Origin of the sequence: Lysinibacillus sp. NPDC093197, from assembly GCF_044754025.1 — a bacterium.
Taxonomy (GTDB): domain Bacteria; phylum Bacillota; class Bacilli; order Bacillales_A; family Planococcaceae; genus Lysinibacillus.
Genome location: NZ_JBIVOH010000008.1, coordinates 1 through 57,671 on the forward strand (window position 1 = coordinate 1; position 57,671 = coordinate 57,671).

A 57,671-nucleotide genomic window follows, 5' to 3' on the forward strand; every position below is an offset into this window, starting at 1 on the left:
AGGTCACACCCGTTCCCATACCGAACACGGAAGTTAAGCTCTTTAGCGCCGATGGTAGTTGGGGGCTTCCCCCTGTGAGAGTAGGACGTCGCTAGACACAAATAGTAAGCCGAGGATTTAATCCTCGGCTTTTTTTATTTCTTAAACAGCAGGATTGCTAGTATTCCATGTTATTAATAGCGTAAGGGTTCCTAATGAGGATAATTTTGAATGGATTAGGTAATCGTTTTGAACCTACCGTGAGATAGATTGATAAAAGTTATAGAATTCATCAAGAGTATTAAAAATCTGTAGCACCAATATTTATCCTGTTTAACTGTCACGTAATTCTCTTTAATCTTGACATGGATGGGGACATGCTGATTTTTGCTTCGGGGTCTGGAACATAATTAATCTTGAAAGTTTATCATTGGAAAATGTTCATTAATAGAAACAACTAAATTATTTTCCTTATTCTTTCGTAATATCCTTGTCTTACGCATAAAAGGGAGAAAATGGTCGCAAAATGAACTTATTTTGCGATGTTTCGTTCCTTACTATAGGACACTGTTTGCATGAAACTGTTACACAATGGTAAAATGGAATTTGAGACTCGTATAGGAAGTGAAAAATATTCATGGCAAACCTATTAAATAAATTATTTGATTTCAATAAACGTGAGTTAAAAAAATTAGAAAAAATCGCTGACCAAGTTGAGGGATTAGCTTCTCAAATGGAACAGCTTTCAGATGAGCAACTACAAGCGAAGACAGAGGAATTTAAAAAACGTTATGCAGATGGCGAAAAATTAGATTCTATTCGTGCTGAAGCTTTTGCAGTTAGTCGTGAGGCGTCGAAACGTGTATTAGGAATGTATCCTTTCCGCGTGCAAATTATGGGTGCGGCTTCACTTGATGAAGGTAATATTTCAGAGATGAAAACCGGTGAAGGTAAAACGTTAACAGCTACGATGGCAGTATATTTAAATGCTATTACTGGTAAAGGCGTACACGTTGTAACGGTCAACGAATATTTGGCAAGTCGTGACGCTGCTGAGATGGGAGAGCTGTATAATTTCTTAGGCCTTTCAGTTGGTTTAAACTTAAACAGCCTGTCAAAAGAAGAGAAGCGCGCGGCTTATGATGCGGATATTACGTATAGTACAAACAATGAATTAGGGTTTGACTATTTACGTGACAATATGGTGCTTTATAAAGAAGAGCGTGTTCAACGTCCGCTTCACTACGCTGTAATCGATGAGGTTGACTCGATTTTAATTGATGAGGCACGTACACCATTAATTATTTCAGGTCAAGCTGGGAAATCTGCGCAGTTGTACAAGCAGTCTAATGCTTTTGTACGCATGTTAAGTGCTGATACAGATTACACATATGAAGAATCAACAAAAGGCGTTACATTAACGGATGCAGGTGTAGAAAAGGCCGAAAAAGCTTTCGGTATCGACAATTTGTTTGATTTAACACATGTACGTTTAAATCATGCCATTAACCAGTCGTTAAAGGCACATGTGAGTATGCATAATGATGTTGATTATGTTGTCCAAGAAGGCGAAATTGTTATCGTTGACGGCTTTACTGGTCGTTTAATGAAGGGACGCCGTTATTCTGATGGTCTCCATCAAGCAATTGAAGCTAAAGAGGGCGTTGAGATTCAAAACGAATCAATGACGATGGCAACAATTACGTTCCAAAACTATTTCCGTATGTACCAAAAGCTTGCGGGTATGACAGGTACAGCGAAAACAGAAGAAGAAGAGTTCCGTAATATTTACAACATGAGTGTTATTGCGATTCCAACGAATAAGCCAATTGCACGTGATGACCGCCCAGATTTAATTTTTGCTTCTATGGAAGGAAAATATAAAGCAGTAGCGGCTGATATTGCTGAGCGTCATAAGGCTGGTCAACCAGTACTTGTTGGTACAGTGGCGATTGAAACATCTGAAATTATTTCACAATTACTTGATAAACATAAAATTCCTCATAATGTACTGAATGCGAAAAACCATGAGCGTGAAGCAGAAATTATCGCGAATGCAGGTTCAAAAGGTGCAGTTACGATTGCAACAAATATGGCTGGTCGTGGTACCGATATTAAACCTGGTGAAGGTGTATTAGAAATTGGTGGTTTAGCGGTAATTGGTACGGAGCGTCATGAATCACGTCGTATCGATAATCAGCTACGTGGTCGTTCAGGACGTCAAGGGAATCCAGGGGTTACGCAATTCTACCTGTCACTTGAAGATGAATTAATGCGTCGATTTGGCTCTGACAATATGAAGTCTATGATGATGCGTCTTGGAATGGATGACTCTCAACCATTACAATCAAAAGTTGTATCAAGAGCGGTAGAATCAGCGCAAAAACGTGTTGAAGGGAATAACTTCGATGCACGTAAACGTTTATTACAATATGATGATGTTTTACGTCAGCAACGTGAGATTATTTACAAAGAGCGTTATGACGTTTTAGAAACGGAAAATATGCGTGAGCTTGTAGAGTCGATGATTCAGGAAACAATCGATAATATTGTCGGACTATACACACAAGATGACCAGCCGAAAGATTGGAACTTAAAAGCGATTGAGGACTTTGTCGCAGCTAACCTATTAGAAGAGGGCACATTAAAAGTGGCGGACTTCCAAGGTAAATCTGCCGAAGAAATTAATGCGACTATTTCCGATGCTGTACACCAACGCTATGATGAAAAAGAAGAAGAGCTTACACCAGAGCGTATGCGTGAGTTTGAGAAGGTTATTTTATTACGTTCAATTGATACGAAGTGGATTGATCATATTGACGCAATGGATCAATTACGACAAGGGATCCATTTACGTGCGTATGGTCAAAATGATCCTCTACGTGAATATCAACAAGAAGGTTTTGCGATGTTTGAGGATATGGTCGCTTCAATTCGTGAGGATGTAGCGAAATATGCGATGAAAGCAGAAATTCGCAGTAACTTAGAACGTGAAGAGGTTGCAAAAGGTCAGGCTGTGAATCCGAAAGAAGATGGTTCCCCTGCACCGAAAAAACAACCTGTTCGTAAAGCTGAAAATATTGGACGCAATGATTTATGTCCATGCGGTAGTGGAAAGAAATTTAAAAACTGTCACGGTGCAGGTCAATAAAATAGGGAAAAGATCAATTCAACGAGAAGTTGAGTTGGTCTTTTTTTGCTTAGAAAGAAACGGCTCTAAAATCTGAATTAATAGACAATAGATAATCGAAAGTATACAATAATTGTAACAATAGGTATTTAGTTCAATGAAAGTAATGAGTATAGCAGATTATTTAAATAAAAAGTAAGACACTTTCATATGAATTTACTTTCTTTGACAAAAGGGGAGGTGAATTTATGCGTTAGTCGGACTAAATTCTCGAGTAATGTAGTTTTAGCAGACGTGCTCGAGGAAGTACATAAGTATACCCATAAACATGTACATTCCTTTTTAATTCACATGATAAATATGATTTAAAGGAGGAGTAATCATTGCATTATAATTGTGAAGACATTATGAGTAGTGAAACAATGTTGTATATGCCTGAGTATGATGCCTTTGGAAATTTATGTACAAGAGTAATTGAAAGGGACTATCAATATATTTCAAAATTATCTCCTACGAGACTAATGGATTTTAATCTCCGCTATTTTGGTTCGAGCTTACGAGGAGCCTTTGATGGATCAAAGATGATTTTAGGTAAGCTCAATAAAAATCCCATAGTTGTCCATGAACGGTTTAATATTTTGTGGTTTCCAAGTAAGTCACCGTTACATCCAGAATGTATTTGGTTTGCTGTCCATCATATAGACGACTATATTGCTGTTAGTAAAAAGCAAACGAAGGTTGTGTTTATGAACGGTCAAGAAATTATTGTGGATGTTAGTCCGAAAGCTTTTGAATATCGTATTCAGAGGGCTTTTTTATTAAAATACAAGCTTGAAAAACGTACAAAACATTTACTAGTGCAGTTTGATCGAGTCAAAGTATTTCAACGAATGGCGATTCGTTCTAAGGTAGAGGATGAAACGAAAAAGGATGAATGCTAGGAAATAGTAACTATTCATCCATGAAAGTTATTTCTGTCCAGATGTAACGGAATATCCATTGAGTGCATTTAAGAATTTTATTTTCTTTAAAATACAATTAATAAATACAGAGGGGTGTAGGCTTTGATGATTTATTATGAAACGATTTGTATTTGCTGTAAAAGACAATTTAAGCTTTTAGAAGGGACTAGGAAATATCAGCTTTATAAAGTGAATCGGAATAGACGATTGACATGCGAGCATTGTGACCAAAAAATTCACGCCGAAGCTCGAAAAAGTTTACTCGGAAAACTTAATTAGGGAATAATATATTTTTGATCATAAAAGATAGTAGTATAAGCTAAGCGCTTTGGACTACTATTTTTTATGTCTCGTGGACAGGGCATATTGAAAAAAGTATGTTTTCCGCTTTAAAAACGCTATAATAGAATAATACGGATTTTACATGTAATATCCATTAAATATGTTCGGAGGATTTAGCAATGATTGAATTAGCAGATGTGCGTAACGCGTTAGATACTACAGCCAAAAAATTGGCGGACTTCAGGAGGTCTCTTTGACTTAGAAAACAAAGAGGCACGTATTCAAGAATTAGATGAAATGATGCTAGAGCCAGGCTTCTGGGACGATCAGCAAGGAGCACAGGTAGTCATTAATGAAGGTAATGGCTTGAAGGCAATTGTTAATGAATATAAAGAGCTAGTAGATACACATGAAAACTTAGATATGACATTAGAGTTATTACGTGAAGAGCCTGATGAAGAATTACAGGAGGAGCTAGGCAATGAGCTAGCAGAGTTCCAACAAAAAATGGGCGATTTTGAATTGCAATTACTATTAAGTGGTCCATATGATCAGAACAATGCCATTTTAGAGCTTCATCCTGGTGCTGGTGGTACAGAGTCTCAAGACTGGGGTTCTATGTTACTTCGTATGTATACGCGTTGGGCTGAAAAACGTGGATTTAAAGTAGAAACAGTCGATTATCTTCCAGGTGATGAAGCGGGTATTAAATCCGTAACTTTATCTATTAAAGGACATAATGCTTACGGTTATTTACAGGCTGAAAAGGGTGTACACCGTTTAGTACGTATTTCACCGTTCGACTCTTCTGGTCGTCGTCATACATCATTCGTTTCATGTGATGTTATGCCTGAATTCGATGACAATATTGAAGTAGACATTCGTACAGAGGATTTAAAAATTGATACGTACCGTGCAACAGGCGCTGGTGGTCAGCATATTAATACAACGGATTCAGCTGTTCGTATTACACATATTCCAACTGGTACTGTCGTTCAATGTCAGGCAGAGCGTTCACAAATTAAAAACCGTGAAAAAGCAATGACGATGTTAAAAGGGAAATTATATCAATTAGAAATTGATAAGCAGCAAGCACAACTTGATGAAATTCGCGGTGAGCAAAAGGAAATTGGCTGGGGCTCTCAAATACGCTCTTACGTATTCCATCCATACTCTATGGTTAAGGATCACCGTACAAGTGAAGAAACAGGGAATGTAGGCGCAGTAATGGACGGAGATTTAGATCCATTTATCAATGCATATTTACGTTCTAAAATTGGATAATCAATGAAGACCTCAGAGGCGTTACGCTTCTGAGGTTTTCTCATTTAAAGTGCCAGTCACTCAAACAATTCTGAATTTTTATGACACTGCTAGTAGGTTAACCAAGTAAAAACCCACGTAGACTCCTGCGGGAACGCACAGAGCGTAAGACGTAACAAACGGCGCCACAGCGAGGGTTACGGCTTACGTGTGTGCCCGCGGAAAGCGAAGGGGAATTTACGCTTTAGAATTACAATGCATAGAATGGCACAGGAACTCCAGCTATGCAATATCCTACTAGGCACTGCTAGTAGAACATTAATATATATATTTCCTAAGTAAAAATCCACGTAGACTCCTGCGGGAACGCACAGAACGTAAGACGCAAAAAACCGCGCGTTAGCGAGGGTTGCGGCTTACGTGTGCCCGCGGAAAGCGAAGGGGAATTTACGCTTTAGAATTACAATGCATAGAATGGCACAGGAACTCCAGCTATGCAATATCCTCCTAGGCACTGCTAGTAGAACATTAATATATATTTCCTAAGTAAAAACCCACGTAGACTCCTGCGGGAACGCACAGAGCGTAAGACGTAACAAATGGCGCCACAGCGACGGTTGTGGCTTACGTATGTACCCGCGGAAAGCGAAGGGGAATTTACGCTTTAGAATTACAATGCATAGAAAGGCACAGGAACTCCAGCTATGCAATATCCTCCTAGGCACTGCTAGTAGAACATTAATATATATATTTCCTAAGTAAAAACCCACGTAGACTCCTGCGGTTACGGCTTACGTGTGTGCCCGCGGAAAGCGAAGTGGGTTTTTACGCTTTAGGAAGAGTCACATGAATAGAGCATTTTTTGTGACAGCTCCTACTAACCCTAACAAGTAGATATTTTATTAATACTCAAGTGACCCTTCTCCTTAAAATGGTGGATGGTACGGAGCATCGTGGCTAAGTTGTTTACGCTCACCCATATAATGTTTATAAAGCATTGAAGCATTAACAAATTGTTTACTAATCGAAGCATATTTAATAGGCAGCTCAATTTCCATATCATTTTTCAATGTAATAATACATCCTTCACTACTCGGCGAAATATTGGAAATAGCATGGAGTCCAATCCAAATATTGTGTATAGAGTTTGGCGAATAGGTCGGTAAAAAAATGCAAGGAAAGCCATAATCATATGCGACGACTATAGGGAGCTTATGCTGATTACCAAAAAAACGTTTTGCAGAATGTTTTGCAGCTTCATAAGTCGTGCCTAATGAGATGCAAGATTTGCGTAAAACATGCAAAGGTTTGCGTGTCACAATAAGCTCATTATGCTTGTCAATAACTCGAGTGAAAATTTTAGATTCATGCTGAATCGGTTCCAATAAATAAGTATTAAAAGACATTAAATAACCATTCACATAATTTGATGACATATGTAAAAGCCTCCTTTTAATAGTGATTATTTGTAGTGTAAATGACAAAAATGCATTCTGAAAATATAGATATAAACCGAAATTATATAGATAATTGATGCTTTTCCCTAAGGAATTTGCTCGAAATTCCGCTATAATTCTAATAAATAATAGATGATTTTTATTTGTTTAGCGTTGCATTTTAATCTAAATTTTCTTATAATTTAGAAAAGGATCGAGGTGAGATCGTTGGATAAATATTATTCGTACACAGATTTTCTAAAAGCCGTAGGTCAGTCAAAAAAAGTTGATGAGGCAGAGAAATTATTGAACGAGATTTATTTAGATTTATTTTTAAATCATATCCAGCGTATGCATCGTGAAGAAAAGCTAATGGTTCTGATAGATAGAACACTCGATGAACGAGATAAAAAAGCTTTTCACTTATACGCAACTGAACTAGAGGCTTTACACAAAGTAGCAAGTGAATAATATGATAAGACCGCTCTCCAATTACAGGAGAGCGGATTTTTTTGTTTATCTACAAATAGATGTTATCAGCACTATTATGTTTAATGAAAAATTGTAAAATCTTTTATTTTTCTAGAATTCTATGATTAAAGAAAGGGTATATATCTAATCATAGGTATAAAGGATAGAAGTTTGTTGTTTCTGAAAGAGTGTCACATCTAAGAGAAAATTCAAATGCTACATCAACATACACGTACCGAAATTGAAAATGAGAAAAATAACAAACATTCGTTCGTTAAATGTTCGATATTTTAATACTGCTATGCTAAAATAAATGTACAAATTGGAAGGAAAGGACGGGGACATGCGTGCAAACATTTGATTTACAGGCGCCTTATCAGCCTAATGGTGATCAGCCACAGGCGATTGCAGAATTAGTGGAGGGTGTACGTGAAGGGAAACGACATCAAACATTACTTGGTGCAACGGGGACGGGCAAAACTTTTACGATTTCCAATGTCATTCAGCAAGTAAAAAAACCAACACTGATTATGGCCCACAATAAAACACTTGCGGGTCAATTATATAGTGAGTTCAAAGAGTTCTTCCCAAATAATGCAGTTGAATACTTTGTAAGTTATTATGACTACTTTCAACCGGAAGCGTATGTTCCGCAAACAGATACGTATATCGAAAAAGATTCAAGCATTAATGATGAGATTGATAAACTCCGTCACTCAGCCACTTCTTCACTTTTCGAACGTGATGATGTCATTATTATTGCGTCCGTGTCCTGTATATATGGTTTAGGTTCTCCGGAAGAATATCGAGAATTAGTTGTATCAATTCGCACAGGGATGGAAATTGAGCGCAATCAATTACTTCGAAAATTAGTCGACGTGCAATATGAACGCAATGATATTAGTTTTACACGTGGGACGTTCCGTGTACGAGGAGACGTTGTGGAAATTTTCCCAGCATCTCGTGATGAACATTGCGTCCGTATTGAATTTTTCGGAGATGAGATTGACCGAATTCGAGAGGTAGATGCTTTAACTGGAGAAATATTGGCAGATCGAGACCATGTAGCAATTTTCCCAGCATCCCACTTCGTTACACGTGAAGAAAAAATGCTTAAAGCAATTGACAATATTGAACAAGAATTAGAACAACGCCTTGAGCTATTGAGAGCAGAAGATAAGCTATTGGAGGCACAGCGCTTAGAGCAGCGTACACGCTATGATTTGGAAATGATGCGTGAAATGGGCTTTTGCTCAGGTATTGAAAACTATTCACGCCATTTAACATTACGTGAAGCTGGGGCAACACCATATACGTTACTTGATTACTTCCCAGAGGACTTTCTACTCGTCGTCGACGAAAGCCATGTGACATTACCTCAAGTAAGAGGTATGTATAATGGGGACCAAGCGCGCAAAGGGGTACTAGTTGAGCATGGTTTCCGTTTACCTTCTGCACTAGACAATCGTCCATTGCGTTTTGAGGAATTTGAACGACATATTCATCAAGCAATTTATGTATCAGCAACGCCTGGTCCATATGAAATTGAACATACTCCAGAAATGGTAGAACAAATTATACGTCCAACAGGATTACTAGATCCGTTAATTGAAGTTCGTCCAATTGAAGGGCAAATTGATAATTTAATTGATGAAATTCATGATCGTATTGCGCGAAATGAGCGTGTACTCGTAACAACATTGACGAAAAAAATGTCAGAAGATTTATCTGCATATTTGAAGGAAATGGGCTTAAAAGTGGAATACTTACATTCAGAGATTAAGACATTAGAACGTATTGAGATTATTCGCGAACTTCGTAAAGGTACATATGATGTACTTATCGGCATTAACTTATTGCGTGAAGGCTTGGATATTCCTGAAGTATCACTAGTAGCGATTTTAGATGCAGATAAGGAAGGCTTTTTACGTTCGGAGCGTTCTCTTATTCAAACAATTGGCCGTGCGGCACGTAATGCAAATGGGCATGTCATTATGTACGCGGATAATATGACAGATTCTATGAAAAAGGCAATTGAGGAAACAAAACGCCGCCGTACAATTCAAATGGCTTACAACGAGGAACATGGCATTACACCGAAAACGATTGTCAAAAAGATTCCGGATGTTATTCGTGCGACACAGGTGGCAGAGGAAGAGGAGTCTTATGTAACAAAGGCAACGAAAGGCAAAAAATTGACGAAAGCAGAAAGAGAGAAATTACTTGCTACTCTTGAAGTTGAGATGAAGGAAGCGGCAAAAGCACTTGACTTCGAACGTGCAGCTGAGCTTCGCGATACAATATTTGAATTGAAAGCAGAAGGGTGATTGGCTTGTGAAAAATACAGAAATTGTCGTGCAAGGCGCACGAGCACATAATTTAAAAAATATAAATGTCACAATTCCACGTGATCAATTAGTCGTGTTAACAGGTTTATCTGGGTCTGGGAAATCGTCATTAGCGTTTGATACGATTTACGCTGAAGGACAACGTCGCTATGTCGAATCATTATCGGCATATGCGCGCCAATTTCTTGGCCAAATGGATAAACCGGATGTAGATGCAATAGAGGGGCTATCGCCTGCTATTTCAATCGACCAAAAAACGACGAGCCGAAATCCACGCTCAACAGTCGGAACAGTCACGGAAATCTATGATTATTTGCGTTTACTATTTGCCCGTATCGGCAAGCCCATTTGTCCAAATCACGGTATTGAGATTACGTCTCAAACGATTGAGCAAATGGTCGATCGTCTGCTCGTCTATCCAGAGCGTACGAAAATGCAATTACTTGCACCAATGATTTCAGGGCGTAAAGGGACACATGTAAAATTACTTGAGGATTTGAAAAAGCAAGGCTTTGTCCGTGTACGAATTGATGGAGAATTACGCGATTTAGACGATGCTATTGATCTTGATAAAAATAAAAAACATTCGATAGAAGTTGTTGTCGATCGTGTAGTTGTAAAAGAAGGAATTGCAGCTCGTCTTAGTGATTCGTTAGAAACAGCCCTTCGATTAGCAGAGGGACGTGTGCTTGTCGATGTAATGGAGCATGAAGAATTATTATTTAGCGAACATCATGCCTGCCCATTATGTGGATTTTCAATTGGAGAGTTAGAGCCTAGGATGTTTTCTTTTAACAGTCCATTTGGGGCGTGCACAAGCTGTGACGGTTTAGGAACGACACAAGAGGTTGATCTTGAGCTTATCGTGCCAGATTGGGATCGTTCATTATTAGAGCACGCTATTGCACCATGGGAGCCTACTAGCTCTCAATATTATCCACAGCTATTAAAGGCTGTATGCGACCATTACGATATTCCAATGGATGTACCTGTCAAAGATTTACCTAAAGAAAAGATGGATAAGGTTTTATTTGGCTCAGGTAAAGATAAAATTCACTTCCATTATGAAAATGAATTTGGCAATGTGCGAGATCAGATGATTGAATTCGAAGGTGTCGTTCGTAATGTAGAGCGTCGTTTTAAGGAAACAACTTCCGATTATGTACGAGAACAAATGGAGAAATATATGGCTCAGCAAGCTTGCCCATCATGTAAAGGCTACCGACTAAAGCCCGAAACATTAGCTGTGAAAATTGCAGATCAGCATATTGGACAAGTAACAGAGTATTCGATTCAGGATGCAGATACGTTTTTCAAAGAACTAGATTTATCTGAAAAGGATATGCAAATCGCAAAACTCGTATTGCGTGAAATAGAAGAACGTCTCGGCTTCTTAGTCAATGTTGGATTAGATTATTTAACATTAAATCGTGCTGCGGGAACACTTTCAGGCGGGGAGGCTCAGCGTATCCGTCTGGCAACACAAATTGGCTCTCGTTTAACAGGAGTGCTCTATATTTTGGATGAGCCATCTATCGGCCTACATCAGCGAGATAATGACCGTCTCATTAGTACGCTACAAAATATGCGTGATATCGGAAATACGTTAATTGTAGTAGAGCATGATGAAGATACAATGCTAGCAGCGGATTATCTTATTGATGTTGGACCAGGTGCAGGAGTACATGGTGGACAAATTGTTGCAGCAGGTACACCACAGGAAGTAATGGATAATCCTAAGTCATTAACAGGACAATATTTAAGCGGCAAGAAATTCATACCGCTACCAATTGAGCGTCGTAAACCAGATGGTCGTAAACTATCTATTTTAGGTGCAAAAGAAAATAACCTACAAAACGTCAAAGTAGACGTACCATTAGGTCTATTTGTAGCGGTGACAGGTGTTTCTGGCTCAGGTAAATCAACTCTCATCAATGAGATTTTATATAAATCTTTAGCGCAAAAGCTCAACCGTTCAAAGGTGAAGCCAGGTGCACATAAAGAAGTAACAGGATTGGATGAGTTAGAAAAAGTTATTGATATTGATCAATCACCAATCGGCAGAACGCCACGCTCAAATCCGGCAACATATACAGGAGTATTTGATGATATTCGCGATGTTTTTGCAACAACAAATGAGGCAAAAGTACGCGGCTATAAAAAAGGGCGGTTTAGCTTTAATGTTAAAGGTGGTCGTTGTGAAGCTTGTCGTGGCGACGGTATTATTAAAATTGAAATGCATTTCCTGCCAGATGTTTATGTGCCGTGTGAAGTTTGTCATGGTAAACGTTATAATCGCGAAACACTTGAAGTGAAATATAAAGATAAAAGTATTGCGGATATTTTAGATATGACAATTGAAAATGCTGTGGTGTTCTTTGAAAACATTCCTAAAATTCAACGTAAATTACAAACGATTGTTGATGTAGGGTTAGGTTATATGAAATTAGGACAACCTGCGACTACCCTATCAGGTGGTGAGGCACAGCGTGTTAAATTGGCTTCTGAATTACATCGCCGCTCAACAGGTAAGTCATTTTACATTTTAGATGAGCCGACAACTGGCTTACATGCAGATGATATTGCACGCTTACTCATTGTGTTGCAACGCCTTGTTGAAAATGGTGACTCAGTACTTGTCATTGAGCATAATTTGGATGTTATTAAAACAGCGGATTACATTATTGACTTGGGGCCAGAGGGTGGCGACAAAGGTGGTACAATTGTTGCTACAGGTACGCCAGAAGAAGTAGTGGAAGTAAAGGGCTCTTATACAGGTAAATATTTAAAACCGATATTAACACGTGATAGAATGCGTATGGAAGCTGCTTTGGTAGAAGCATCTAAATAATTTATTATAAAGTAGTTTATTGTAAAAATCTGCTCTTTTCCGAGGGTAAGACTTAAGACCCCGCATGCTCGTTAGCTTTTGTGGCATCATGCATAAGGCTTTTTCTCCCTCAGGAAATCTTGCAGATTTTTTATTTTCTCATATCAAAAATGCACCTAATAGCGACAATGCAGTAATTCATCATCTGTGATAGTAAATACTTTTTCATTTTTTCAGTGAAACTTTTCACATAGGGATACGTATAAATAGATATAACAATCTGTGGGAGGCTATATGATTATGCAAAATGAACGTCAACGAATTTTAGAACTTGTGGAAAAAGGTACAATTTCAGCGCAAGAGGCGATTACATTATTAGAAGCATTAGAGCAACCTAGCAAGTCCACTCAAAGTAGTAACGATGTGTCGAATATGGGTCAGCAATCCTCAACAGAGAAAGAATCTATCTTTAAAGATCCAGAGTTTAAAGAAGAACAAAAGAAAAAAGATGCAGACTTCACTAAAAATTTCCAAGAGGAAATGCATGATTTTCGTAAAGATTTATCGCAAATCGGTTCAATCTTTATGGATATGATGAATACAGCAGTTAAAAAAGTAAAAGAATTTGATGTTTCTTCGCCATTTGGAGATAAATTTGAATTTACACATACAGAAGAACTAGCGGCAGAGAATGTAGAAAATGTCATTGTTGAATTACCGAACGGCAATTTTTCATTAGAGATGTGTGAAGGTGATAACTTCCAAGTCATTTGTAAAGTAAAGGCACCGCTACTTAATGATAACGAGGAAGAAACACGTAATCATTTCTTGGAACAATTTGTTGTGAAGAACGAGGAAGGCTCACTTAGAATTTTAAGTCAGCTTAAGCTTGTGCAGGTGAATGTTCAATTACTTGTGCCAAAGGAAAAGTTAGATAAATTGTCAGTCCGTTTAATGAACGGTAGTGTTGCCTTGCAAGATATCGAGCTAGATCAATTAAAACTTAAAACACTTAATGGTGCGATTAAGGGCTCTAAGCTAGTATTTACGAAGGCAGAAGTGGATTCATCGAATGGCTCGATCGAACTAACTGATGTACGTGGTAAAGATTTAGAAGCTGAAACATTGAATGGTCGTGTTTATTTAGATGGGGCTTTAGATGAAGTAGAAGCAAAATCTATAAATGGACATGTTGTTGTGACAACATGCTCTAGTAATTCATCAAAAATTAAAGCACATACAGTTGCTGGAGCTGTAGAAATATATGTACCACGAACAATGTCTTTAAGCGGAAAAATTGTCACAAACTTCGGCAAAGTGGATGTAGGTATTCAAGATACGTCGAAAATTGAAACACAGGATCAATTCTTAACTAAAGTAGTTCGTTTTGATAAAGAAGTGGAAAATGCGAATCGCTTATTTATCGAAGGCGAGTCGAAAACAGGAGCAGTTTTAATTCGTTATACAACTACTGACGAGCAACAAATGTAAAAATATAGAGCATTCAGGCTAGGCTATATAGCTTGAATGCTTTTTTATATTCAATATTTACTAATAAGAAACAGGAATCACTATAACCTTCCATCGATTCCTGTTTTTATTTGTTGTCATTTGGTGGTTTTTAAAAAAATATTCCAAAAAACATTAAATAAATAGAATATAATGCCAACGAATGAAATAAAACTGTAATAAAAAAACATAGATTGAGTGATATAATAGAAAAAGAATACATCTTACATATAAGAGGTTTAGGTGGTTTAAAAAACATGATAGAAATGAAAAATGTGACAAAGAAGTATCCGAATGGTGTAGTTGCGACAAATGGCATTTCGGTTAATATAAAACAAGGTGAATTTGTCTATGTTGTTGGTCCAAGTGGTGCAGGTAAATCGACATTTATCAAGTTAATGTACCGTGAGGAAAAAGCAACTTCAGGTGAAATTACTGTTAATGGTATTAATTTAGGTGATTTAAAAAATAAAAAAGTACCTTTCTTGCGCCGTCAACTCGGTGTAGTTTTCCAAGATTTCAAATTACTTCCAAGATTAAATGTCTATGAAAACGTAGCATTTGCGTTAGAGGTAATTGAAGAGGAACCAGTTGAAATCCGACGTAGAGTTATGGAAGTTTTAGATCTTGTTGGATTAAAGCATAAGGCAAGAATGTTCCCGAACGAACTTTCTGGTGGAGAACAGCAACGTGTTTCTATTGCTCGTTCTATTGTGAACGTACCAAAAGTAGTAATTGCAGATGAACCAACAGGGAATCTAGACCCTGAGACATCTTGGGAGATTATGAATTTGTTTGAAGAAATTAATGCACGGGGAACGACAATTGTAATGGCAACCCACAACCGCGAAATTGTGAATACCATTCGTCGTCGAGTTATAGCGATTGAAGGCGGTATGATTGTCCGTGATGAGCACGGAGGTGACTACGGCTATGAAATTTAATACGGTAAAACGACACTTTCGAGAGAGTATAAAATCACTTGGTCGTAATAGCTGGATGACAATTGCTTCTGTCAGCGCGGTTACAGTGACTTTGATATTAGTAGGTGTATTCTCGCTAATTATGATGAACTTAAATAAAGTAGCATCAGATTTAGAGAACGATGTTGAAATAAAAGTGTTAATCGATGAAACAGCAGATGAAGCTGCTGAAAAAGCATTGCTAGCAAAAATAGAAAAATTGCCTGATGTTGCGGAATTTACTTATTCCACAAAGGAAGACGAATTAACAAAGTTAGTGAAAGATTTTGGGGATGACTTTAAGCTTTTTGAGCAAAGTAACCCGTTACGAAATGTTATTTATGTAAAGGCAACAGATCCACAGCAAACTGCCACGGTTGCAAAGACAATTAATAAGTATGAATATACATACGATGTGAAGTACGGTGAAGGTAAGGTAGAAAAACTTTTCAACTTCTTAAATATTAGTCGTAATGTAGGTCTTGTGCTGATTTTAGGGTTATTATTCACAGCTATTTTCTTAATTTCTAATACGATTCGTATTACGATAATCGCACGACGTGATGAAATCGAAATTATGAAACTAGTAGGTGCAACAAATTCGTTTGTGCGTATTCCATTTCTTTTAGAAGGTATGTGGCTGGGGATATTAGGTTCTATCGTCCCGATTGCGGTTATCGCAACACTTTATCACAATGTATATAGAATTATTGCACCTCGTTTACAAGGTGAGCTCGTTCAGCTTCTTAGCTTCTCACCACTTGTTTATCAAGTAAGTGGTCTACTATTGCTTATTGGTGTGCTTATTGGTATTTGGGGAAGCTTCATGTCTGTACGTAAATTTTTAAAAGTTTAACTTGTTTCAGCAAAAGTTCTTATTTATAAAAGCGGGGGATACACGGGATTCTTTGTGGATTCTACCCCCGTCTGAATCAAGTTAAAGTCCACGGTTAATGTCACAGATTTTATAAGGAGCCTATTGATCAGGCTCGAAAAAAACTTGACGCAATAATGCCGAGGCGTAATTTATATTTAGTCAGAGATGTAGCGCAATAAAAAAGCCGTTTATGACGGCGTACATAGTCAGAAAAATGGAATTAAATAGACGAAGGGAGTTCAATAAATGAAAAGTAAGGCAAAAAACACAATTAAAGCATTTGCAGCAACAACGGCACTACTTCTTATTATCCAAACTCCAACAGCGTATGCAACTAGTTTAACGGATTTAAAAGAAGAGAAAAAACAAGTAGAAACAAAGAAAAATCAATTAAATTCTTCTATTAGCAATAAAGAAAATGCAATTAGTGCAAATGAAGAAAAGCAACAAAAATTACTAGATCAAATTCAAGCGTTAAACGCTGAAATCGAAACTACAAATAGTAGTATTAAAAATGTATTGGCAGAAATTCAATCTACAAATGCAGAGATAAAAGAATTAGAAGGTACAATTGAAGAGCTTCTTCGCAAAATTGAAGAGCGTGATTTATTATTACAAGATCGTGCACGTGCAATTCAAGCTGGGGGCTCAGTTAGCTATTTAGATGTGCTACTAGGTTCTAATAGCTTCGTAGATTTCATCGACCGCTTCTCCGCTGTAAATGCATTACTTGAAGCGGATCGTCAAATTATTCGCGATCAAAAACAGGACAAGCAAACATTAGAAGAGCAAAAGCAAGTACTAGAAAGTAAACGTCAAAAGCTTGAAGAGCAGAAAGCAAAGCTAGAGCGTCTAAAAGCATCATTAGATGGACAGAAAAAAGAGAAAAACACTTTAGTTGAACAGTTAGAAAAAGAACAAGCAAAACTAAAGTCAGAAAAAGTATTACTTGAAAAAGAATATTCAGAGGCGCTTGAAATTAGTGCTGAATTACAGCAGCAAATTATTTCAGAGCAAAACCGATTAGCGGAAGTAGCTCGTCAACAAGAGGCAAAACGTAAAGCAGCAGCCGCTGCTGCAGCTGCAGCAGGGAACTCAGGCTCTGGCGGCTCTACAGTGAATGCTCCAGCTTCGGATGGAACATGGATTAAACCAACAAATGGTCGTTTAACATCACCATATGGCTGGCGTAATCTTGGTGCTGGTCCTGAATTCCATTATGGAGTTGACCTTGCCAATAAAACAGGTACGCCAATTTGGGCAGCGGCTGACGGTGTCGTATCTTACGCCGCACCACTTAGCTCTTACGGAAATGTGGTTATTTTAACACACTCTATTGATGGAAAAATATATACAACAGTTTATGCACATTTAAGTGCATTTAATGTTAGTGTCGGTGACGAAGTAAGCCAAGGACAGCAAATTGCAGCAATGGGTAGTACAGGTCGCTCAACAGGACCACACTTACACTTTGAAGTGCACATCGGCTCTTGGCAAGGACAAGCAGTTGGTAGTGTGAATCCACTAAAATATATTCCATTGTAAATATTTTATGAAGAGAGTCGTCTCATTGTGAGACGGCTCTTTTTTGCGTGTTAGTGACAAAATAAAAAGGAGATTTTTCCTGTTATAACGTGCATTCGAAAGAAATGTTTATTACTATATACGATGTGGGGTATTTTCAAGTGAAATGCTCCAAAAATGACTATTCTATGAAAACTTGAGAATAATTTTTGAACACAGTGTGAAATGGAAGTTTTCATAAAAGTATGTATGCTATGCTAAAATTATCTATATCGGTGGAGGATTTGTTAAGGTGATTAATACTGAGTGGTTTTCAATTCGTGCATTAACTTTACCAGCAACGGCGGTCGCATTATTAGCAGCATTTATCATTGTATGGCTTGTCTTACGAATACAATTCCCGAAAATATGGTCAGGGGTATACGGTGATACAATCTTTACTTTTATACTTGTTTGGAAATTTAGCGTCGTTATTACGGACTTTCAATCTGTCCTTTCACAACCATTAACGCTTCTTTACTTTAATGGCGGAACTGTCGGTGTCTTATTAGGAACAGTTGCCTTAATATTTCAATTGTGGTGGAAGCGACAACAACTACAATTCGATTCTGAAGGCGTAACTGCAAGTGGCTGGGCAATCATTTTAACGCAATCCATTTATCAATGGTTCATGGTATTATTGAATGACAATTCGCTCCAAAGTGAACTCATCACTTTGGTAGTGCTAAGCATACTAACGATTATCATATTATGGAAAGTAACAGAAACAACTCTAGCGTTATTAGTGTATACAGCTGTGTATGTAATCGTTGCTGTTTTTCAGCCTAATGGCTTTTGGCAACCGGCTGTTGGAGTAAGCTTCCTATTACTTATGTTAGGTATAGGAATTCAACGAATGGGAGGAAAAGAATGAAAAAAAATATTGGGTTACTTATGGTTGTGTTGTTAATAGCTGCGATGATTGGTACATATGTTAAACAGCAAATTGATAAAGAGCGCGAAATTGAAACGGCCTCACTTGGTAAAGAAGTAGAGGAACGGACAATTGGGTTGAAAAAAGGAGACACACCGCCTGATTTCACGTTAACTAATTTAGATGGTGAAAAAGTGACGTTAAGTAAGTTACGCGGAAAAAAAGTAGTATTAAATTTTTGGGCAACATGGTGTCCACCGTGTAAAGCTGAAATGCCACATATGCAAAATTATTACGATCAATATGCAAAAGAGGATAATGTTGAAATTTTAGCAGTCAATTTAACGTCAGCCGAGCGAGACGTAACAGCTGATGCGAAAATTGATTCAGTCATGACATTTAGAGATGGTTTTGAACTTACATTCCCGATTTTACTTGATCCAGAAAATGCTGCTGGTTCAGATTATCAGGTCATTACAATTCCAACAACGTATTTCATTGATTCAACTGGGGCTATTCAGCAAGCGATAGAAGGCCCAATGAACATCGAAATGTTAAAAAACACTGTTGAAGCATTAGATTAAAACTAAACTACAACCCACTGTGCCCGTAAAATGCACAGTGGGTTTTTTTAGTGGGGTTTTTTAGTGCCAGGCACCCAAACTATTCTGAATTTTTATAGTACTGCTAGTAGATTATTTTATATATCCAAGTAAAAATCCACGTAGACTCCTGCGGGAACGCAGTGGGTTTTAGTGCCAGGCACCCGAACAATTCTGAATACTTAAAGCGCTACTAGTAGATTATTTTATATATCCAAGTAAAAATCCACGTAGACTCCTGCGGGAATGCAGTGGGGTTTAGTGCCAGGCACCCAAACAATTTTGTATAGCCCGTGAGCTTATTTAGAATTCCAAAACATTATTTTGTATGTTTGAAAATAAAAATTCATACAGTAAAGAGACAGAGGAGGGAAGGTTTGCGCAAAATTACGGCAGGAGTCGGGGTACTTGTCAGCAGTTTATTGATAGGTAGTGGATTTTACTTTGACTTGTTTGATTTTGATGGAGGAGAGAAAAAAGTGCAAGTCGCAGAAGTTGATTCGATTAACGAAGCTTTGCAACTAATCGAAAAGAAATCTGTATATAGCACTAAAAAAGAAGAATTAGTAGAAGGTGCTTTACGTGGTATGGCAGATGCAATTAAGGACCCGTATAGTACCTATTACACGAAGGAAGAGGCTGAGCAACATCGACAAATGCTAGCAGAAGAAAGAGTTGGCATCGGTATTGAATTGACAGAAAACAATGGGAAGTTTATTGTTGTATCGCCTGTTCGTTCGTCACCAGCAGAAAAGGCTGGAATGCGCTCTCTCGATGAAATTGTACAAGTTGATGGCGTAAAAGTAGATGGGAAAACAATGAGTGAACTAATGCATTTAATTCAAGGTGACAAAGGGACAAAGATTACCATTGTTGTTTATCGTCCAAGTGAGGATAAGCATATTAAAATGACGATGGAACGTGCTGCAATCTCCAATAAAACCGTAACGAGTGAGGTAGTGAAGGTTGAGGATACTTCGATAGGATATATAGAAATCTCGTTATTTGGTGAGAAGACAGCAAATGAGTGGGTTGCAGAAACAAGTAAGCTACTACGCAAAGATGTAGAAGGGCTCGTTGTTGACGTTCGTGATAATCCTGGAGGCTATTTACATAGCGTCGCAGCGCTACTAAGTACAATTTTAGAAAATGGTAAAGTATTTGCCTATATGCAAAATGCAGAGGGGGCTATGGAACCATTAAAAACTGAATCGAAAGGCTTTGATGAAAAATATTTAGCTACGATGAATAAAATTCCGATTGTCATTATTCAAAATGGTGGTAGTGCATCAGCTAGTGAAGTACTCAGTGGAGCATTAAAAGGCTGGAATCGTGCTTCCCTTGTCGGCGTTAAAAGTTTTGGTAAGGGCACAGTGCAGGAATCATGGTCTCTTGCAAATGGGGGAGAACTAAAGCTATCGACAAATAAATGGCTTACGCCAAAACGTGAATGGATCCATGGGAAGGGCATTGAAGCTAGTTTAGTTATTGAACAAAACGAGTTATTTGCGTTCCAATTGCATCCATTAACAGGGCAATTCAAAATAGGCAATATGAGCGAGGAAATCGCGTATACCCAAAAAGCATTGCAAAAGCTTGGTTATCAAATTGACCGATTAGATGGGTATTTAGATGAGACAACTCAAGAGGCAGTAAAACTTTATCGTAAGCAGAAGGAATTACCGCCAGCAGATAATGATGTATATGTAGATTCTACATTCTTCAATAGTTTAAATGGAACGTTAAAGGCTTATAAAGAAGATCGTCAAAATGACTTGCAATTCCAAATGGCAACAAGCTTCCTGTTGCACAATATTGAGCAATAGATATTATAAATCTAGTAAAAATGATGGGAAATAACAAGCTTTCTACCAGTTACTACTACGCAAGACAGTGGTCGTTTGATACAATGAATGCATAGTATTCATGACAGAAACGGCGGGTGTTCGTATGGTTAGTAACATATTAATAGAAATTGTAACAGCGATTGGCCGCTTTTTACTTAATCCAGTAGTTTATATGGCGATAGTGGTTGCTATCTTATTAGGGTATAGACGTGTAAAGCAAGAGCGAAGATTTTTTAACAGACGTATTATTTGGGGTTGGACAGAGCTGATAGGACAATGGAAGCGTGGATGGCCTTATGCATTAGTCATTTCACTAATAAGTCTAGGTTTCGGGCTCACTGTACCCAAACCTTTTTTACTAATTTTAATGGCTATATCTTTACTAGGTCTCTTGTTATTTTTCATCAATGTATTGTCACCAATTTACACAATGGCAATCGCGACTCTTACATTGTGGGCAATGTACCAGTATAACTGGTCGTTCTCCTGGTGGAAGCTTTCGTTGGAAGGCGTCGATTTATTAGCAGGGGCTATTGTTACAATTACGATCATAACAGGGCTATGTGTAATAGTAGAAGGCATGTTTATTCGCCGTACTGCTAAACAAGTTATCACACCTGCTATCGAAAATACAAAACGTGGCATGCAGGCTATCGTCTATCGAACAAGGAATGTCTGGGTGTTACCTATTTTCTTTATTATTCCAGGTAATATCATCCCATCATCACTGCCATATTGGCCGCAGTTTACATTGGGAGATAATCACTTTGCATTCGTATTATTCCCTGTAGTTATCGGTTTTTCAAAGCTGTTAAGGAAAGAATTACCCGTTGTGCAGTTGCCGAAAATAGGGCGCTCAGTCTTATTGTTAGGACAGCTGATTTTAATAGGTGGACTTGCATCATTTTTGGCACCGATTATTGGTTATATAACATTAGCGGTAGGGGCATTAATTCGGATCATAATATCAATTTATTATGCTTTGCAAGATAAAACGGAATCGTATGCGGTTGCCCCAAGTACAAAGGGAGCTATTATTGCTGCGGTGCTTCCTGATTCGCCAGCAGAAAAAATGGGCTTACTTGCAGGGGAATGTATTCGTAAAGTAAACGGACACACGATTACTACAGAAGTTGAATTATATGAAGCTTTACAATCAAATGCTGCACATTGTCGTTTAGAGGTGCTAGACCGTAATAACGAAATACGCCTTACGCAGCATGTAATTTACAGCAATGACCATTATCGAATTGGGTTATTGTTGGCGGAGCCGAGGGAACTATGATAGATCTATATGGGAAAATGATGCTAGCATTATTTTTCCCAGCATTACTCGTGTTATTGTTTACACGTATTACGTATAACCGTTATGTGGCGTTAGGTTTAGCTATAGCACTTATTGCCGCTTCAGTATATGCAGGTTATACTTCCCCACCTATTATTTTTGTCGTAGATGCTTTTTCGTTAACTGTTGGTTTTTGGTTGGCGAGCAAAATGCAAAAAAAATAAGGAGGGCTGTCATTAAAGACTTCCTAACTCCTTTAGTAATAAATAAAAATCCGCGTCGCATTTGCGGGCACTGTGTAAGACGAACTCATCCATATTGGGGTGATTCGTCTTACACCTCGTGCTACTTTCGCAAGCGACTAAGCGGATTTTTTTATAGTGAAAAAGCAAACGTTAAATATTTTTACATAATGAATCTTACAGCAGCCATTATTATAACGCCTGCCACAACTGTAATCGATAAGCTTTTTGTGATTAGTGCAATGATAAGTGTAGGCACAAAAGTTAAAAAGACAGGCCAATCCAGTGTAACGAAACTTTTGCTTTCAGTATCCAATAAATTTTCGATAACAAGGGCACTAAGAATACAAACTGGAATAAAACTTAGCCATTTTAAAACTACATCTGGCAGTTTCACACTGCGCACAAACATAAACGGTATAATACGGGGTAACCATGTAACCAATGCACAACCGATAATAAGCCATACCATAGAAGCTGTTGTCGTCATTTATCTGTCACCACCCCAATCGTAGCTACAATAACAGTTGCAAGTAGCACAGCTAAATGCGAAGGAACGAGATAAGATAAGCCATACATAATGACCACCATATAGCCAATTAACATAAGGTAATGCATGATTTTATTTTTTCCAACGCTACTAAGCTGTAGCACTAGTAAAGCAACAAACATGGCGATTAATGCAAAGTCTAAGCCCCACTTTTCGGGATTTGCCACCCATTGTCCTAAAAAAGCACCTGCGACGCAAGATAAAATCCAAAATGCGTACGCTGTGATATTCAGTCCATCCATCCATTTGCCATGTAATTTACCATTTTGCATTTGTTTGGTTACGGCTACACCAAATGTTTCGTCTGTTAATAATGTCCCGAATCCGACATTTCGTAGCATAGAATAGCGCGTAAAATGAGGTGCCAATGTTAAACTCATTAATAAATGACGTAGATTTACGACAAAAATGGTTACAATGATAGCAGAGGCAGGACTACTCGTTAGCAAAAGTGCGCAAAAAATAAACTGCGCAGAACCCGCGTAAACGAGAATTGTTAGTAATGCAATTTCAACTACAGATAGTCCAGAAGCGGAACCTACAACACCGAATGCCAGTCCTATACTAATATAACCGAGTAAAGTAGGTACACAATCTTTTACTCCTTGTAGGAAGCTATCGTCTGTAGAGGTTGTTGATTCATTATGAAGATCTGTTGTGCTTGTCATAAATAGGTCATCCTTTCGAAAAAATTTCCATGTATACTTATAATGGAATAGTTTGAACATTCACATATGTTTATTAAAGTATACATATGTCCGATAAAATAAACAATAGGAAATGGTGAGTCAAGATGGAACAAATGAGTCGAAATTTAGCATTCCAATTAAAAAAAATACGACAGCAGCGTAGTTTAAGCTTAGATGATGTGGCAAAAGCAACAGGCGTAAGTAAAGCACAGCTAGCGCAAATTGAAAAAGGTGAAGCGAATCCAACGGTTTCAACAATTTGGAAAATAGCTGCAGGACTTCGAATATCATTTTCATCCCTTTTACAGCCACCGATAGCCCATTTTATGAAGTTTAGCAGTAAAAATGCGCCACATGTCGATGAAGACGATGGGCGTTACCGAGTTTACTCAATTATTCCTTATGATCCTGAACGTGGCTGGGAATTTTATAAGGTAGAAATGGAACCAGGGGCGAGAAGTAGGAGTGAAGCCCATACAGAAGGGGTAGAAGAAACTGTGACTGTTATTCATGGACAAGCTATTATTTCTGCTGGCGTAATGCATGAAACTTTAACTGAAGGAGAAACCTTGGTATTTTCTGGGCATCAAGCACACGAATATCAAAACGCTTCAGAAGAACTTACAATTTTACATGTAATTTTGCAATATAAGTAGAGGTGGCAATAGTGAATGAATGGTTTACTGTAGAAAATATCGAGCATGTTGCGGCACAATACCGAACACTAGGCCCAGTAATAGGTGTGGTACTACCTTTCTTAGAGGCTTTTTTTCCTTTTTTACCGCTAGTTGTGTTCGTTGTCGCAAATGCGAGTGCATTTGGATTATGGATTGGATTTTTATTATCTTGGTTAGGTTCAGTAGCTGGCTCATATGCAGTTTTTTTGCTTGTTCGACATTTCGGAAAGCACCCGAAGCTGCGTTTTGTAACGCGAGGGAAAAAGGTACAAAAGCTTATCAAATGGGTTGATATGAACGGAATTAGCCCGTTGTTTGTATTACTGTGCTTTCCATTTACTCCTTCAGTCATTGTCAATATAGTTGCGGGACTTTCTCATATTCATAAAAAATATTATTTAACGGTGCTATTAGCAGGAAAATTCGTAATGATTTTAGGGATGAGTGTTCTTGGCTATGATTTAAAATCGCTATTAACTAGTCCGATACGACTGATTATTGCTGGTGTAGCCATTGTCTTGTTATGGTGGATTGGCAAGCTAATCGAGAAGCGATTGAACGCTCGAGTGGAAAGAGATTTGAAACGTGTGCGAAAAATGACGAAAAATGAATAATCTTCTAGGCTGAATCTGCACATGCAGTCCCTTGTATCATGTAAAATGGTAGGAGGGTCTTTTTTATTTCATTTAGCAGTAGCTTTAATATTGGAGAATTATAGTGAAACAATTACAATAAATTTTTTATCATAGATTTGATTTTTTACGAATAGGGGGAAGAGTGAATGACATTACGAATTGTATCAGGACGTGCAGGTACCGGAAAATCAGCGTTTATTCATAGAGAAATAGTCGAGCAATTATCAACAGATCCATTAGGTCACCCTATTTTTATCATTGTCCCTGACCAAATGTCTTATTCAACTGAATATGAACTGACAAATAGACATGGCTTACACGGGCTAATACGTGCACAAGTGATGACATTTAAACGTTTGGCTTGGCTTGTATTACAAGAAACAGGTGGTATCGCTCGCCAAGAAGTAAATGGCTATGGCTATCGGATGCTTATTCGAAAATTACTAGAGGAGCAAAAAAGTGATTTCTCTCTATTTCGACAAGCTGCTGGTAAAAGGGGCTTTACAGAGGAAATCGAATCGTTATTACGTGAATTTAGCCGTTATAGTGTAAACAGTTCGGTATTAGCGGAAGTGACAGCTTCTTTAAAGGCTATTGATGCACCGAATACATTGCAGGCTAAAACAAATGATTTACAAATCGTTTTGCAAGCATTAGAAGCACGACTTGGCACGACTTATGTCGATAGTGAGGGATACTATCCGATCTTAACCGAGCAGTTAAAATTTTCAGAGACGATGAAACAGGCGACAATTTATATAGATGGCTTTACTGCCTTTACTGTAAGAGAGCTAGAGCTTGTTAAAGAACTGCTAAAGGTGTCAAAGCAAGTAACCGTAGTGCTGCCGTTTGACCATATAGAAGAAGTGTATGATGAGCAAGCGCTCTTTAATGAAGCGGCAATTACAAATCAGCGTTTGCATGATATAGCACAGGAAAATGGCATTGAGGTAGATGCACCGTTGCATTTTATCAAAACACATCGATTCCAGTCAGAAGATTTACGTCATGTAGAAGCAACATTTGAAAATATGGTGCCAAAAACGAAAAAATCAACAGGCGATGTGAAGGTCTTTGAAGCGTCGAATCGACGGGCTGAGATTCACGCCATTGCCCGGGAAATAACGAAGCTGACAAGGCAGGAGGGCTATCGTTATCAAGATATAGTGTTACTTTATAGACAAGCAGATGTATATGATCCGCTTATTTCAACAATTTTCCAACAATACGACATTCCTATTTTTGTGAACTCGAAAAAAACGATGCTCCATCATCCATTAATTGAGTTTAGTCGTTCTGCATTGGAGGTTATTACTTCTAATTGGAAATATGAACCGCTTTTTAGAAGTGTGAAAACAGATTTGTTTTTCCCTTTGCATGCTGAGCAAAGTGTTTGGCGGGAGCGTGCAGATCGCTTAGAAAATTACTGTTTAGCACAAGGAATATACGGAGAACGTTGGTTTGAAGATGCTCGTTGGTTTTACAAAAAATATCGAGGTCTTGAATTCCATTCCCGTGTTCAAACGGATGAAGAGCGCGCGATGCAGACAGAAATTGAGGCAATTCGTGATGTAATCCGTCCACCATTAAAAGTATTACAGGACAAGCTTATGCAAGCGACAACTGGTAGAGATGTAGCAACTGCGTTATATGAACTTGTAGAAGAAGTTCAAGTATATGACAAGCTTCAAATCATGAAAGATCGTGAAATTGATAGAGGAGAAGCATTAGCTGCAAGTGAGCATGATCAAGCGTGGAAAGAATGGGTTGCAGTACTCGATCAGTTTGTTTACATGTTTGGTGAGCAAGAAATGTCAGTGGAAGAAGCGGCAAAAATTTTAGATGAAGGATTCGATACATTAGAATTTTCCCGTATTCCACCTACTTTAGATGAAGTGATGGTGGCAACAGTCGATTTAGCTCGTTTATCGCATATTAAAGTTGCCTTTGTTCTTGGAATGAACGATGGCGTTTATCCTACTCGAATGGATTATGAAGGATTGCTGTCTGATACGGAACGTGAATGGTTTATGCACATTGGCTATGAATTAGCCCCAACATCCAAAAATAGGTTACTGCAGGAAAACTTCTTACTATATCGTGCAATTACAACACCTTCAGATAAGCTTTATATGACCTATTCGACGGCAGATGAAGAGGGGAAAGCGTTATTATCCTCGTTATATATTAAGAAGATTATCGGAAACGATAAAACGGCAGGGCTTTTAAGCGGGGTAAATGTCGAGCGTGTAGTAATAGATCCAATTGAATTGATTGATGATAATGTATTGCCGTATTTACGACATCCTCGTACAGCATTAGCCCATTTAACGCTACAGTTACGGCAAGCAGAGCATAGTCGTGAGCTTGCACCAGAATGGGTAGCTTTACAAAAATATTATGAGCAAGATCCATATTGGGCATTAATTTTACATCGACTAATGCATCCAATTACGCATAAAAATGAGGCAGAACCACTGGAAGGCTACATTACACAAGAGTTATATGGTCGTAAGCTAACATCAAGTGTGTCAAGGATTGAAAAATACTTCCGCTGTCCGTTTTCACATTTCACAACGTATGGGCTGCGTTTGGAAGAACGAGCAGAATATCGTTTAGAAACATTTGCTATGGGTGATTTATTCCATGAGGCATTGAAATGGATTACAGAAGAGACGCATCGTTTACAACTATCTTGGATTCGTTTAACAAAGCAGCAAATTCAACAGCTTGCACGACAGGCTGTAGAGCAAATTGTGCCCGTATTCTCACATCAAATTTTGCTATCTAGTGCACGCTACCGTTATATTCAGCGCAAGCTTATACGTATTGTAGAGCGCACAATGATGGCACTAACACAACACGCGAATGTTTCGCATTTTAAACCAATTGCCATCGAAGCATCATTTGGACCAGGGCAACACGAACAGCTTCCTCCATTGGAAATTGATTTACATGGTGGCAAAAAAATGTTTATGCGAGGTCGTATTGACCGTGTGGATAGTGCATCTATAGATGATCGATCCTATTTACGGATAGTCGATTATAAATCGTCTGCCCGTGATTTAGATTTGAACGAAGTATATCATGGGCTATCGTTGCAGGTGTTAACTTATTTAGATGTAGCGATGGAAAATGCATCCTATTGGCTACCTGGTGATGCAGAGCCTGCTGGTGTGCTTTATGTCCACGTCCATAATCCAATGCTAAAACTTGATAAAGACTTAAGTGATAGTGAAATTGAAGAAGATCGATTAAAGCAATATAAGATGAAGGGTCTTTTAACAGAAAATCCAGAAGCTATTTTATCGATGGACGAGCAACTTGAGGAAGCAAGTGGACACTCACAAATCATACCTGTCTATATGAAAAAGGATGGTACACCGTCCGAATCACAATCGCGTATTGTGCCTGTTAATGATATGAAAAACTTGCAGCATTTTGTGCGCCGTAAGCATCAAGAAGCTGGGAATGGTATTTTAGCAGGGGATACAGCCATTAGCCCTTATAAACTAAAATCAAAAACAGCCTGTGATTATTGTCAATTTGCATCAGTGTGCCAATTTGACCCATCCGATGGTAAACAAAGCTATCGTCAGCTACCGCAAGTAAAGCCGGTAGAGGTTGTCGAAAAAATTCGGGAGGAGATGAACTAACATGGTGCAGCAAATACCCTTGAAGCCAGCAAATGTCACTTGGACAGATGATCAGTGGAAAGCGATTTATGCAAGTGGGCAAGATACCCTTGTTTCAGCAGCAGCTGGTTCTGGTAAAACAGCAGTGCTCATTAATCGCATGATTGAGAAGGTTGTAGCAACAGAAAACCCAATTAATGTTGATGAATTACTTGTTGTAACGTTTACCAATGCTTCGGCAGCTGAAATGCGCCATCGTATGGCAGAGGCACTTGAGAAGGCGATAGCAGAAAATCCGACGTCTAGCCATTTGCGACGTCAGTTGAGTCTTGTCAACAAAGCACAAATTTCAACATTGCATTCTTTCTGTTTAGCCATTGTGAAGCAGTATGCTTATATGCTCGATATTGACCCAGGTTTCAGGATAGCGAATGAAGCTGAGATTGCGTTGCTTAGAGATGATATTTTAGCTGATGTGCTAGAATCAGCCTACGATACGGAGGATGAAGCACAAATCAACGCCATTTATCGACTAGTGGATAGCTTTACATCAGATCGTGATGATCAGGCGATTGAAACATTAATGAGTAAGCTTTATGATACTTCTCGCGTTCATGCTGAACCGAAAAAATGGTTACGAAGCTTACCAGAAACATATAAGTTAGCGGATAATGTGACAATTGATGATTTAGAGTTATCGAAATATGTAAAATTGACTGTTAAGCATAGTCTGGAGGAAGCATTCGTATTAATTTCTGAAATGCGTGCCATTACGCTCCAGCCAGATGGTCCTGCTCCATATGCTGAAACGGCAGAAATCGATTTTGCTATGATTCAAGAAGGCATTCGGATTAGTCAAGAAGGAACGTGGCAACAGCTATTTGATTATTTTTTAACTGTGAAGTGGTCGACACTTAAGCGTGTTTCAAAGGATGCTTTAGTCGATGTAGAGCTTCAGGAGCTGGCAAAGAAAAAGCGTGAGTCTGCTAAAAAAATAATGAATAAGCTGAAAGAAACCTATTTTGTCCGTACACCTGCCCGTCTGCTTGAAGAAATACGACTAATGGCACCAACGATTGCAACATTGGTTGAATTGACGACTATTTTTTACGAGCATTTCCGTTTGGCAAAATTAGAGCGGGGAATTATCGACTTTTCAGACTTAGAGCATTATGCACTGCAAATTTTAACGGAAGAGATAGATGGTAAATTACAGCCATCACCTGTTGCGCTAGATTTGAAAAAACGTTTTAAAGAAGTGCTTGTGGATGAATATCAAGATACGAATATGCTACAAGAAACGATTTTACAATTGGTCAAGCTAGGTGAAGAGCAAGATGGCAACCTTTTTATGGTTGGTGACGTAAAACAAAGTATATATCGCTTCCGTTTAGCAGAGCCAAAGCTCTTTATGCGAAAGTATGGTGAATTTTCAGAAGATCCCGAAGCAACTGGCATGCGCATTGATTTGAATGCTAATTTCAGAAGTCGTAGCGAGGTTTTAGACGCTACAAATTTTGTATTTGCGCAAATTATGGGCGAACGGGTTGGTGAAATACACTATGATGACAATGCTTCATTGAAGCCAGCAGCACCATATGACGATAAAGAGGTACCTGTTGAACTTGTCGTTTTACATCCACTCGAGGAAGAGGCATTGGATGAAGAACAGGATGAGAGTATTAGTGAGACTTCAGAGCTTGAGGAACTAAAAAAATCACAGTATGAAGCACGATTTATTATTGATCGAATTCGCCAAATGATGGAAGATGGTACAACGGTATACGATACGAAAACAGCAACAGAGCGTCCATTAAAATACAGTGACATCGTTATATTAATGCGTTCAATGACGTGGTCAACCGATTTAGTGGAAGAATTTAAACTAGCTGGTATTCCCCTTTATGCAGAGTCATCTAAAGGTTATTTTGATGCACTTGAAGTGATGATTATGCTCAATACACTAAAGGTTGTAGATAATCCGTATCAAGACATTCCACTTGCCTCTGTATTGCGAGCACCTTTTGTAGGCTTAACGGAAAATGAGTTAGCCAAAATTCGTTTAGCGGATACAAAAACACCGTTCTACGATGCATTAAGGCAGTTTATTCGAAGTGAAGGACATGGTGTACAATCCGAAACATTTGAGAAGCTTCAACGTTTTATGCTGGCATTTGAAAACTGGCGAGATTTAGCACGTCGAGGATCTTTGTCAGATTTAATTTGGAAAATCTACTTAGATACGCATTATTATGAAATGGTTGGGGCAATGCCAAATGGTAAACAACGACAGGCGAATCTACGCGTTTTACATGATCGAGCATTAATGTATGAAAAAACGTCGTTTCGAGGCTTATTCCGCTTCCTGCGCTTTATAGACCGGATGCGAACACGTGGCGATGATTTAGGAACGGCAAAGTCCATTGGTGAAAAAGATGATGTAGTAAGACTTGTGACCATCCACTCTTCCAAAGGGTTAGAGTACCCAGTTGTTTTTGTTGCAGGAATGGGACGTCCTTTCAATAAAATGGATTTTCACAATCCATATTTATTCGACCAGGATTATGGGCTTGCGGTCAAGGCGATTGATCCAGAAAATCGCATAACCTATACTTCTTTACCGTTTCTTGCGATGAAGGAGAAAAAAGAGCTTGAAATGAGAGCCGAAGAAATGCGTGTATTATACGTAGCGATGACACGCGCCAAGGAACGACTTATTTTAGTAGGCTCAGTAAAAAGCTGGGGTAAAACCCGTGATGCTTGGCAGGACGCTCAAAACTTGGCTGTGGATGCACCGTTGCAAGATTATTTACGTGCACGTGCAAATAGTTACTTTGATTGGGTTGGACCTGCTGTTGCAAGACATGCTGATTTTGCATCAATTGCAAGTTCTCCATATAAGGCTAGACAAGATGCATCGCATTGGTGGATCCGTGCAATTCCAACCTATCATTTTATGTATGACACGCAAGCACTCGATAGCGACGTACAGCAGATGCTAGAAGCACCAGAGGATGCCGAGTTGCTTGCAGAAATTACTGCTCGCTTCCAAGCGCAGTATGCATATCAAAAATCGACACAAAAACGCTCGAAAACATCGGTTAGTGAAATTAAGCGTGTAGAAAGTTTACAACGTCAAGAAGAGCCAGAATACTATTTTACTGCACCTAAAAAAGACAAGGCTTCTATTGCACCAAGACCAACCTTTTTACAGGACAAGCAGCTAACAGGCGCAGAAATGGGAACGGCCATCCATACGGCTATGCAGCATGTACCACAGTGTGGCTTTTCAACAGTGCAAGAGGTTGAGCAATTTGTAGCGGAGTTAGTGGCAAAACAGTTGCTAACAGAGGCAGAAAGCAAAATTGTTCCATGTGAGAAAATTTTCCGTTTCTTTACAACTGATATTGGACAACGCTTCAAAAATGCAAAGCAAATTCGCAGAGAAATGCCATTTACCATTAGTCGTGTCGATGAAGACGGTGACGCGCAAATCGTACAGGGGATTGTGGATTGCTTGTTTGAGGATGTTTATGGCAACTGGATATTACTTGATTATAAAACAGACCGCATCAGTTCCCAATTTGCGGAGGAGCCAGCGTTATCGAAGGAACTTATTGGCCGTTATGGTGTACAACTACGTGTTTATAGTGAGGCGATTGAATCGATTTTACACATACAAGTGAATGAAAAAGTGTTGTACTTGTTTGACATTGAGCAGGCACTTTATGCGTAGGGAAACCTTCGCCTGTGAAATTAGGTAGTATTCCTTTCAGAAGCGTTAAAAGGCAAGCTGCAACCTTCTGCATGGAAAGTGAGCGTTGATATGGCTTACCTACATGCAGAAGGGGCAAATTGCAATGTACGTGATAAGAAAGAAGAGGAGGCTATTTTGTGAATTTAAAACCGACGATGTTGCAGGAGCGTATTGCAACATTAGATATTTTACGTGGAATGAGCTTACTAGGTATTTTGCTTGTTAATATGTATGCTTTTTATTTACCAATGCCACATATTGATTTAGGATCATGGTTTACAACACCGTCAGATATTGTTTGGCAGCAAAATTTAGATATCTATGTGCAAAGCAGCTTTTATCCGTTATTTTCTATGTTATTTGGCTATGGGTTAGCGATGCAATGGCAAAAAGCCCAAAGTCGTGAACAAAACTTTTATGGAATAGGTCTTCGAAGACTTACTGTATTATTTATGTTTGGTTTGGTGCATGCGGTCCTTATTTGGTGGGGAGATATTTTAATGATGTATGCATTTTGTGGTATTTTTTTACTGTTACTTCTACGTTTACAGCCAATCTGGCTTTTATTAACCGGCATTATAATTAATGGATGTATGCATCTTTTTATGTTGTTTGTCGTAGGTTATATTAGCTTTAATACGAAGGTAGATACGTATTTAAATATTACGGATGTGGAAAAAGCAATTACTGCTTATGGTACAGGTAGTTGGGTGGATGCCTTTTTACAACGCTTATCAGATCTATCTGTTCAGGCAGGTATAGGAATGTGGATTGCGTCATTGTTTATGGTATTACCATTTATGCTAATCGGTGCTGCTGCTTCTAAATGGCATTTAGTTGAGCGAGCGAAAGAGCTGAAATGGCTGTGGCTGGCATTAACAATCGCAGGGCTCACAGTAGGTATTTTTTTGAAAAGTACCCCAATCATCTATACTCGTACGTATTTACTAGATTATATAAAGGTCTATATGGGTGGTCCAATATTATCAATCGGCTATATAGGATTCATTGTATTACTATGTCTACTGCCAGTTGTCCCAAAATTACTTAGTCCCTTTGCAAAAATTGGACGCATGTCGTTAACGATGTACATACTTCAATCCATTATCGGAACATGTATATTTTATCAATTTGGATTAGGTTGGTATGGAAAAGTTAGTGTTTCTACTGGAGTGTTAATTGCTATCGGTATTATTGTGGCGCAAATGATCTTGGCAGAAATTTGGCTAACGAAGTGGAAGCAAGGTCCGTTAGAGGCTTTATGGCGTAAATTAACATATAAGGCGAAGACTGAGCCAAGCTAAAAAATTGCTCGTAATATACTTAATTGATAGAGAATTAGCAACATTAAAAATTGTTATCGTAAAAGTAAGGTAATTTATATCATATTGTTGTATCATGTAGAAAAAAGAAGGAGCTCTTAAAATCATGAAAATTTTATCATTTAAATTAGGTGGACATGTAAGCTTTGGACCAAAAGTAAAAAAAGAAGAAGCGGTATGGGATGTACTCGCTATTCAAAACGAACTTCAAGTTCTCCCTTCTTTTTCAAGTTCAATTGTCGATGGTATTGCATTAGGCTTCGATTTTGTTGAACAGATTCGTAAATTAGTAGAGGCAGCAGAAAAATCAGATCGTGCTAATAGCTTCAAGCGTGAATTTACAGCGATTGAATGGTTATCACCAATTCCACGTACGCCAAAAAACATTATGTGTATCGGTAAAAACTATGATGAGCATGCAAAGGAAATGGGTGCAGAAGCAGCACCAATCGATTTAATGGTATTTACGAAGTCTCCAACAGCGATTGCTGCGGATGGCCAAACATTATCTATTCATGCTGATCTTTCTTCAAAAATGGATTATGAAGGTGAACTTGCAGTTGTCATTGGTAAACGTGGGAAAAACATTCCGAAAAACTTAGCCTTTGATTATGTATTTGGCTACACAATTGCGAATGATATTACAGCGCGTGACCTGCAAGATAAACATAAGCAATTTTTCTTAGGAAAAAGTCTTGAAGGTACTTGCCCGTTAGGACCATACCTTGTGACAAAAGATGAAATTCCAAATCCACAAGAGTTAACAGTTGTAACAAAAGTGAATGATGAAGTACGCCAAAACGGTACAACAAAAGATATGATGTTCACTGTTGAAAACCTTGTATCAATTTTATCGCAACACGTAACATTAGAGCCAGGCGATGTCATTTTAACAGGTACACCAGCAGGCGTAGGGAAAGGCATGAATCCTCCGCAATTTTTAAAAGCAGGTGATACAGTGAAAGTATCAATTCAAGGTATCGGTACGTTAGTCAATCATTTTGAATAATATGTATAATCCGCGCGAGTGTAAGCTCCGCGGATTTTTTAATTTGTTTTTTGTAAAGCCCTTTACTAGGTGGTGGAAGAATCCCAAAAATGCAATGAATTTAGTTAAGTTTAGCCACCTTCGAGGCGTAATTGATTCAATTTCGTGAACACAATTTGTAATATTTGAAACCATTTCCACCACATGATAGGATATAGTTTGATAGAAAAAAAATGAGGTGGGACAAACATGGATTTTTTAACTAACCAAACACATTTACACATTACAACTTGGGTAGTTGGTATCGTAATCTTTTTAATCGCAGCACTTAGTGGTAAGCAATCAAAAGGCTTACATATGACATTACGTTTATTTTACATTTTAATTATCATTACTGGTGGGGCATTATTTATTGAAGCAATGGATTTCGGCCAAGGAATGCTTTATGGCTTTAAATTTATTGGCGGTATTTTAGTTATTGGCATGATGGAAATGGTATTAGTCCGTCAAAAGAAAAACAAGCCAACAACAATGTTCTGGATTTTATTTGTAGTGTTTTTACTAATTACACTGTTCTTAGGGTTTAAATTACCAATGGGACAACATTTCCTTGCATAATGATTAACAAAAGCCGTGATGCAGTCGCTTCACGGCTTTTTTTTTTGAAAGTGCCAGTCACCCAAACAATTTTGAATTTTCTTGAATTTACAATCTGCGGGAGCATATAAAATGTATGACACGGGCATTCTGCGCATTAGTAAGGTTGCGGCTGACACTGTGTGCCCACGGAAAGCACCGCCGTAGCGGACAACAACGGCATAGCCAAAATTGACTGTAGTCAAACAACACTTTTTCTCAATGGTCTCTGTCTTTTATTATTGAAGTTGGCTTAATTTGACACCTTTTTGTCTTAATTCATTTTGCATTTCAGGAAAATATTTTGAAATGATAGCTACGTAGCTGTTTTATTTGGTAAAATGACGTTGGATTGCTTTGAAAGAGAGGGAATAAAAGTGAAATTTAAGAAGTGGATAGGCGCAACAGCCGCATCGCTTTTACTGGCAACTTCATTGATTGGTGTAACACCAGCTCATGCGGATGAAGTTCAAACAAGAACGATTGCAGAAGAAAGCATTTTTGATTTACTCGTTGACCGTTTCTTTAATGGTTCAGGCACCAACGATTTTGATACAAATACGCAAGACCCAACGAAATTTGCAGGCGGTGACTTCACAGGTCTACAAGATAAACTAAAATTTATTGGAGAAATGGGCTATACGATCGTATCTATCGGAACAATTTTCGATACTGAAATATACGATGGCTCAATGCCAACAAGCTATAGTAAAATCGAAGAGCATTTTGGAACAGCAGAAGAATTTCAAAGTGTAGTGAAGACATTTAAAGAAAAAAATATGTCGATTATGGTTGACTTTCCTTTAAATAATGTAAGCCCTAATCATGAGTGGGCACAGGATGCAGCAAAACAGAACTGGATTGCCTCTACAGATAATGGACATATTCAATGGGATTTAACAAATAAAGATGTACAAGCTGCTTTAATTGAATCAGCGACAAAATTTGTTTCTACATATGATGTTGGTGGCATACGTTTAACAAATATTGCGGATGCCGATTCTGCATTTCTTAATGCAATGATCGCAGCATTAAAAGATACAAAAAAATCATTATACATTATTTCAAATGAAGAAAGCGATGCAAATTTTGATGCAAGCTTCTCGCCAGAAACAGCAGAAATTTACCGAAATATGTTTAAAAATGTCGATAAAGACTCTTCAAAGCTAATGGAGCCTTTTGCTAGTGAGAAACCAACGCAAATTATGATTGATTCATTGCAAACGCATCGTTTTACATTCGATTCCGCATCTGAAAATATGTTCCCTCCAACACGATTAAAAATGGCATTGGGAGCGTTATTTATGATGCCTGGAATTCCTGTTGTTCAGTATGGTACAGAAATTGCCATGAACGGGGAAGTGAAACCTGACACACATCAATTATACAATTTTAAAACAGATGAAGAGTTAATTGATTATATTAAAAACGTACAATCTTTACGTAATCAATCAGCGACATTACGTAAAGGTGATTTTGAAGTCATTACAAATGACAATGGTTTACTTGTGTTTACACGAAAATCTGATGAAGAGCAATGGATTATTATGGTGAACAATACGGGGAAAACACAACGTGTCGATTTAACACCAGAGCAAATTGGTGAAGGCAAAATGCTCAACGGTATTTTACAAGAAGAAAAGGTACGTATAAATGAAAAAGATGTGTACCCTGTCATTTTAGACCGTGAAATTGTAGAAATATATCAAGTTAAAGACGATGAAGGGCTAAACATTCCTTACATGGCTGCGCTTGGATTAGTCTATGTTGTATTTATTGGCTTCGTCGTTGTTATTATTAAACGAGGTAAAAAACGTCGTCAAGAACAAGACGCTGCAAAATAAAATTAGCCAAGAGGCTGGGACAAAACTTTAAAAGAGGAACAAAACTGTTAGTAAATTCTTTTACAGTAGATAAAATTTAGAAGAGAACATTAGTTGATGGTAGCGAAGGCGGTGACTCCTGCGGGAACGCACGCAGCGTAAGACGCAACAAACCGCGCGCTAGCGAGGGTTGCGGCTTAGGGTGTGCCCGCGGAAAGCAACCGCCGTAGCGGACATCAACGGCATAGTAAAAAAGTGTTAGATTGATTGAAATCAATCTAACACTTTTTCTCTTATGTCCTGTTCTCAATATGCTATGATTGGTAGCTTTTATTTGTAAAGAAAATTGCGATTGTACCTGGTCCAACATGAGAACCGATAACTGAGCCAATCATTGTCATTTGAACTTCTTTTGGCGCAAATTTTTCCTGTATGGATGCCTTTACTTCGTTAGCAAATGCCGTATCATCACTATGGCTAATGCCGACAATTTTATTAGAAAAATTACCACCACGCTCTTGCATTAAATCTAACATACGCGCAATCGCTTTTTTACGACCACGTGATTTTTCAATCGGTACCAGTTTGCCATCCTCGACATTTAAAATAGGCTTAATGCTAAGGAGTCCACCAAGAAATGCACTTGCTTTTGAAACACGCCCCCCTTTAGCAAGGTAATCTAAATCTTCCACTGTGAAAAGATGCTCCATCTGTGAAGCGAGTGAAGAGACTTTTGTTTCAATTTCTTCAAGCGAAGTACCTGCTTTCCTCAGTTGAACGGCTTCTTGAACGATTAAGCCGTGACCTAAAGAGGCACATTTTGAATCGATAATTGCTAGCTTTAGTGTAGGGTACTGCTCAATTACTTGGTTGCGTATCATTAAAGCTGTACTATACGTACCTGACAATTCAGATGAAAAGGCGATATAAATGCCTTGCTCACCGCTTTTTGCAAGCTCTTCAAAATGTTTTAAAAAGAGTTCTGGTGAAACTTGTGAAGTTTTTGGATGTGCACCTTGTCGGATAGCGTCGTAAACTTCTTTAGAATCAATTGATATGACATCATCATATTCGTTGTTATTTACTTGTACACGTAACGGAAGTAGAATGACATCATTCTCTTCGTAGTAAGACTTCGGCAAATCACATCCACTATCAGTAAAAATTTTCATCATCTTAACCTCCTAAAAAACTGTATTTATTAGTAATGCTTACTTCTCCCTATTTTTAAATGGCTGAAAAAAGGGGAATTACTACTTAACTATCATAATTTTAAGCGCTCAATAAGTATTTTAGCAATGCCATCTTCATTATTCGTCGTTGTAATTTCATTGGCTATGTTTTTTAAGCTAGTGATGCCGTTACCCATAGCGACGCCAATACCGGCATAATCAATCATTTCTAAATCATTGTCCTCGTCACCAAAGGCGATAATACGCTCACGCGGAATACCTAAATCTTTAGCTACATGTGAAATACCGACAGCTTTATTTAAGCCACGACGGACAATTTCAATAATATGTAGCGGTGCACCCCAACGACGATGCTCTATAACTTCCGCATGAACTGCTTGTAAATGGTCTCGAATAATCATGGAGTTAGTTTCGTTAGCTTGAATTAGGAGACTTGTTGGATTAACTAATAGGTTTGTCGAAATATCACCTAACGTAATTTTTGGGTTACCCATGTTAAAAATATTTAGTATGCGATCATCCTCTGTATGCACATAAATGTCATCCTTCACTTCAGCTATAATATTTTCATATTCATAGCTATTAACAGAATCAACAACCTCTCGTACAACGTTTAAGTCAATCGGTGTATGCATTGTTTGCCAAGCAGCATTTTTAGGATGGTGGACATAAGCGCCATTAAAATTCACAATAGGTGTTGTTAAACCAAGCTCATGATAGTAAATATCACTTGCACGATAAGGACGACCTGTGGCAATCATAACCTGATGCCCTTGTTCCTTAGCCTGCAATAATGTTTGTTTTGTTTTTAAAGAAATTTGTTGTTGGTCCGTTAATAACGTACCATCTAAATCTAAAACGATTAAATGCGGTTTCATTGCTTGTTGCCCCTTTCCTATATGTTTGAATAGTATCTCTTTGTAATCCATACGTCAAAATTTTGTCACATTGAAAAAAGTTTGCTAACATAAAAAAGGTTAGACAAAAGTTGGGAGTGACAAGAATGTTAGTAAAGAATGAAATTTGGGGACATATTCCTTTGTTACATATATCGACAGATAATATGAATGAAAATACCCCGGTAGTAATTTTCTTACACGGTTTTATGAGTGCAAAAGAACATAACTTACATTATGCATACCAGTTAGTAAATAAAGGGGTGCGTGTCCTATTACCAGATGCAAAACTTCATGGTGATCGCAGCGAAGGATTAACAGAGACTCAAATGAATTTACATTTTTGGGATATCGTCTTAAATTCTATTCATGAAGTAGAGCAATTATATAAAGAATTAAAGAATAAGCAATTAATAGCTAACAATAAAATTGGTGTAGCGGGCACTTCAATGGGTGCAATCGTCACATCTGGCTGTTTAAAACGTTATAATTGGATTCAAACGGCAGCAATATGTATGGGAGGCCCTGGTTTTATTAAATTAGGTGCCTATCAATTGCAACAAATGGCGAAAAACGGTGTGAAATTTCCGATGTCAGAGCAAGAAGTACAAAAAACGAATGAACTTCTCGCAAAGTATGATATCAGTTTAACACCAGAACAATTCGCTGGACGCCCTGTATTCTTTTGGCATGGTGAGCATGATAAAACCGTACCTTTTAATGATACGTATAACTTTTATTTAACATTACGTGCATACTACGATGAAAATCCGAGCAACTTAAAATTTATTACAGATAAACATGCTGGTCATACTGTAACACGTGAAGGTATGTTGGCGGCAACCGATTGGCTTGCACAGCATTTGGCATAATAAGAAGCATCTGCTATGATTAAGTTAACACTGTGACGAAAGGAGAAATACAGATGGATCAAGATATGAAAGACAGCATGTTAAGTGCATTAGAAAACGTAATCGACCCTGAGCTTGGTATTGATATCGTCAACTTAGGTTTAGTATATGATGTAGATTTAGATGACGAGGGGTTAGCAACAGTTACAATGACATTAACTTCAATGGGCTGCCCAATGGGACCGGTTATTGTCGATCAAGTAAATACAGCTATGAGTGAACTACCAGAGGTGAAAAGTACAAATGTAAATATTGTATGGAACCCACCTTGGTCAAAAGATAAAATGTCTCGCTATGCGAAAATGGCATTAGGTGTCCGCTAATAGATTGACTTCTAACAATATGAATAAAAAATCCCTGCTTGCACATAACTGTAAGCGGGGATTTAATATTTATTTTGCTTTAGCAGAAGTCCTCCGCTTTTATAAGTAGGGAAGACATGCCAAAGATGCACTGCATTCACTGAGAATTAAAATTATTGCTTAATTAATCGTTAATGAAACCTACGCATGTCTCAAATATGTCACGCCGTTGTTGATATATTAGTCAATACGGCAAATTTGCAATGGGCAGTTTTCACAGGCAATTTCATTTTTTAAATATTGTAAATTAAGAATAGTAATATAGCCTTTTTCGAAGGATAGAATGTGATGTTTTTTAAGATCGTTCAACATTCGGTTAATCATTTCTCTACTTGTAGCACATAAATTCGCAATTTCTGAATTTGTTAATGGAAAGTCGATAAAAATTGCCTCATTTTCTAATGGCTTCCCATACGTATTTGAAAGGCGAATTAGCGTAGAAAATAAAGCACCTTTTTTACCATTTAACACTAAATCACGTAGACGGCTTTGATATTTTAAATTTTCTGTTTGCAACCATTTCATATACTCTACCATTAAATGTGGCTGCTCCACTAATAGATGCTCTAATGATTTACGACTTAAAACATACAACGTTGAAGGTTCTAAAACTTTAGCTGTCATCGAAAAATAAGTGAGGTTACAAAATAATGAGCCTTCACCAATTATACTATCAGGACCGCAAATTCGAATTGTTAATTCCTTTCCATTTTCGGTTTCCTGGCTAATCGAAATAGCCCCTGTTTTAATATAATAAATTTCTTTAGCTCGTTCCCCTTCTAAGAAAATTTTACTATCTTTATTCACTTTAATAAAAACGCCATTATTTTTAAAAAGTGCATGCATTTTCTCTTGAATATTATCCATTAGTACCATATATCAAACACATCTCTTTCTTTTTGTAATAAAAATTACCTGTATTACAAAAGGATGACGATAATCATTTCGATATACTAAAACAACGAAACATACCACTATTATAACGTAATTTTCCATTTTTCAGTAAAATATTTTTGAGCTTTTTTTTTGCTACGATTTGTCGATTGTTGTAAAATAAAGTTAGTCAAAAAAGGTCAAACTTTTAATGAAATCAGAATAAGGGTAAAGATATAAAAAAAGAAGAGAGAAGAGGAGTGCTACAATGCAATTTCAACAAACTGATGATAAAAAACCATTAGAGCAATTTGGTCGTAACTTAGTTGAAGAAGTAAAAAACGGCAAAATGGACCCTGTAATTGGACGTGATGAAGAAATTCGCAATGTGATTCGAATTTTAACGCGTAAAACGAAAAATAACCCGGTCTTAATCGGTGAACCAGGAGTAGGTAAAACAGCCATTGTAGAAGGGTTGGCACAACGTATTGTGAAAGGTGATGTTCCAGAAGGATTAAAAGAGTGCGTATTGTACGAGCTTGATATGAGTGCATTAATAGCTGGTGCAAGTTATCGTGGTCAATTTGAAGAACGATTAAAAGGCGTACTAAAAGAGGTAAAAGAATCTGAAGGGCGCATTATTTTATTTATCGATGAAATCCATACAATTGTTGGTGCTGGTAAAACAGACGGAGCAATGGATGCTGGAAATATGTTGAAGCCTATGCTTGCGCGTGGGGAACTCCACTGTATAGGCGCTACTACGCTAGACGAATACCGTATGTATATTGAAAAAGATCCAGCTTTAGAACGCCGCTTCCAACAAGTGCTTGTTCGTGAACCATCTATTGAAGATACCGTTTCTATTTTGCGTGGTTTAAAAGAACGCTTTGAACTGCATCATGCAGTACGTATTCATGATCGGGCTATTGTAGCTGCTGCAGAGCTTTCAAATCGCTATATTACAGAGCGTTTTTTACCAGATAAAGCGATTGATTTAATTGATGAGGCATGTGCGATGATACGAACAGAAATCGATTCGATGCCGCAAGAACTAGATGCGGTGACTCGTCGTATAATGCAGTTAGAAATTGAAGAACAAGCATTGCGTAAAGAAAAAGATGAAGCTAGTAAAAAACGTCTTGAGCAATTACAAGAAGAGTTAAAAAAGCTTAAAGATTCATCAGAAGGGATGCGAAAACAATGGGAAGCAGAGAAAGAAGCATTGCAAGGCATCCAGAAAAAACGTGAATCACTTGATAAATATCGTCGAGATTTAGACGAAGCGGAAAGTAAATATGATTTAAATAAAGCTGCTGAATTACGACATGGCAAAATTCCTGCGCTTGAAAAAGAGATTCAAGAGATGGAGCAACATCTAGAAAATGGTAGTGAGACACGTATTTTGCGTGAAGAAGTCACATCTGACGAAATTGCATCAATTGTATCTCGTTGGACAGGTATCCCTGTAACAAAGTTAGTTGAAGGTGAACGTGAAAAATTACTGCGTTTAAAAGATACGTTACATGAACGGGTTGTAGGACAGGATAATGCTGTTCAGCTTGTTACAGAAGCAGTATGGCGTGCCCGAGCAGGTATTAAAGATCCACATCGCCCAATTGGTAGCTTTTTATTTTTAGGGCCAACAGGTGTAGGTAAAACTGAGCTTGCTAAGGCACTTGCTGCACAGTTGTTTGATTCCGAGGAGCATTTTATTCGAATTGATATGAGTGAGTATATGGAGAAACATAGCGTATCACGTCTCGTTGGTGCACCTCCAGGCTATATCGGCTATGAAGAGGGGGGACAATTAACTGAAGCGGTTCGTCGTAATCCGTATTCTGTCGTATTACTCGATGAAATTGAAAAGGCTCATCCTGATGTAGCGAACATATTATTGCAAATTTTAGATGATGGGCGCATTACAGATAGTCAGGGACGAATGGTGAACTTTACAAATACCGTAATTATTTTAACATCGAATATAGGCTCTAGCTATTTAATGGAAGCACAAGAAGATGATGCTGGAGTTGAGGATTTAGTAATGGCAGCGCTGCGTCAGCACTTTAAGCCAGAACTTTTAAACCGAGTGGACGATATTATTATGTTCCATGCGTTATCTGAAGAACATTTCACTGCGATTGCTTGGAAATATGTTGAGCAACTTGTAAAACGTGTAGCTGAGCAGGAAATTACATTAGATGTGGCTCAAGAAGTAATAGATTGGGTTGTTGAACAAGGAGCAGATCCGCAGTTTGGGGCACGTCCATTAAAACGCTTTGTACAACGTTATATTGAAACAGCAGTTGCCAAGGAATTATTGCGTGGCGAAGTACTACCAGGAGAGACTTTGCATATTAAAATGCAAAATGGTCAGTGTGTAGTCGAAAAATAATAAATAGAAAAAAACCTGTTTCGCATTAGGCGAGACAGGTTTTTTTTATGATATTGATTAATGGTGGTCTGCGGCTTCTGGAGTTGGCTCATTTGGAATGATTGCGCCAATAACAAAAATAAGTACAGAGAATACCAATGAAAGGATCGCACCAGTTTGGAAATCAAATGGTACTCCGATTACAGCACTTACTACGTAGTTTAACATTGAAACTAGTAAGAATGACCATATGAACGTTACGATATATTGCATTTAATTCACCTCAACCGAACTTTTTTATTACATATACATTATCATATCATAACATAAGTCGAAAAAAAAAGAACCTTTTATCAAAAAGTGGCGCATACAGAGCGGTGATTTATGGCAATTTTGTAACAACATTTTAGCTTGTCGGTAGAAGAGAATTATTTAAGCGGCGATAGAACAAGTTCTATCGGCGATAACAGAAGTTTTACCGGCGATTAAGAGACTTCAATCGGCGATAGTAGTACTTTTACCAGCGATTGAACGACTACTATCTGGTATACTTAATTTAATTCACCTTGCACCATTCCTTCATTATGAGTTATAATTATGACCAGTTACTAATAATTGATAGTAAGAAAGCAGAGGGGTTGCTATATGAACGCAGGTATTATAGGTTTAGGCAGATACGTTCCTGAAAAGGTCGTTACGAATTTTGACTTAGAAAAAATTATGGACACTTCGGATGAATGGATTCGAACTCGTACAGGAATTGAAGAACGTCATTTCGCTGCAGATAATCAGGAAACTTCAGATTTAGCAGTAGCAGCTGCGAAAGATGCTATTGCAAAAGCAGGTATTACACCTGAAGAAATAGGATTAATACTTGTAGCAACTGTAACACAAGATCAAACATTTCCAAGTGTAGCATGTATGGTTCAGGAGCAAATTGGCGCTGTAAATGCAGCAGCGATGGACCAAGCAGCAGCTTGCGCAGGATTTATATATAGCTTAGTGACAGCAAAACAATTTGTAGAATCAAGCGCTTATAAATATGTCTTAGTAGTAGGTGTTGAAAAGCTGTCAAAAGTCATTGATTGGGAAGATCGCAATACGGCTGTTTTATTTGGTGATGGAGCAAGTGCTGCCATTGTCGGTCCTGTATCAGAAGGTAGAGGGATTTTATCATTTGAGCTTGGAGCAGACGGCACGGGCGGTAAGCATCTTTATTTAACGCAGCAAGAGACAATTGCGATGAACGGTCGTGAAGTATTTAAGTTTGCTGTACGTCAAATGGGTGAATCAGCAGTTAATGTATTAGACAAAGCTGGTTTAACAAAAGAAGATGTTGACTTTTTAATTCCACATCAAGCAAATATTCGAATTATGGAATCGGCACGTGAACGATTAGCATTACCAGCAGAAAAAATGTCAAAAACGATTCACAAATATGGCAATACATCAGCAGCTTCTATTGGTATTTCTTTAGTAGAAGAGCTTGAAGCAGGTAAAATAAAAGATGATGATTTATTAGTACTTGTCGGTTTTGGCGGTGGCTTAACATGGGGTGCCGTTGCAATGAGATGGGGAAAATAACATAGAAAATTGCTTGAGAGGAGTAAGACAATGAGTAAACGACGAGTAGTAATTACAGGAATTGGCGCTGTTACACCACTAGGGAATAGCATCGAAGAAACATGGGCAAACATCAAGGCTGGTAAATCAGGCGTTGGTGAATTAACGCGCTTAAATAAAGATCTATTCGCTGCCAAAATCGCTGCTGAAATAAAAGACTTTGATATTGAAAAGTATATTGAACGTAAAGAAGCTCGCAAAATGGACCGTTTCACGCACTATGCACTAGCAGCGTCTATTATGGCGATGGAAGATGCACAGCTTACAATCGATGAAGAATTAGCACCACGTGCAGGTGTATGGATTGGCTCTGGTATCGGTGGCATGGAAACATATGAACAACAATTTTTAACGTTCCAAGAGCGTGGCGCAAGACGTGTTAGTCCATTCTTTATTCCAATGATGATTCCAGATATGGCTTCAGGTCAAGTGTCTATTCACTTTGGAGCTAAGGGCATCAATTCTTGTTCAGTAACAGCTTGTGCATCAGGTACGAATTCAATTGGTGATGCATTTAAAGTAATTGAACGTGGCGATGCTGATGTGATGATTTCAGGAGGAGCTGAATCACCAATCGTGACGATGGCGGTTGCAGGCTTCTGTGCGAATACAGCATTATCGTTAAATACGGATCCTCAAACAGCTTCTCGTCCATTTGATAAAAATCGTGACGGCTTTATTATTGGTGAAGGTGCAGGGATTGTTATTTTAGAAGAATACGAACATGCAAAAGCGCGTGGCGCAAAAATTTATGCAGAAGTTCTTGGTTACGGTTCAACTGGAGATGCGCATCATATTACTGCACCAGCTCCAGAAGGTGAAGGTGCTGCACGTGCGATGACTCAAGCATTAGAAGATGGTGGAGTAGACCCTTCACAAGTTGGCTATATTAACGCACATGGAACAAGTACACCATACAATGATTTATTTGAAACACAAGCAGTAAAAACTGCTTTTGGAGAACATGCTTATAAATTAGCGATGAGCTCTACTAAATCAATGACAGGTCACTTACTAGGTGCAGCTGGTGGAGTGGAAGCCATTTTTACAGCACTAGCATTGAAAGAGGGCATTTTACCGCCAACAATCAATTTAACAGAGCCAGACCCAGAGTGTGATTTAGATTATGTGCCGAATGAAGCTCGTGAAGCGAACATTGAATATGCAATGAGTAATTCACTTGGTTTTGGTGGTCATAACGCAAGTCTATTATTTAAAAAAATTGAGGAATAATAAAAAACGTCAGCCTAATTTACAAGGCTGACGTCTTTTTTTAAAAGCTAGCGAATAGAAAAGAAAGTAAGAAGAAATAGAAAGGATGCCGTTTATTTGTTTCGTCTTTTTATATTTTTAATGAGCTATGGATTAATGATACTTTCCATTGGCAATTTAATTTTATATTTAAATTACCGGACTCTTGGTTATTCCTGGTCAGTTGTCTTTAAATTTATTATGCATACGACAGAATTTTATATGGCAATTGGAGCTTGTATTGTACTTTGTAGCGTTGTGCTCGATTTTGGTTTTGATCGAACAGCTAATCTTAAAGATAAGGTATAAATGTTACGGGCACCGCTAATTCTACTGCTACTTTTTGGGCCAAGTCTTCACCTTGCTCATCATGATTTTTCGCTAAGTATTCCATACCTTCGATAAATGAATCTGTTTCAAGATCAATCCATTCACCAAACTTACACATCCATGTCGTCAGATCAGCTAATAACACCTCTCCTAAAGGAAGCTGTTCTAATTCTAAATTAGCGCGACAATGGCCACACCATAATGGATCTGCACCAAAGTCACTTTCTAACAGTAAGGCTTTGATTGTTTTATTGCAATGTTCACAGTGCATATGCTAATTCCTTTCTTAGCGACGTGTGCGACCTAAGCCCATAGCTTGTTCCATGCGCTTTAAAGTTGCGCTAGCAATAGCATTTGCCTTTTCTGCGCCTGCATCTAAAATGATATCTAATTCAGAGGATTCTACAAGGTTATAAAATCTTTCTTGAATTGGTGTAAGATGATCGATAACTGCTGTCGCCACACCTTGTTTAAAGCCACCATAACCGATACCATCATATTTTTTCACTAAATCATCAATAGATACACCTGTAATAGCCGATTCAATCGTTAATAAATTTGAAACGCCAGGTTTATTTTCAACATCAAAAGCCACAATACCATCAGAGTCAGTTACTGCTGATTTAATTTTTTTCTCAATATCCTTAGCTGTATCTAAAAGCTTAATTGTTGCTTTTGTATTTGGGTCGGACTTGCTCATTTTTTTTGTAGGCTCTTGTAAAGATTTAATGCGAGCACCTGCTTTTGGTAACTGAATTTCAGGAATTGTTAAAACTTCACCATAGCGTTTGTTAAAGCGCTCTGCAAGGTCACGTGTTAGCTCAATATGTTGCTTTTGATCGTCTCCTACAGGAACAATATTCGTGTTATATAATAAAATGTCAGCCGCCATTAATGGTGGATATGTTAAAAGTGCTGCAGAAACTGTTTCTTTACCATGGGATTTATCTTTGAACTGCGTCATGCGCTCTAGCTCACCGATAGAAGCGACACATTGTAGCATCCACCCTGCTTGGGCATGGGCAGGTACTTCTGATTGGATGAATAGTGTGGACTTTTGAGGGTCAATACCAGTAGCGATATAAGTAGCAGCTAAATTACGAATGTTTTGACGTAGCTCTTTTGGATCTTGCGCAACAGTAATTGCATGTTGGTCAACGATACAATAAATGGCATTCCCTTCATCCTGTAAAGCTGGGAATTGCTTGAATGCGCCAAGATAATTTCCTAATGTCACAATACCAGTTGGCTGTACGCCTGAAAAAATTGTTGTCATAATAAGTTCCTCCTCGGGGTTCGAAAAATAAAAAAACATCATGCGTCCTCATTAGATTTTACTAATGAAGGGACGAATGATGTTCGAATCCGCGGTACCACCCTGCTTGCCTAAAAGGCCACTTAGCTTCGTAACGTGAAGAGACGAGCTTTGCTAATAGGTATCAAGTGCTTACTTGTACGTTCACAAAGCTAACTCGGAAGTCCATTCCAAATGCGTACATGATCTGTTTCCAGCAACCACAGACTCTCTATACATGTATATTGCATATGTACTACTCTTCGTCAGCGTTTTTAACTACATTATTAATGTAGAGGTAATGCGCAAAATGCGCTTTTCTTATTGCACCACATTATAGTATAAAGACTTAACTAAATGCAAGCCTGAAAAGTCAGTCTTTAGACTGAATTTTTTTAGTTTTGTAAAAAAAAGCAACCTACATTTGGAAAGAAGCGTCATAATTGTACACGTCTAAGTGACATTATTCTCGTTTGTATTTTTTAATTGAGAACAACTACTTTCCGTATATCCATGTTTAAAATGATGTGCTAATGGGAATATTATTATTAGTTCGTTGGACATGCAAAGGAATTAGATACTTTAAGGTAGTATTAAAAGACAGAATATTTTGTAACAAAGTCATTTACTATGCATTCTTTTTTTCCTTGGAACTATATTCAAATACAGCAGAGTGCTGTATAATGGAACTGTAGTTTTACATTACATTAATTCTAATTTAACAAAGTGGCTTATAGATAACGAAAACAAAGAGAAAGGATGTGTCAGTATGATAGTTACTTTATTTACATCACCAAGTTGTACGTCTTGTCGTAAAGCGAAAGCATGGTTAGAGGAGCATGAAATCCCATATACAGAACGTAATATTTTTTCTGAACCGTTAAGCATTAGTGAAATTAAAGAAATTTTACGAATGACGGAGGATGGAACAGATGAAATTATTTCAACTCGCTCCAAAATATTCCAAAAATTGAATGTAGATGTTGAAAGCTTACCATTACAACGCTTATATGAACTAATTCAAGAATATCCTGGCTTATTACGACGCCCAATAATTTTGGACGAGAAACGATTGCAAGTAGGCTATAATGAAGATGAAATTCGACGATTTTTACCACGTAAGGTTCGGGCTTATCAATTACAAGAAGCACAGCGCATGGTGAACTAAAATCCTCCTATATTGCATAGAATAATGTATTAGGTGTTACAAATGCAGAAGCATGCATGTTGTGACATCTATTTTTTTATGTTTTACTTATGTAAAAACCTTCAAACAAAACTAATAATTAATAGGTAAAAGTCATATATTTCCCTAAAAGTATGTTAAACTTGATTTAATCTAAATAGTTTACTACAATTTCAATAATTCAAATATCTTCTTTGAAATGGTGTATATCCTTTTCATTTTATGAAAGAACAGCATACAATAGAATTAGAGACAACTGTGAACAAAAAATTTATGATTACAGTTACTCGATGACTTTCTGTGGTGTGGTCAAAGGTTGAAAAACAAGGGAGTATGAAGGTTAAAAACAATGAATCAAAGCATACTAATTAAATAATACTGTTTTTCGACAAATGACAGTGAAGGGAGATGAGGTCTAGTGGACATCGAACGTGTAAATGAAAATACACTCAAGCTCTTTATTACGTACAATGATATAGAGGATCGCGGCTATAGTCGTGAAGAAATTTGGTACAACCGAGCAAAGGGTGAGCAACTTTTTTGGGATATGATTGATGAAGTGAATACGGAAGATTATTTTGATGTAGAAGGTCCGATTTGGATTCATATCAATGCGTCGGAAGTAGGCTTAGAAATCATTGTCACACGTGCACATATTTTAAAAGACGGTGAAACATTAGATGGTCATTCACATTATGATGAACAAAAAAGTATGTTTGCCCCATTCGACGAAGTTGGAGAGGATCTTCTTAGTCAATTAACTCAATTTGGTGACATGGATGAATCAGAGTTATTTATGGATACAGACATTTATGTTTATAAATTTAAAGATATAGATGAGTTAATCCCCGTTGCAAAACGGATGACAGACGACTTAGTGGATTCCTCATTATTCAAATATGAAGGTTGTTACTATTTAGTAGTAGACTTTGCAAACGCAGATGACGATTTAAATCGTCATGATAAGAACGCAGTCATTAAAGAGTTTTTAAGCCCTTCCAATTTCACAATTCATCGTCTTGAAGAATATGGCGAAAAAATTATGGAATACGATTGCTTCGAAACTGTTCGAAAATATTTTAGTTAACATCTTTTAGCTTCTTATCAGGAACTTTCAGACTGTAGACACACTCAAAGATTTGAGTATGTCTACAGTCTTTTTTTTATGTGGTAAAAATCAAATTTCAAAGAAAAGCAGATATTTAGTTGGCTTAAAGGATAGCTTTCTTTACAATGGGTGCAAAAAGGAGAAAGATTGCCATGCTAATTGCCTATACAGAGCAGCAGCAATTATTTGTCTCATATCATCATTCGAGAGAAGCTCTGCAAATGTATCGCCAATATCAACAATTTTTTTGCCCTCAATGTCAGCAGCCTGTTCAATTAAAAATTGGTCAGCTCAATATCCCACATTTTGCTCATATTGCTAGCCAATCTTGTGAACGACGATTTTCAGAAGGAGAATCACTGCTCCATTTGCGAGGAAAAATTCAATTATTTGAATGGTTGAAATCACTCGGGCATACAGTAGAGCTGGAGCCATTTTTAACGACACTGTCTCAACGACCGGATATTTTACTACAAAGTAAACAACGAGCAATTGCGCTTGAATTTCAATGTAGCGCGATAACAAATGAAAACTGGCAGTTACGAACTGAGGGATATGAGAAAAATAATATCCAAGCTTTATGGCTTTTTCAAACACCACAAAACAGTTATACAACGCAAGCTATTCAAAAAATTAGAATTTCTCCCATCCACCAAAACGTTATTAGTTATTCATCAAACAATGTGCCGTATTTAGTTACATATGATGCGAGAGCAGCTAAATTTAATTACTGGACGAATCTTCTTCATGTTCACGGGCATACTTTTATAGCGAACGTACTCGATATTCCACTTGAAACACAATACTTTCCATTTTATGAGCCGAAGTCAATTACGTATGAAGCATTTATTGTTTACTGGCATATTTATAAAAGAATGTGTCAACAGTATGTGAAGCAACGTTTAATGCGAAGTAAAAAAGGCGTACAAGACCTTTTTCTACGAAGCTGCTATGAATTAAAATTTTCACTCAATGCGTTGCCGCATTATATAGGCGTACCTGTTATAAATGCAAAAGCTATTCCGATTTTTTCAATTGAATGGCAAGCAATCTTGTTGGATTTTTGCAGAAAACGACAGTTACTACCATATGAGATGAGTAAAGAAGAAATTCAATTGTTTCTTACGCTACTCAATTTAGAGCCTACAAATTTAAGAGTGCATGCTATTGAAAACTATGGAAAACTGTTAGGGTATAGTTTCCTTCAAGAAGAATGCAGTATGGAAATTTTGGGAAAAGTATATGAGCATTTGTATAGTCATATAAAAGTTTAAGAAACCTCATGAGGAGGAAAAGGTAGGTAGATTATTATTTGCAATTGTCGCAATATATTGAGAAAATGTTTAGAGTAAAGGAAAGTCATATATAAAGGGGGCTGGCTCATGGCTAGTAACAGCAATCGAGTTTTAATGAGAAATGAAGTACCAGTAGAGTTAACTTGGCGATTGGAAGATATTTTTGCCACTGATGCACAATGGGAAGAGGAGTTTAAGAAGGTCGCAGAACTAGCAAAAAAAGCACCTAGCTATGCAGGTACTTTAAAAAATGGTTCCGATGCCTTATTAGCAGTATTAACATATTACGATGAAATTTATCAGCGTACAATGAAACTGTATACGTATGCGCATATGCGTAATGACCAAGATAAAACGAATAGTTTGTATCAAGACTTGTATGGTCGTATTCAAACGCTAGCGACAAATATTTCGACGGCACTCTCATTTTTAACGCCTGAAATTTTATCGCTAAGTGAAGAAACAATCGAAAGCTATTTAGCAGAAAATCAAGATTTACAATTATACAAGCAATCATTAAAAGAAATTTCAATGACTCGCCCTCATGTATTACCTGCTGAACAAGAAGCATTACTTGCGCAGATGGCTGAGGTGACAGGCACTGCTTCAAATACGTTTGGTATGTTGAACAATGCAGATTTGGTTTTCCCTACAGTGAAAAATGAGGACGGGGAAGAAGTTCAGCTCACACATGGCAATTACATTAAGTTTTTAGAAAGTAAAAATAGAACAGTGCGTGAAGCAGCATTTAAAGCGATGTATGAAACGTATGGCAATTTTAAAAATACATTTGCTGCTACTTTGACAGGCAATGTAAAAAAACATAACGTAAGTGCCAATATTCGTAATTATGATTCTGCACGTCATGCTGCTATGTCAAATAACTTTATCCCAGAAAGTGTGTATGACCAATTAGTAGAGACAATTCACAAGCATCTACCAGCTATGCAGCGTTATATTGCTTTGCGTAAAAAGTTATTAGGTGTGGATGAATTGCATATGTGGGATTTATTTACACCACTTGTCCAGGAAGTTGACATGAAAGTGCCATATGAGGAAGCTAAGGATATTTTAGTGAAGGCGCTAGCACCACTCGGTGAAGAGTATCAAAGCATTGTTCAAAGTGGCTTCGATAATCGTTGGGTTGATGTTATGGAAAACAAAGGTAAGACTAGTGGTGCTTATTCATCTGGTACTTATGGTACAAATCCTTACATTCTTATGAACTGGCAGGACAATGTAGATAATTTATTTACATTAGCGCATGAATTTGGACACAGTGTACACAGTTATTACACACGTAAAAATCAGCCATATGTCTACGGGGATTACTCAATTTTTGTGGCTGAAGTAGCCTCTACATGTAATGAAGAATTGTTAAATGATTATCTGCTAAAAACAATAGAAGATCCGCAGCAGAAAATTTATTTATTAAACCATTGGTTAGACAAGTTTCGTAGTACGGTTTTCCGACAAACAATGTTTGCAGAATTTGAACATATAATACACCAGATGGACAAAAATGGGGAATCATTAACAGCGGAACGTTTAACGGAAGTATATTATAATTTAAATAAGCTCTATTTTGGAGATGCAATCGTAATTGATGAGGAAATCGGTCTGGAATGGGCACGTATTCCGCATTTCTATTATAATTACTATGTATATCAATACGCTACAGGAAAATCTGCTGCCACTGCATTAAGTAAGCAAATTTTGGAGGAAGGTAAACCTGCTGTAGAACGTTATATTAATAACTTCTTAAAAGCTGGTTGCTCTGACTTCCCAATTGAAGTGCTAAAAGCAGCAGGTGTTGATATGAATGTGGCAAAACCAATTGATGATGCTTGTAACGTATTTGAACAACGGTTAAATGAACTTGAAAAGTTATTGTTAAATAATTAATTTATGTGGCTGTAGTAATCTTACTACAGCCATTTTCTTTGCTAAGTGGAATAGGTCATTCTAGAAAAATTTAATTAATAATGATTTTCTTAGATTTACAAATGAAAAAAAGTAACCATCTTGAAAAAATACTGTATTGTAATCGCTTTCTATATGACAAATTTGTGAATCTAAAGCAGGATACATTGCTTAATTTATTATTCCATGATAAAGTGAATCTTGTGAAATAAATCACAAAACAAACATACACCCCTTTGTTTGAACGTGAACATTTCTCCCATCCCCTTTGTGAAAAAGAGGCGTCTCTATCTGTCGAGGATAGAGGCGTCTCTTTTATTTTAGGTCTTTGTTGCTATTAGCAAAACGTCTTTGTGCCTTTAGTAGTTTTTTTACTAACTATCTCTTTTACTATTTTTGCTAGTGGTGCATTATTTTATTGCTAAGACTATTGAAACGATCTTTCCACTATCAATAATGTTTTTGACGCACTGCTTTTTCTTAGTAGTAGAAAATCAATTAATCTAATTACCAGTTTTATAAAACAAAAAAAAGGATAGGTCTCTGTCATATAATGAGCGAGTTCCTAACCTTTTGGAATATAAGTATAATTGCATTATTTAAGACGCCATAGTGTAGCGTGATCTGTTTGAATACGTTCTATCTTTTGTTGAAGCATACGTTTTTTTAATTCACGTTCAGCTGCTTGTTCTGTTAATGAATAAATAAAAGCTATATCATTTGTAGAAAGTGTTTGAAACTTTGAAAACAACTCTTCGATCGTTGGTAACGTTTGGCGTATAAGTTGCTCGTTCATCATTTCTTCTAAAATATGTTCATAAACCTCATAGGAATAGCTACCACTCACTTTTAGTCCTTCATCTTCAATGCATTCATTGAAAAATACGATACTAGGTACTTCATCAACTTCCATTTCCCGCTTTATATACAAATCGCATTGGAAGGCGCGTGCGGCTTCTTTTGAGCCAAAGTCTACTACAAATTCATTCATATCTAATTGAACATCTTCGGCTATTTTTAAAAGCGTAGCATAGGAATTTACATCTTGATGGTTCAGTACAACATATTCCTGTAATTTTGATAAATAACGAGCTCCTGCGCGTTTACCCTGTAATTCTGCCGCCTTTATAGCTATAGAAGGTAAAACAGGGTGATTAATATCCAGCTCAATCCCTGATTCACAACCTTTCATGCGCTTGCTCAGACAATTAAGTGAAGAAAGCTCTGTGCTTAAGACAATGCGCCATGAGAAATAATGATTGTACTCTAGTTGTAGTTTACGAATGATGGATTGCATACTAAAAGCTTCAGGACAAAGTGGATCTACGAAAATATACAATTCAATTGGCTTATTGGCAGTAGAAATCGTCGGTGTTGGTTCTTGCAACATTTGAATATTATTCACGTAATAATTCCCCCTCATCGTCATTAGGTGTATTAATCATGTGATGAGCTGTTAATACTAAACGGTGGTAATAGGTTTCACGGAACTTCCCTTCCAAGCCAACTTCATCCATTGCTTCAGCCATACATTCTAGCCAAGCTTGGGCACGATCGGGTGTAATTGGAAAATTCATATGACGGGCACGCATCATTGGATGTCCGTGCTCTTCAGTAAAAAGATTTGGACCACCTAAATACTGTGTTTGAAATTGAATTTGCTTGCGTGCTGTCTCTGTTAAATCTTTTGGGAAGATTGGTATAAGTTCAGGATGCTGTGCAACTCTTTTATAGAACGCATGTATGAGTTCAGAAAGTTTTTCAGCGCCCAGCTCCTCATAAGGAACAGTGTATTTTCGACTCATAAGTAAATGCTCCTTTTATTCTTTATAGGAAGTATATCGTAAAGTGCAAATCAATATGTTGATGTACAGTTTTAGCTAATACTATGTTGAATAGAAAAATGTGAATATCTTGTGACTACCTTCATTCTATCAACGTCCATTCGTTTACACAAACAAAGAGCACTTTGGAAATGTTTTCGCTAGAAAAGCACAAATTTCACCAACATGGGTGAAATTTGCTGAAAAAGACCGTAATTACAGGTTTTATGCGATTTATACAGTGTAGTAATTCATCACTTTTTTGACATAATTCTGCGTTTCTTTAAATGGTGGGATTCCATTATATTTTGTTACACGAGAAGCACCCGCGTTATAAGCTGCCAACGCAAGTGTTGGATCATTATCAAATTTATCGAGCATTTGACGCAAATATTTGGCGCCAGCCATAATATTTTGTTCAGGATCAAAGGAATTCGTTACACCTAAAAATTGTGCTGTCTTAGGCATTAATTGCATTAAGCCCTGTGCTCCTGCATTACTGACAGCCAATGCATTAAAGTTAGATTCTTGCTTTATAACGGCTGCAATAAGCTTGGCAGGTACATTATAGGTAGCTGCAGCTTTGTCAATAATATCGCCGTATTTGTTTGCTCCAGCAAGTGAATTTGCATAGGCAGTTGATCCAATAACATCATCTGATACATAGGAATCAAGATTAGTGCTGGATTGCATTTTTGCTAACGTAGCTTGGATAGAAGAAGGTATATATACTGAATTTGATCCACTATAGAGCAATGATTGAAGCGAGCTATTTGTGGTTCCTCCAGACATGCCTGTTAAACTACTAAGCTGATCCATGAAATTTGTTGAGCTTGATGAGCTCATTCCAAGTAGACTAGATAATTTTGCACTGTTAGTTGTTGTGGCATCGCCTAACATTTCATCAATCATATCAGAAAATAATGAATTGCTGTTTGTGAAAGAATTGGATGAAGTATTATCTGTTGAACCAAGTGTTTGCAGTGCTTGAATTTCAAGCATCGTTCTTAAAGATTGGATATCCAATTAGTTGGTCACCCTTTCGTTTGTACTATTAAGTAAGTAGCTGTAATTATTGTTTCTTAATTGATTGTAGTGCTTTCATAAAGCGGGCGATTTTTTTTTCAGCAATTTGTTTTTCTATACCATATTGCTGTAGAAATTCGTCGAAGATTGCATTTCCTTTTATTTCATCTTTTGTTTCATATTCTACCTCATAATCGTCACACTGCAAATAAAAAGAATGATCAAATACAAGAAGTCCGTCTTTATAAGGAATTTCGACACGGTCTGTAGTAAGTGAACCGAACACTGCTAATTGCTCTAATGGAATATTGTGTATCGCTAGTCTTTTTGCAACTTCAGGCGCATAAAAGCCTTGACCTGCAAGCATTTTTTCGGCATGCACTGCTGTTAATTCGTCCGTCGTCTCTACATGTACATGTTTTGAAGATTTTTCTTTTAATGTACATTCATAATAATTGTCTATTATTCGAATACGAAGCCCACTTTGCAATTTTCGAATAGCATTAGATGGTGTGTCGAAATAATGATTTGTTTGACGATGAATAGCATTTTTTTTGATTTGAAAATCTTCTAGCAATTGCTCATATTGTTGTTTGGTTAACACATTTTTAAATTCAATTTCAAGTTGTTGTGCCATGTATGCTCACCCTTTATTATTAGTATTTAAACTTGATTTAGCTGAAGTCAGCCACATATACAATTGATTCAGTGAAGGCTTAAACCCCTGCGGAATCAACTTTAAGGTCCCATGCGGCGGTCACAGATTTTAAGAAGAGCTTTTCAAGTAGGCCCGAAAATAATCTGGATGCAAATACACCGAGACGTAATAGATTTTTAACCATAGTTTACTTGTAGTTTTGCAATTACACACTGCAACTATTTACCCCATATGATAAAATAAGAGGAAGAGAACGACGAAAAGGGGACCCACATGTGCGTAAAATATATACAATAGAATCATTTTATTTTGAAAACCAGCAACTTCATTTTAGTTTAAACGACAATAATAAAAATTTACAGTTAAAGCCT

At 37.6% G+C, this 57,671-nt stretch carries 47 protein-coding genes, 1 rRNA gene and 1 other annotated feature (1 of these 49 running past the window's edge); of the genes, 35 read left to right on the plus strand and 13 right to left on the minus strand.

Annotated features, from left to right (window positions below; all coding sequences use genetic code 11):
- The 4 genes from rrf to prfB form a co-directional block, all read left to right on the plus strand.
- Positions 1 to 97 (plus strand): 5S ribosomal RNA (gene rrf, locus ACIP9G_RS18020); the annotation flags it as partial.
- A 519-nt stretch (positions 98 to 616) separates the two neighbouring features.
- Positions 617 to 3,130: a preprotein translocase subunit SecA gene (gene secA / locus ACIP9G_RS18025; RefSeq protein WP_340826327.1), complete on the plus strand. Its 2,514-nt coding sequence runs from the start codon at positions 617 to 619 to the stop codon at positions 3,128 to 3,130.
- A gap of 362 nt (positions 3,131 to 3,492) precedes the next feature.
- Complete coding sequence (locus ACIP9G_RS18030) at positions 3,493 to 4,050, plus strand: competence protein ComK (RefSeq protein WP_340826326.1); 558 nt, start codon at positions 3,493 to 3,495, stop codon at positions 4,048 to 4,050.
- A 482-nt stretch (positions 4,051 to 4,532) separates the two neighbouring features.
- Positions 4,533 to 5,637, plus strand: a protein-coding gene (prfB, locus tag ACIP9G_RS18035; protein WP_401021137.1) for a peptide chain release factor 2 whose coding sequence is annotated in 2 segments (ribosomal slippage) — positions 4,533 to 4,607 and positions 4,609 to 5,637 — 1,104 coding nt in all. Because the reading frame shifts where the segments join, the coding sequence is not laid out codon by codon here.
- A gap of 905 nt (positions 5,638 to 6,542) precedes the next feature.
- Here the strand turns inward: prfB and ACIP9G_RS18040 are convergent.
- Entirely contained in the window at positions 6,543 to 7,052 is a 510-nt protein-coding gene (locus tag ACIP9G_RS18040; RefSeq protein ID WP_340826325.1) for a competence protein ComK, read from the minus strand.
- Between the two features lie 228 nt (positions 7,053 to 7,280).
- Here ACIP9G_RS18040 and ACIP9G_RS18045 point away from each other — a divergent pair, with 228 nt between their 5' ends.
- From ACIP9G_RS18045 to ACIP9G_RS18100, 12 genes are all read left to right on the plus strand, one after another.
- Entirely contained in the window at positions 7,281 to 7,523 is a 243-nt protein-coding gene (locus tag ACIP9G_RS18045; RefSeq protein WP_340826323.1) for an IDEAL domain-containing protein, read from the plus strand.
- Between the two features lie 347 nt (positions 7,524 to 7,870).
- Positions 7,871 to 9,850, plus strand: coding sequence for an excinuclease ABC subunit UvrB (uvrB, locus tag ACIP9G_RS18050; RefSeq protein WP_340826322.1), 1,980 nt, complete (start codon positions 7,871 to 7,873; stop codon positions 9,848 to 9,850).
- Between the two features lie 7 nt (positions 9,851 to 9,857).
- A complete protein-coding gene (uvrA, locus tag ACIP9G_RS18055; RefSeq protein ID WP_401021141.1) occupies positions 9,858 to 12,722 on the plus strand; it encodes an excinuclease ABC subunit UvrA in 2,865 nt (954 codons plus the stop codon).
- 279 nt (positions 12,723 to 13,001) lie between these two features.
- On the plus strand, positions 13,002 to 14,192 hold the full coding sequence (locus tag ACIP9G_RS18060; protein ID WP_401021143.1) for a DUF4097 family beta strand repeat-containing protein: 1,191 nt from the start codon (positions 13,002 to 13,004) through the stop codon (positions 14,190 to 14,192).
- Between the two features lie 275 nt (positions 14,193 to 14,467).
- Entirely contained in the window at positions 14,468 to 15,154 is a 687-nt protein-coding gene (gene ftsE, locus ACIP9G_RS18065; protein ID WP_340826319.1) for a cell division ATP-binding protein FtsE, read from the plus strand.
- The gene (gene ftsX, locus ACIP9G_RS18070) at positions 15,144 to 16,028 is read left to right on the plus strand and encodes a permease-like cell division protein FtsX (protein WP_340826317.1); all 885 of its coding nucleotides are present in this window, start codon (positions 15,144 to 15,146) and stop codon (positions 16,026 to 16,028) included. The genes ftsE and ftsX overlap by 11 nt, the downstream gene beginning before the upstream one ends.
- A gap of 267 nt (positions 16,029 to 16,295) precedes the next feature.
- Positions 16,296 to 17,594, plus strand: coding sequence for a murein hydrolase activator EnvC family protein (locus ACIP9G_RS18075; protein WP_340826316.1), 1,299 nt, complete (start codon positions 16,296 to 16,298; stop codon positions 17,592 to 17,594).
- 271 nt (positions 17,595 to 17,865) lie between these two features.
- The gene (locus tag ACIP9G_RS18080) at positions 17,866 to 18,486 is read left to right on the plus strand and encodes a hypothetical protein (protein WP_401021147.1); all 621 of its coding nucleotides are present in this window, start codon (positions 17,866 to 17,868) and stop codon (positions 18,484 to 18,486) included.
- On the plus strand, positions 18,483 to 19,070 hold the full coding sequence (locus ACIP9G_RS18085) for a peroxiredoxin family protein (protein ID WP_401021149.1): 588 nt from the start codon (positions 18,483 to 18,485) through the stop codon (positions 19,068 to 19,070). Before ACIP9G_RS18080 ends, ACIP9G_RS18085 begins: the two co-directional genes overlap by 4 nt.
- A 395-nt stretch (positions 19,071 to 19,465) precedes the next feature.
- Positions 19,466 to 20,914, plus strand: coding sequence for a S41 family peptidase (locus ACIP9G_RS18090; protein WP_340826312.1), 1,449 nt, complete (start codon positions 19,466 to 19,468; stop codon positions 20,912 to 20,914).
- A 100-nt stretch (positions 20,915 to 21,014) separates the two neighbouring features.
- Positions 21,015 to 22,220, plus strand: coding sequence for a PDZ domain-containing protein (locus tag ACIP9G_RS18095; RefSeq protein ID WP_401021151.1), 1,206 nt, complete (start codon positions 21,015 to 21,017; stop codon positions 22,218 to 22,220).
- A complete protein-coding gene (locus ACIP9G_RS18100; RefSeq protein WP_401021441.1) occupies positions 22,220 to 22,444 on the plus strand; it encodes a CsbA family protein in 225 nt (74 codons plus the stop codon). The genes ACIP9G_RS18095 and ACIP9G_RS18100 overlap by 1 nt, the downstream gene beginning before the upstream one ends.
- 181 nt (positions 22,445 to 22,625) lie before the next feature.
- Here the strand turns inward: ACIP9G_RS18100 and ACIP9G_RS18105 are convergent, their stop codons facing one another.
- Positions 22,626 to 22,952, minus strand: a complete 327-nt coding sequence (locus ACIP9G_RS18105; protein ID WP_401021154.1) for an AzlD domain-containing protein — start codon at positions 22,950 to 22,952, stop codon at positions 22,626 to 22,628.
- Positions 22,949 to 23,680: an AzlC family ABC transporter permease gene (locus ACIP9G_RS18110; protein WP_401021157.1), complete on the minus strand. Its 732-nt coding sequence runs from the start codon at positions 23,678 to 23,680 to the stop codon at positions 22,949 to 22,951. The genes ACIP9G_RS18105 and ACIP9G_RS18110 overlap by 4 nt, the downstream gene beginning before the upstream one ends.
- A gap of 125 nt (positions 23,681 to 23,805) precedes the next feature.
- Between ACIP9G_RS18110 and ACIP9G_RS18115 the strand changes: the two genes are divergently transcribed.
- The 8 genes from ACIP9G_RS18115 (at position 23,806) to ACIP9G_RS18150 (ending at position 37,195) form a co-directional block, all read left to right on the plus strand.
- Positions 23,806 to 24,357, plus strand: coding sequence for a helix-turn-helix domain-containing protein (locus ACIP9G_RS18115; protein WP_173478100.1), 552 nt, complete (start codon positions 23,806 to 23,808; stop codon positions 24,355 to 24,357).
- A gap of 11 nt (positions 24,358 to 24,368) precedes the next feature.
- A complete protein-coding gene (locus ACIP9G_RS18120; RefSeq protein WP_401021161.1) occupies positions 24,369 to 24,992 on the plus strand; it encodes a TVP38/TMEM64 family protein in 624 nt (207 codons plus the stop codon).
- A gap of 167 nt (positions 24,993 to 25,159) precedes the next feature.
- Entirely contained in the window at positions 25,160 to 28,669 is a 3,510-nt protein-coding gene (gene addB / locus ACIP9G_RS18125; RefSeq protein WP_401021164.1) for a helicase-exonuclease AddAB subunit AddB, read from the plus strand.
- Between the two features lies 1 nt (position 28,670).
- Positions 28,671 to 32,384, plus strand: coding sequence for a helicase-exonuclease AddAB subunit AddA (addA, locus tag ACIP9G_RS18130; RefSeq protein WP_401021167.1), 3,714 nt, complete (start codon positions 28,671 to 28,673; stop codon positions 32,382 to 32,384).
- A gap of 158 nt (positions 32,385 to 32,542) precedes the next feature.
- Positions 32,543 to 33,709 (plus strand): DUF418 domain-containing protein, encoded by a 1,167-nt coding sequence (locus ACIP9G_RS18135; protein ID WP_401021170.1) that lies wholly within the window; start codon positions 32,543 to 32,545, stop codon positions 33,707 to 33,709.
- A gap of 124 nt (positions 33,710 to 33,833) precedes the next feature.
- Positions 33,834 to 34,736, plus strand: a complete 903-nt coding sequence (locus ACIP9G_RS18140) for a fumarylacetoacetate hydrolase family protein (RefSeq protein ID WP_340826304.1) — start codon at positions 33,834 to 33,836, stop codon at positions 34,734 to 34,736.
- A gap of 228 nt (positions 34,737 to 34,964) precedes the next feature.
- Positions 34,965 to 35,333, plus strand: coding sequence for a YisL family protein (locus ACIP9G_RS18145; protein WP_401021174.1), 369 nt, complete (start codon positions 34,965 to 34,967; stop codon positions 35,331 to 35,333).
- Positions 35,334 to 35,728: 395 nt separating this feature from the next.
- A complete protein-coding gene (locus tag ACIP9G_RS18150) occupies positions 35,729 to 37,195 on the plus strand; it encodes an alpha-amylase family glycosyl hydrolase (protein WP_401021176.1) in 1,467 nt (488 codons plus the stop codon).
- Positions 37,196 to 37,488: 293 nt separating this feature from the next.
- Here ACIP9G_RS18150 and ACIP9G_RS18155 read toward each other — a convergent pair whose 3' ends face one another.
- Both ACIP9G_RS18155 and ACIP9G_RS18160 read right to left on the minus strand, forming a co-directional pair.
- The gene (locus tag ACIP9G_RS18155; RefSeq protein WP_340826540.1) at positions 37,489 to 38,346 is read right to left on the minus strand and encodes a DegV family protein; all 858 of its coding nucleotides are present in this window, start codon (positions 38,344 to 38,346) and stop codon (positions 37,489 to 37,491) included.
- Between the two features lie 92 nt (positions 38,347 to 38,438).
- Positions 38,439 to 39,245, minus strand: coding sequence for a Cof-type HAD-IIB family hydrolase (locus tag ACIP9G_RS18160; RefSeq protein ID WP_340826300.1), 807 nt, complete (start codon positions 39,243 to 39,245; stop codon positions 38,439 to 38,441).
- A 125-nt stretch (positions 39,246 to 39,370) separates the two neighbouring features.
- Here ACIP9G_RS18160 and ACIP9G_RS18165 point away from each other — a divergent pair, with 125 nt between their 5' ends.
- Positions 39,371 to 40,135, plus strand: a complete 765-nt coding sequence (locus ACIP9G_RS18165) for a prolyl oligopeptidase family serine peptidase (protein ID WP_340826297.1) — start codon at positions 39,371 to 39,373, stop codon at positions 40,133 to 40,135.
- Between the two features lie 53 nt (positions 40,136 to 40,188).
- Positions 40,189 to 40,497, plus strand: a complete 309-nt coding sequence (locus tag ACIP9G_RS18170) for a metal-sulfur cluster assembly factor (protein WP_173478090.1) — start codon at positions 40,189 to 40,191, stop codon at positions 40,495 to 40,497.
- 219 nt (positions 40,498 to 40,716) lie between these two features.
- Here the strand turns inward: ACIP9G_RS18170 and ACIP9G_RS18175 are convergent, their stop codons facing one another.
- Positions 40,717 to 41,412, minus strand: coding sequence for a Crp/Fnr family transcriptional regulator (locus ACIP9G_RS18175; protein WP_401021178.1), 696 nt, complete (start codon positions 41,410 to 41,412; stop codon positions 40,717 to 40,719).
- 265 nt (positions 41,413 to 41,677) lie between these two features.
- Here ACIP9G_RS18175 and ACIP9G_RS18180 point away from each other — a divergent pair, with 265 nt between their 5' ends.
- Positions 41,678 to 43,804 (plus strand): ATP-dependent Clp protease ATP-binding subunit, encoded by a 2,127-nt coding sequence (locus ACIP9G_RS18180; protein WP_401021180.1) that lies wholly within the window; start codon positions 41,678 to 41,680, stop codon positions 43,802 to 43,804.
- A 57-nt stretch (positions 43,805 to 43,861) separates the two neighbouring features.
- Here ACIP9G_RS18180 and ACIP9G_RS18185 read toward each other — a convergent pair whose 3' ends face one another.
- Complete coding sequence (locus tag ACIP9G_RS18185; RefSeq protein ID WP_340826294.1) at positions 43,862 to 44,056, minus strand: YjzD family protein; 195 nt, start codon at positions 44,054 to 44,056, stop codon at positions 43,862 to 43,864.
- Between the two features lie 372 nt (positions 44,057 to 44,428).
- Here ACIP9G_RS18185 and ACIP9G_RS18190 point away from each other — a divergent pair, with 372 nt between their 5' ends.
- The 3 genes from ACIP9G_RS18190 (at position 44,429) to ACIP9G_RS18200 (ending at position 46,966) form a co-directional block, all read left to right on the plus strand.
- On the plus strand, positions 44,429 to 45,367 hold the full coding sequence (locus ACIP9G_RS18190; protein ID WP_340826293.1) for a beta-ketoacyl-ACP synthase III: 939 nt from the start codon (positions 44,429 to 44,431) through the stop codon (positions 45,365 to 45,367).
- A 30-nt stretch (positions 45,368 to 45,397) separates the two neighbouring features.
- On the plus strand, positions 45,398 to 46,639 hold the full coding sequence (fabF, locus tag ACIP9G_RS18195) for a beta-ketoacyl-ACP synthase II (RefSeq protein ID WP_340826292.1): 1,242 nt from the start codon (positions 45,398 to 45,400) through the stop codon (positions 46,637 to 46,639).
- A gap of 96 nt (positions 46,640 to 46,735) precedes the next feature.
- Positions 46,736 to 46,966, plus strand: coding sequence for a YuzI family membrane protein (locus ACIP9G_RS18200; protein ID WP_401021184.1), 231 nt, complete (start codon positions 46,736 to 46,738; stop codon positions 46,964 to 46,966).
- On the opposite strand, the gene ACIP9G_RS18205 is transcribed toward ACIP9G_RS18200, so the two are convergent.
- Entirely contained in the window at positions 46,950 to 47,258 is a 309-nt protein-coding gene (locus ACIP9G_RS18205) for a hypothetical protein (protein WP_401021185.1), read from the minus strand. The two genes, ACIP9G_RS18200 and ACIP9G_RS18205, sit on opposite strands and share 17 nt — an antisense overlap.
- 15 nt (positions 47,259 to 47,273) lie before the next feature.
- Positions 47,274 to 48,263: a tryptophan--tRNA ligase gene (gene trpS / locus ACIP9G_RS18210; protein WP_401021186.1), complete on the minus strand. Its 990-nt coding sequence runs from the start codon at positions 48,261 to 48,263 to the stop codon at positions 47,274 to 47,276.
- A gap of 65 nt (positions 48,264 to 48,328) precedes the next feature.
- Positions 48,329 to 48,560 (minus strand) — a binding site (T-box leader).
- Positions 48,561 to 49,053: 493 nt separating this feature from the next.
- Between trpS and spxA the strand changes: the two genes are divergently transcribed.
- From spxA to pepF, 4 genes are all read left to right on the plus strand, one after another.
- Positions 49,054 to 49,449 carry a transcriptional regulator SpxA gene (spxA, locus tag ACIP9G_RS18215; protein WP_024362527.1) on the plus strand — a complete coding sequence of 132 codons (396 nt, stop codon included), beginning with the start codon at positions 49,054 to 49,056 and terminating at the stop codon, positions 49,447 to 49,449.
- Positions 49,450 to 49,885: 436 nt separating this feature from the next.
- Complete coding sequence (mecA, locus tag ACIP9G_RS18220) at positions 49,886 to 50,554, plus strand: adaptor protein MecA (protein WP_340826286.1); 669 nt, start codon at positions 49,886 to 49,888, stop codon at positions 50,552 to 50,554.
- Positions 50,555 to 50,727: 173 nt separating this feature from the next.
- Positions 50,728 to 51,849, plus strand: a complete 1,122-nt coding sequence (locus ACIP9G_RS18225) for a competence protein CoiA (protein ID WP_401021189.1) — start codon at positions 50,728 to 50,730, stop codon at positions 51,847 to 51,849.
- Positions 51,850 to 51,957: 108 nt separating this feature from the next.
- A complete protein-coding gene (gene pepF, locus ACIP9G_RS18230) occupies positions 51,958 to 53,775 on the plus strand; it encodes an oligoendopeptidase F (protein ID WP_401021191.1) in 1,818 nt (605 codons plus the stop codon).
- 613 nt (positions 53,776 to 54,388) lie between these two features.
- Here the strand turns inward: pepF and ACIP9G_RS18235 are convergent.
- The 4 genes from ACIP9G_RS18235 to ACIP9G_RS18250 all read right to left on the minus strand — a co-directional run bounded on the left by ACIP9G_RS18235 (position 54,389) and on the right by ACIP9G_RS18250 (position 57,279).
- Complete coding sequence (locus ACIP9G_RS18235) at positions 54,389 to 55,198, minus strand: ClpXP adapter SpxH family protein (RefSeq protein WP_340826282.1); 810 nt, start codon at positions 55,196 to 55,198, stop codon at positions 54,389 to 54,391.
- Complete coding sequence (locus tag ACIP9G_RS18240; RefSeq protein ID WP_173478079.1) at positions 55,191 to 55,598, minus strand: globin domain-containing protein; 408 nt, start codon at positions 55,596 to 55,598, stop codon at positions 55,191 to 55,193. The genes ACIP9G_RS18235 and ACIP9G_RS18240 overlap by 8 nt, the downstream gene beginning before the upstream one ends.
- Positions 55,599 to 55,850: 252 nt before the next feature.
- Complete coding sequence (locus ACIP9G_RS18245; RefSeq protein WP_401021195.1) at positions 55,851 to 56,642, minus strand: lytic transglycosylase domain-containing protein; 792 nt, start codon at positions 56,640 to 56,642, stop codon at positions 55,851 to 55,853.
- A gap of 46 nt (positions 56,643 to 56,688) precedes the next feature.
- On the minus strand, positions 56,689 to 57,279 hold the full coding sequence (locus ACIP9G_RS18250) for a CYTH domain-containing protein (RefSeq protein WP_401021197.1): 591 nt from the start codon (positions 57,277 to 57,279) through the stop codon (positions 56,689 to 56,691).
- A 296-nt stretch (positions 57,280 to 57,575) separates the two neighbouring features.
- Here ACIP9G_RS18250 and ACIP9G_RS18255 point away from each other — a divergent pair, with 296 nt between their 5' ends.
- A protein-coding gene (locus ACIP9G_RS18255) for a UPF0738 family protein (protein WP_340826278.1) crosses the window boundary here: on the plus strand, positions 57,576 to 57,671 show its 5' end (the start). It continues 288 nt past the right edge of the window; only the first 96 of its 384 coding nucleotides appear in the window; it begins with the start codon at positions 57,576 to 57,578; the stop codon falls past the right edge of the window.

Coding starts and splice junctions, on each gene's coding strand:
- trpS (WP_401021186.1), bottom strand. CDS start 48,263: ATGACAACAATTTTTTCAGGCGTACAGCCAACTGGTATTGTGACATTA.
- ACIP9G_RS18145 (WP_401021174.1), top strand. CDS start 34,965: ATGGATTTTTTAACTAACCAAACACATTTACACATTACAACTTGGGTA.
- ACIP9G_RS18155 (WP_340826540.1), bottom strand. CDS start 38,346: ATGAAAATTTTTACTGATAGTGGATGTGATTTGCCGAAGTCTTACTAC.
- ACIP9G_RS18205 (WP_401021185.1), bottom strand. CDS start 47,258: ATGCACTGTGAACATTGCAATAAAACAATCAAAGCCTTACTGTTAGAA.
- ACIP9G_RS18175 (WP_401021178.1), bottom strand. CDS start 41,412: ATGGTACTAATGGATAATATTCAAGAGAAAATGCATGCACTTTTTAAA.
- ACIP9G_RS18040 (WP_340826325.1), bottom strand. CDS start 7,052: ATGTCATCAAATTATGTGAATGGTTATTTAATGTCTTTTAATACTTAT.
- ACIP9G_RS18085 (WP_401021149.1), top strand. CDS start 18,483: ATGAAAAAAAATATTGGGTTACTTATGGTTGTGTTGTTAATAGCTGCG.
- ACIP9G_RS18160 (WP_340826300.1), bottom strand. CDS start 39,245: ATGAAACCGCATTTAATCGTTTTAGATTTAGATGGTACGTTATTAACG.
- fabF (WP_340826292.1), top strand. CDS start 45,398: ATGAGTAAACGACGAGTAGTAATTACAGGAATTGGCGCTGTTACACCA.
- ACIP9G_RS18180 (WP_401021180.1), top strand. CDS start 41,678: ATGCAATTTCAACAAACTGATGATAAAAAACCATTAGAGCAATTTGGT.
- ftsX (WP_340826317.1), top strand. CDS start 15,144: ATGAAATTTAATACGGTAAAACGACACTTTCGAGAGAGTATAAAATCA.
- secA (WP_340826327.1), top strand. CDS start 617: ATGGCAAACCTATTAAATAAATTATTTGATTTCAATAAACGTGAGTTA.
- ftsE (WP_340826319.1), top strand. CDS start 14,468: ATGATAGAAATGAAAAATGTGACAAAGAAGTATCCGAATGGTGTAGTT.
- ACIP9G_RS18060 (WP_401021143.1), top strand. CDS start 13,002: ATGCAAAATGAACGTCAACGAATTTTAGAACTTGTGGAAAAAGGTACA.
- ACIP9G_RS18170 (WP_173478090.1), top strand. CDS start 40,189: ATGGATCAAGATATGAAAGACAGCATGTTAAGTGCATTAGAAAACGTA.
- ACIP9G_RS18225 (WP_401021189.1), top strand. CDS start 50,728: ATGCTAATTGCCTATACAGAGCAGCAGCAATTATTTGTCTCATATCAT.
- ACIP9G_RS18075 (WP_340826316.1), top strand. CDS start 16,296: ATGAAAAGTAAGGCAAAAAACACAATTAAAGCATTTGCAGCAACAACG.
- ACIP9G_RS18095 (WP_401021151.1), top strand. CDS start 21,015: ATGACAGAAACGGCGGGTGTTCGTATGGTTAGTAACATATTAATAGAA.
- ACIP9G_RS18240 (WP_173478079.1), bottom strand. CDS start 55,598: ATGAGTCGAAAATACACTGTTCCTTATGAGGAGCTGGGCGCTGAAAAA.
- ACIP9G_RS18140 (WP_340826304.1), top strand. CDS start 33,834: ATGAAAATTTTATCATTTAAATTAGGTGGACATGTAAGCTTTGGACCA.
- ACIP9G_RS18105 (WP_401021154.1), bottom strand. CDS start 22,952: ATGACGACAACAGCTTCTATGGTATGGCTTATTATCGGTTGTGCATTG.
- ACIP9G_RS18165 (WP_340826297.1), top strand. CDS start 39,371: ATGTTAGTAAAGAATGAAATTTGGGGACATATTCCTTTGTTACATATA.
- addA (WP_401021167.1), top strand. CDS start 28,671: ATGGTGCAGCAAATACCCTTGAAGCCAGCAAATGTCACTTGGACAGAT.
- ACIP9G_RS18185 (WP_340826294.1), bottom strand. CDS start 44,056: ATGCAATATATCGTAACGTTCATATGGTCATTCTTACTAGTTTCAATG.
- pepF (WP_401021191.1), top strand. CDS start 51,958: ATGGCTAGTAACAGCAATCGAGTTTTAATGAGAAATGAAGTACCAGTA.
- ACIP9G_RS18190 (WP_340826293.1), top strand. CDS start 44,429: ATGAACGCAGGTATTATAGGTTTAGGCAGATACGTTCCTGAAAAGGTC.
- ACIP9G_RS18250 (WP_401021197.1), bottom strand. CDS start 57,279: ATGGCACAACAACTTGAAATTGAATTTAAAAATGTGTTAACCAAACAA.
- addB (WP_401021164.1), top strand. CDS start 25,160: ATGACATTACGAATTGTATCAGGACGTGCAGGTACCGGAAAATCAGCG.
- ACIP9G_RS18110 (WP_401021157.1), bottom strand. CDS start 23,680: ATGACAAGCACAACAGATCTTCATAATGAATCAACAACCTCTACAGAC.
- ACIP9G_RS18115 (WP_173478100.1), top strand. CDS start 23,806: ATGGAACAAATGAGTCGAAATTTAGCATTCCAATTAAAAAAAATACGA.